The organism is Ruegeria sp. E5, assembly GCF_056534105.1.
Window position 1 is genome coordinate 456271 of the sequence record NZ_JBQFPA010000002.1, and the last position, 57418, is coordinate 513688.

At 55.5% G+C, this 57418-nt stretch carries 52 protein-coding genes and 1 riboswitch (1 of these 53 cut by a window edge); of the genes, 18 read left to right on the forward strand and 34 right to left on the reverse strand.

All coding sequences use genetic code 11. The features are described 5' to 3' along the window. Window positions 1–180 precede the first annotated feature (180 nt). From ACR0BI_RS10255 to ACR0BI_RS10265, 3 genes are all read left to right on the forward strand, one after another. A complete protein-coding gene (locus ACR0BI_RS10255; protein WP_480878624.1) occupies window positions 181–894 on the forward strand; it encodes a DnaA N-terminal domain-containing protein in 714 nt (237 codons plus the stop codon). 137 nt (window positions 895–1031) lie between these two features. Further along, window positions 1032–2780 (forward strand): ABC transporter ATP-binding protein, encoded by a 1749-nt coding sequence (locus ACR0BI_RS10260; protein WP_480502978.1) that lies wholly within the window; start codon window positions 1032–1034, stop codon window positions 2778–2780. After that, window positions 2770–3699: a glycosyltransferase family 2 protein gene (locus tag ACR0BI_RS10265; protein ID WP_480562134.1), complete on the forward strand. Its 930-nt coding sequence runs from the start codon at window positions 2770–2772 to the stop codon at window positions 3697–3699. Before ACR0BI_RS10260 ends, ACR0BI_RS10265 begins: the two co-directional genes overlap by 11 nt. Before the next feature lie 258 nt (window positions 3700–3957). On the opposite strand, the gene ACR0BI_RS10270 is transcribed toward ACR0BI_RS10265, so the two are convergent. The 13 genes from ACR0BI_RS10270 to ACR0BI_RS10330 form a co-directional block, all read right to left on the reverse strand. Continuing rightward, entirely contained in the window at window positions 3958–4701 is a 744-nt protein-coding gene (locus tag ACR0BI_RS10270; RefSeq protein ID WP_223118548.1) for an ABC transporter permease, read from the reverse strand. Beyond that, a complete protein-coding gene (locus ACR0BI_RS10275) occupies window positions 4698–5351 on the reverse strand; it encodes a TenA family protein (protein WP_223118547.1) in 654 nt (217 codons plus the stop codon). The genes ACR0BI_RS10270 and ACR0BI_RS10275 overlap by 4 nt, the downstream gene beginning before the upstream one ends. Further along, window positions 5348–6073 carry an ABC transporter ATP-binding protein gene (locus ACR0BI_RS10280; RefSeq protein ID WP_223118546.1) on the reverse strand — a complete coding sequence of 242 codons (726 nt, stop codon included), beginning with the start codon at window positions 6071–6073 and terminating at the stop codon, window positions 5348–5350. The genes ACR0BI_RS10275 and ACR0BI_RS10280 overlap by 4 nt, the downstream gene beginning before the upstream one ends. Continuing rightward, window positions 6070–6741, reverse strand: coding sequence for a thiaminase II (gene tenA / locus ACR0BI_RS10285; protein WP_223118545.1), 672 nt, complete (start codon window positions 6739–6741; stop codon window positions 6070–6072). Before tenA ends, ACR0BI_RS10280 begins: the two co-directional genes overlap by 4 nt. Next, window positions 6738–7646, reverse strand: a complete 909-nt coding sequence (locus ACR0BI_RS10290; RefSeq protein WP_480454117.1) for an ABC transporter substrate-binding protein — start codon at window positions 7644–7646, stop codon at window positions 6738–6740. The genes tenA and ACR0BI_RS10290 overlap by 4 nt, the downstream gene beginning before the upstream one ends. 42 nt (window positions 7647–7688) lie before the next feature. Further along, on the reverse strand, window positions 7689–8675 hold the full coding sequence (locus ACR0BI_RS10295) for a ThiF family adenylyltransferase (protein WP_480888629.1): 987 nt from the start codon (window positions 8673–8675) through the stop codon (window positions 7689–7691). Further along, window positions 8654–9250 carry a thiamine phosphate synthase gene (locus ACR0BI_RS10300; protein ID WP_170465689.1) on the reverse strand — a complete coding sequence of 199 codons (597 nt, stop codon included), beginning with the start codon at window positions 9248–9250 and terminating at the stop codon, window positions 8654–8656. Before ACR0BI_RS10300 ends, ACR0BI_RS10295 begins: the two co-directional genes overlap by 22 nt. Continuing rightward, window positions 9247–10017 carry a thiazole synthase gene (locus ACR0BI_RS10305; protein ID WP_480562131.1) on the reverse strand — a complete coding sequence of 257 codons (771 nt, stop codon included), beginning with the start codon at window positions 10015–10017 and terminating at the stop codon, window positions 9247–9249. Before ACR0BI_RS10305 ends, ACR0BI_RS10300 begins: the two co-directional genes overlap by 4 nt. 1 nt (window position 10018) lies before the next feature. Continuing rightward, a complete protein-coding gene (gene thiS, locus ACR0BI_RS10310; protein WP_170394182.1) occupies window positions 10019–10216 on the reverse strand; it encodes a sulfur carrier protein ThiS in 198 nt (65 codons plus the stop codon). Beyond that, on the reverse strand, window positions 10213–11241 hold the full coding sequence (locus ACR0BI_RS10315; protein WP_170635915.1) for an FAD-dependent oxidoreductase: 1029 nt from the start codon (window positions 11239–11241) through the stop codon (window positions 10213–10215). The genes thiS and ACR0BI_RS10315 overlap by 4 nt, the downstream gene beginning before the upstream one ends. Continuing rightward, window positions 11238–12026: a bifunctional hydroxymethylpyrimidine kinase/phosphomethylpyrimidine kinase gene (gene thiD, locus ACR0BI_RS10320; protein ID WP_170561728.1), complete on the reverse strand. Its 789-nt coding sequence runs from the start codon at window positions 12024–12026 to the stop codon at window positions 11238–11240. The genes ACR0BI_RS10315 and thiD overlap by 4 nt, the downstream gene beginning before the upstream one ends. A gap of 79 nt (window positions 12027–12105) precedes the next feature. Further along, window positions 12106–12206: riboswitch (TPP riboswitch) on the reverse strand. A gap of 397 nt (window positions 12207–12603) precedes the next feature. Then, entirely contained in the window at window positions 12604–13299 is a 696-nt protein-coding gene (locus ACR0BI_RS10325) for an FkbM family methyltransferase (protein ID WP_170394188.1), read from the reverse strand. A 410-nt stretch (window positions 13300–13709) separates the two neighbouring features. Next, window positions 13710–14366 carry a glycosyltransferase family 2 protein gene (locus ACR0BI_RS10330; RefSeq protein WP_480562128.1) on the reverse strand — a complete coding sequence of 219 codons (657 nt, stop codon included), beginning with the start codon at window positions 14364–14366 and terminating at the stop codon, window positions 13710–13712. Window positions 14367–14840: 474 nt separating this feature from the next. Between ACR0BI_RS10330 and ACR0BI_RS10335 the strand changes: the two genes are divergently transcribed. From ACR0BI_RS10335 to ACR0BI_RS10345, 3 genes are all read left to right on the forward strand, one after another. Further along, window positions 14841–15713, forward strand: coding sequence for a hypothetical protein (locus ACR0BI_RS10335; RefSeq protein WP_170423072.1), 873 nt, complete (start codon window positions 14841–14843; stop codon window positions 15711–15713). Between the two features lie 522 nt (window positions 15714–16235). Continuing rightward, window positions 16236–17366, forward strand: coding sequence for a glycosyltransferase family 61 protein (locus ACR0BI_RS10340; RefSeq protein ID WP_170611817.1), 1131 nt, complete (start codon window positions 16236–16238; stop codon window positions 17364–17366). Beyond that, window positions 17366–18976 carry a glycosyltransferase family 2 protein gene (locus ACR0BI_RS10345; RefSeq protein ID WP_480562126.1) on the forward strand — a complete coding sequence of 537 codons (1611 nt, stop codon included), beginning with the start codon at window positions 17366–17368 and terminating at the stop codon, window positions 18974–18976. The genes ACR0BI_RS10340 and ACR0BI_RS10345 overlap by 1 nt, the downstream gene beginning before the upstream one ends. Window positions 18977–19096: 120 nt before the next feature. On the opposite strand, the gene ACR0BI_RS10350 is transcribed toward ACR0BI_RS10345, so the two are convergent. The 4 genes from ACR0BI_RS10350 to ACR0BI_RS10365 are packed head-to-tail and all read right to left on the reverse strand — an operon-like array spanning window position 19097 to window position 23321. Next, window positions 19097–19879, reverse strand: a complete 783-nt coding sequence (locus tag ACR0BI_RS10350) for a dimethylarginine dimethylaminohydrolase family protein (RefSeq protein ID WP_480562124.1) — start codon at window positions 19877–19879, stop codon at window positions 19097–19099. A 3-nt stretch (window positions 19880–19882) separates the two neighbouring features. Then, window positions 19883–21487 carry a 5-guanidino-2-oxopentanoate decarboxylase gene (locus ACR0BI_RS10355; RefSeq protein ID WP_480562122.1) on the reverse strand — a complete coding sequence of 535 codons (1605 nt, stop codon included), beginning with the start codon at window positions 21485–21487 and terminating at the stop codon, window positions 19883–19885. Beyond that, window positions 21484–22668 (reverse strand): pyridoxal phosphate-dependent aminotransferase, encoded by a 1185-nt coding sequence (locus ACR0BI_RS10360; protein ID WP_480562120.1) that lies wholly within the window; start codon window positions 22666–22668, stop codon window positions 21484–21486. Before ACR0BI_RS10360 ends, ACR0BI_RS10355 begins: the two co-directional genes overlap by 4 nt. Further along, entirely contained in the window at window positions 22665–23321 is a 657-nt protein-coding gene (locus tag ACR0BI_RS10365; RefSeq protein ID WP_480502986.1) for a TetR/AcrR family transcriptional regulator, read from the reverse strand. Before ACR0BI_RS10365 ends, ACR0BI_RS10360 begins: the two co-directional genes overlap by 4 nt. A gap of 77 nt (window positions 23322–23398) precedes the next feature. Here ACR0BI_RS10365 and ACR0BI_RS10370 point away from each other — a divergent pair, with 77 nt between their 5' ends. The 4 genes from ACR0BI_RS10370 to ACR0BI_RS10385 are packed head-to-tail and all read left to right on the forward strand — an operon-like array spanning window position 23399 to window position 26558. Next, the gene (locus ACR0BI_RS10370; RefSeq protein WP_170407522.1) at window positions 23399–24196 is read left to right on the forward strand and encodes an ATP-binding cassette domain-containing protein; all 798 of its coding nucleotides are present in this window, start codon (window positions 23399–23401) and stop codon (window positions 24194–24196) included. 41 nt (window positions 24197–24237) lie between these two features. Further along, window positions 24238–25002: a transporter substrate-binding domain-containing protein gene (locus ACR0BI_RS10375; protein WP_170394204.1), complete on the forward strand. Its 765-nt coding sequence runs from the start codon at window positions 24238–24240 to the stop codon at window positions 25000–25002. A gap of 9 nt (window positions 25003–25011) precedes the next feature. Further along, window positions 25012–25764, forward strand: coding sequence for an ABC transporter permease (locus tag ACR0BI_RS10380; protein WP_170394206.1), 753 nt, complete (start codon window positions 25012–25014; stop codon window positions 25762–25764). Beyond that, window positions 25761–26558 carry an ABC transporter permease gene (locus tag ACR0BI_RS10385; protein ID WP_170625582.1) on the forward strand — a complete coding sequence of 266 codons (798 nt, stop codon included), beginning with the start codon at window positions 25761–25763 and terminating at the stop codon, window positions 26556–26558. The genes ACR0BI_RS10380 and ACR0BI_RS10385 overlap by 4 nt, the downstream gene beginning before the upstream one ends. A gap of 182 nt (window positions 26559–26740) precedes the next feature. Here ACR0BI_RS10385 and ACR0BI_RS10390 read toward each other — a convergent pair whose 3' ends face one another. From ACR0BI_RS10390 to ACR0BI_RS10410, 5 genes are all read right to left on the reverse strand, one after another. Further along, window positions 26741–27727, reverse strand: a complete 987-nt coding sequence (locus ACR0BI_RS10390; RefSeq protein ID WP_480562117.1) for a zinc-dependent alcohol dehydrogenase family protein — start codon at window positions 27725–27727, stop codon at window positions 26741–26743. 83 nt (window positions 27728–27810) lie between these two features. Further along, window positions 27811–28656, reverse strand: a complete 846-nt coding sequence (locus ACR0BI_RS10395) for an enoyl-CoA hydratase/isomerase family protein (protein ID WP_480562115.1) — start codon at window positions 28654–28656, stop codon at window positions 27811–27813. Between the two features lie 91 nt (window positions 28657–28747). After that, window positions 28748–29536, reverse strand: a complete 789-nt coding sequence (locus tag ACR0BI_RS10400) for an SDR family NAD(P)-dependent oxidoreductase (protein WP_480562113.1) — start codon at window positions 29534–29536, stop codon at window positions 28748–28750. Window positions 29537–29548: 12 nt separating this feature from the next. Then, window positions 29549–30514: an LLM class oxidoreductase gene (locus tag ACR0BI_RS10405; protein WP_223118529.1), complete on the reverse strand. Its 966-nt coding sequence runs from the start codon at window positions 30512–30514 to the stop codon at window positions 29549–29551. Window positions 30515–30527: 13 nt separating this feature from the next. Further along, window positions 30528–31304, reverse strand: coding sequence for a CmcJ/NvfI family oxidoreductase (locus tag ACR0BI_RS10410; RefSeq protein ID WP_480562111.1), 777 nt, complete (start codon window positions 31302–31304; stop codon window positions 30528–30530). Between the two features lie 107 nt (window positions 31305–31411). Between ACR0BI_RS10410 and ACR0BI_RS10415 the strand changes: the two genes are divergently transcribed. Beyond that, on the forward strand, window positions 31412–32323 hold the full coding sequence (locus ACR0BI_RS10415; RefSeq protein WP_480562109.1) for a LysR family transcriptional regulator: 912 nt from the start codon (window positions 31412–31414) through the stop codon (window positions 32321–32323). A gap of 287 nt (window positions 32324–32610) precedes the next feature. Here ACR0BI_RS10415 and ACR0BI_RS10420 read toward each other — a convergent pair whose 3' ends face one another. Next, complete coding sequence (locus tag ACR0BI_RS10420; protein WP_170561671.1) at window positions 32611–33495, reverse strand: LysR family transcriptional regulator; 885 nt, start codon at window positions 33493–33495, stop codon at window positions 32611–32613. A gap of 95 nt (window positions 33496–33590) precedes the next feature. Here ACR0BI_RS10420 and acdA point away from each other — a divergent pair, with 95 nt between their 5' ends. Further along, the gene (acdA, locus tag ACR0BI_RS10425; RefSeq protein WP_480562106.1) at window positions 33591–34808 is read left to right on the forward strand and encodes a 3-sulfinopropanoyl-CoA desulfinase; all 1218 of its coding nucleotides are present in this window, start codon (window positions 33591–33593) and stop codon (window positions 34806–34808) included. 341 nt (window positions 34809–35149) lie between these two features. Continuing rightward, complete coding sequence (locus ACR0BI_RS10430; RefSeq protein ID WP_170394225.1) at window positions 35150–35503, forward strand: hypothetical protein; 354 nt, start codon at window positions 35150–35152, stop codon at window positions 35501–35503. A gap of 566 nt (window positions 35504–36069) precedes the next feature. Here the strand turns inward: ACR0BI_RS10430 and ACR0BI_RS10435 are convergent. Beyond that, entirely contained in the window at window positions 36070–37767 is a 1698-nt protein-coding gene (locus ACR0BI_RS10435; RefSeq protein WP_480562104.1) for a tetratricopeptide repeat protein, read from the reverse strand. 293 nt (window positions 37768–38060) lie between these two features. Here ACR0BI_RS10435 and ACR0BI_RS10440 point away from each other — a divergent pair, with 293 nt between their 5' ends. The 5 genes from ACR0BI_RS10440 to nadC all read left to right on the forward strand — a co-directional run bounded on the left by ACR0BI_RS10440 (window position 38061) and on the right by nadC (window position 45318). Continuing rightward, window positions 38061–40103: an alkyl/aryl-sulfatase gene (locus ACR0BI_RS10440; RefSeq protein WP_480562102.1), complete on the forward strand. Its 2043-nt coding sequence runs from the start codon at window positions 38061–38063 to the stop codon at window positions 40101–40103. A gap of 885 nt (window positions 40104–40988) precedes the next feature. Beyond that, a complete protein-coding gene (locus ACR0BI_RS10445) occupies window positions 40989–41870 on the forward strand; it encodes an NrtR DNA-binding winged helix domain-containing protein (protein ID WP_170407551.1) in 882 nt (293 codons plus the stop codon). Window positions 41871–41947: 77 nt separating this feature from the next. Further along, the gene (gene nadA / locus ACR0BI_RS10450; protein WP_170407554.1) at window positions 41948–42919 is read left to right on the forward strand and encodes a quinolinate synthase NadA; all 972 of its coding nucleotides are present in this window, start codon (window positions 41948–41950) and stop codon (window positions 42917–42919) included. Further along, window positions 42916–44454: an L-aspartate oxidase gene (locus ACR0BI_RS10455; RefSeq protein WP_480562100.1), complete on the forward strand. Its 1539-nt coding sequence runs from the start codon at window positions 42916–42918 to the stop codon at window positions 44452–44454. The genes nadA and ACR0BI_RS10455 overlap by 4 nt, the downstream gene beginning before the upstream one ends. Window positions 44455–44457: 3 nt before the next feature. Next, window positions 44458–45318 carry a carboxylating nicotinate-nucleotide diphosphorylase gene (gene nadC, locus ACR0BI_RS10460; protein WP_480562098.1) on the forward strand — a complete coding sequence of 287 codons (861 nt, stop codon included), beginning with the start codon at window positions 44458–44460 and terminating at the stop codon, window positions 45316–45318. Between the two features lie 289 nt (window positions 45319–45607). Here nadC and ACR0BI_RS10465 read toward each other — a convergent pair whose 3' ends face one another. The 10 genes from ACR0BI_RS10465 to ACR0BI_RS10510 all read right to left on the reverse strand — a co-directional run. Beyond that, window positions 45608–46264, reverse strand: coding sequence for a sulfotransferase (locus ACR0BI_RS10465; protein ID WP_480562096.1), 657 nt, complete (start codon window positions 46262–46264; stop codon window positions 45608–45610). 12 nt (window positions 46265–46276) lie between these two features. After that, complete coding sequence (locus ACR0BI_RS10470; protein ID WP_170561658.1) at window positions 46277–47335, reverse strand: glycosyltransferase family 2 protein; 1059 nt, start codon at window positions 47333–47335, stop codon at window positions 46277–46279. 214 nt (window positions 47336–47549) lie between these two features. Next, window positions 47550–48635: a hypothetical protein gene (locus ACR0BI_RS10475; RefSeq protein WP_480878646.1), complete on the reverse strand. Its 1086-nt coding sequence runs from the start codon at window positions 48633–48635 to the stop codon at window positions 47550–47552. A 613-nt stretch (window positions 48636–49248) separates the two neighbouring features. Continuing rightward, window positions 49249–50754: a M81 family metallopeptidase gene (locus tag ACR0BI_RS10480; RefSeq protein ID WP_170611759.1), complete on the reverse strand. Its 1506-nt coding sequence runs from the start codon at window positions 50752–50754 to the stop codon at window positions 49249–49251. Between the two features lies 1 nt (window position 50755). Then, complete coding sequence (locus ACR0BI_RS10485; protein WP_480562093.1) at window positions 50756–52399, reverse strand: amidohydrolase; 1644 nt, start codon at window positions 52397–52399, stop codon at window positions 50756–50758. Between the two features lie 3 nt (window positions 52400–52402). Beyond that, on the reverse strand, window positions 52403–53347 hold the full coding sequence (locus tag ACR0BI_RS10490) for an ABC transporter ATP-binding protein (protein WP_170596257.1): 945 nt from the start codon (window positions 53345–53347) through the stop codon (window positions 52403–52405). Next, on the reverse strand, window positions 53344–54324 hold the full coding sequence (locus tag ACR0BI_RS10495) for an ABC transporter ATP-binding protein (protein WP_480562091.1): 981 nt from the start codon (window positions 54322–54324) through the stop codon (window positions 53344–53346). The genes ACR0BI_RS10490 and ACR0BI_RS10495 overlap by 4 nt, the downstream gene beginning before the upstream one ends. After that, window positions 54321–55178, reverse strand: a complete 858-nt coding sequence (locus ACR0BI_RS10500) for an ABC transporter permease (RefSeq protein WP_170512064.1) — start codon at window positions 55176–55178, stop codon at window positions 54321–54323. The genes ACR0BI_RS10495 and ACR0BI_RS10500 overlap by 4 nt, the downstream gene beginning before the upstream one ends. Before the next feature lie 11 nt (window positions 55179–55189). Further along, entirely contained in the window at window positions 55190–56128 is a 939-nt protein-coding gene (locus tag ACR0BI_RS10505) for an ABC transporter permease (RefSeq protein ID WP_170394255.1), read from the reverse strand. An 86-nt stretch (window positions 56129–56214) separates the two neighbouring features. Beyond that, window positions 56215–57418, reverse strand: partial view of an ABC transporter substrate-binding protein gene (locus tag ACR0BI_RS10510; protein WP_170509482.1) — the 3' portion only. Its footprint extends 362 nt past the window's final position; only the last 1204 of its 1566 coding nucleotides appear in the window; the start codon falls outside the window, past its right edge; the stop codon is at window positions 56215–56217.

Sequence of the window (57418 nt, forward strand, 5' to 3'; positions counted from 1 at the left end):
CCCGGTATGTCCCCCATCACCATAAATTCACCTATTTCTTTTATTTTTTGATAGCGAATAGCAGCTACCAAATAGCGTGATCTCAACGAACTCTTGACAGAATCGAAGTATTGGACGCTAATCAGCGAACAATCACGAAAAGCGTTGGGAAACGGCGCGATTACGGCGGGATCAACCCGCATGAGGCAAAAAAGAGCGGTGAGGAAACGGATGCAGGTTGCGAAACCGGTCGGGCGAAATGCGCCTGCACTGAAGTACGATATCTTGTCGGCGCTCGCCGTTCACGCCTTATCAGGTGACAAGCATCGTCATCGCAGTGTTCTTCGCATCATGACATTAATTACCACGCGCTATAACTGGCGCTCCAATGAACTGTCGATTGGTCGGGAAGAGATCGCTCGGTTGTGGTCCGTGAACGAACGCACAGTTAAACGTGAGATGGCTAAGCTGCGCAGCGCAGGCTGGATTGCGGTCAAACGACCCGCCGCTCGGGGTCGGGTTGCGGTTTATGAACTCGACCTCAAGCAGATCATGCTGGACACAATGGAAACCTGGCCCGTCATCGGGACGGATTTCAAAGAACGAATGCAGCAGAAGCCAGAGCGCGATACCAATGTTGTGCCATTTCAGTCAAAGCCATCGATCCCGCCCCCACAGGGTGAAGACGTTTGGGCACAGGTTCAATCGATCCTACATGAGCGTGACCCAGAACTTTGGTCAAGTTGGTTCAAGCATCTGAACGAAGCCGAAAGGGCAGGGGGCCTGGCGATTCTGATTGCGCCAACGCGTTTTATGGCGGATTACATTGCACAGAAATGGTCGGGGAGGGTTTTGGCCGCTTATTCGCGTGTAGACCCTTCGGTTCGAACAATTCGCATTGAAGCGGCAGAATAGGGCGCGGGCTTGCTCAACTGGCAACAGGCGACTATCTAGCGGAAACTGTTTATGAGCGCGTCAGATGTGACATAGCTCGATCCTGATCACAGTGGACATGTGCATTGCAAAAGATCAAATCAAAATTTGCGGCCGTATTGAGTGATTCCGTCCTGTGGCGACTGCTCTCCGAAAATATGCGCGAGCAAGTGGTCCCTTATACGATCGCGATCATCGCGATGGTATTTGTTGCGGCAACCACAGCAGGTATCGCCTTTATCATGCGTGATGTGGTGGATTCGCTGTTTGACAGTGAAAACTCAGCCAAGATTTTTGGCGTTTCGATGACCGTGTTCACGATTTTCCTGGTCAAAGGCATTGCAACCTACGTCCAGATTGTGGCCCTTACACGGGCTGGGAACCGGATTGTCTCGAAACAGCAGATCAAGCTTTACGACAAGCTTTTGCGGCAAGGGGTGTCATTCTTCAATTTGACAGAAAGCTCGGATCTGTTGTTGAAGGTGACGCAAACGGCCCTTGCTGCGCGCACTGTGATCGAGATCATGGTTACTACCGCTGTTCGTGACATGCTCACCCTGATCGGACTGCTCGCCGTGATGTTCTATCAGCAGCCAATCTTGTCGCTCTTTACCCTGATCGTCGGCCCTTTGGCGATTCTAGGCGTTCGGAAGCTTCTCCGCAAAGTTCGAGAGATTGCTGATATGGAACTGCAGGGGATGGGAACGATCATGAAGGTCATTCAGGAAACTTCGGCAGGTATTCGTGTGGTTAAGTCCTTCGGGCTGGAGGAACGCATGGCCCTCGAGATGAATTCGGCGGTGAAAAGCGTTGAGAAGCGCCGCAACAAGCTTGCGCGTCTGCAAGCTGCGACGAGCCCGCTGACGGATATATTGGCCGGTTTTGCAATCGCCTCGGTCATCGGATTGAGCGCTGGCAAGCTGTTTGGCGCTGCAGCGTCCACTCCGGGTGAACTGATGTCATTCGTGACAGCTGTGATGATGGCTTATGAGCCCGCGAAGCGCTTGACCAAAGTGCGGGTTAAAATGGAGCTGGGTCTGCGCCGGGTGCAAATGCTGTTCAATATGTTGGACGAGCCGGATACCCTACCGGAAGAGGCCAATCCCAAAAGCCTGCCCGACGGCCCGCGAGAGGTCGTGTTTGACGACGTTACATTCGGGTATCGCCGCAGCGATCCGATTCTGAAGGGTCTTTCGCTTACATTCGAAGCCGGACAAACCACCGCTCTCGTTGGTCTGTCCGGCGGCGGCAAGTCGACCATTCTGAATTTGGCCCTGCGCCTCTATGACCCGACCAGTGGCTCGGTATCGATCGATGGTCAGGATATCAAATACGCCTCGTTCAAATCACTGCGCCAGAACATGTCGTTCGTCGGGCAAGAGACGTTTCTGTTTTCGGCCTCAATCGCCGACAACATCCGATTTGGCCGTGAGGGTGCCTCGCAAGACGACGTGATCGAGGCTGCCAAGGCCGCGAATGCCTATGACTTCATCATGTCGCTTGAGAAAGGCTTTGACACTCTGGTTGGTGAAAATGGTGCCTTCCTGTCCGGTGGTCAAAAACAGCGCCTTGCGATTGCGCGCGCGCTTCTGCGCGACAGCCCGATCCTGCTGCTGGACGAACCAACTAGTGCGCTGGACTCGCGGTCGGAACATCTGGTTCAGGAAGCCTTGGGCCGCCTGACCGAAGGGCGTACGACAATCATCGTGGCTCACAGGCTTTCAACCATCATGCATGCGGACAAGATCGTCGTGATTGAGGCTGGTGAAGTTCTTGAGCAGGGCAGCGCCCAACAGTTGCTGAAGAAACCGGGGCCATTCAAAACCCTGTATGACCATCAGTACTCGAACGCCGTCAATGCCGAATGATCCCGACGTGATCCAACGGCCTGACATTACACAGGCGCGTTCGCCCCTGAGCGCGTCAGTGATCATCCCGACCTATCAAAGCTGGGACCAATTGCAGCTTTGTCTGGATGGGCTCGCCTCTCAGACACTGAACACAAACCAGTTCGAGATACTTGCAGTCAACAATGATCCGACCGACCCCATGCCAGACGGGTTTCGCCTGCCCGCCAACGCCCGCATCCTAAGTGAGGCAAAACCCGGCTCATACGCAGCGCGCAACCGGGGAATCGAAGAAGCCGCCTCGGAGCTACTGTTTTTCACCGACTCCGATTGTCAGCCTGACCCGCTCTATCTAGAGGCCGGGTTGAAAATAGCCGAAGACCACCCCGAGGTTAATCGCTTTGGTGGCAATGTTGTGCTGATCCCGAACGGGCAGGATTGGAAGACGACCGAACTCTATGATGTTCATTTGGGATTAGAGCAAAAAAAATGGGTGGAGCGTGGGCGCGCGGTTACGGCCAATCTGATCGTTCGGCGGGAGCTTATGGATCGCATCGGTCGGTTCAACGACACGGTGTTGTCCGGCGGGGACATGGAATGGAATGATCGTGCACAATCTGCGGGCGAAGCGATTGTGTTTGCCGAAGACGCCATCGTCCGTCACCCGGCGCGCGACAGTCTTGGGGATCACATCACCAAAGCCCGTCGTATTGAGGGTGCTAGGCTGCGCCGCAATGCCAAGCGCGGCATCGTAAATTACATCCCGCCTTTGCAGAAATTGATCCCTTCCTTCAAGACGTTGAAAAACCTTCTGAGGAATCAGTATCTGTCAACCAAACAGGCTTTTGGTGTGTGGGGCGTTCACTATGTGATCCGCGTTGCAAAAATTACGGAAACCATTCGGCTTCTCTGGCTGCGGAGGCCTGACCAGCGGAAGTAGTGGCCACTGGCAATGATAAACCACCTTCAGACCATGACGCTACGTGTTCTGGTTCGGCTTAATTCAAGTTGATCCTTACGGTAGGACTCTTGGACAAGTGACTGCGGCACACTCTGTGTTCGCCGCTCGACCAACTAGCTTTGTTTAACATGGCGCTCTGGAAATCAATGTACTCTAGCTTTGAGCTCTTTCATCACAGCTAGTGGCACGATTAAAGTCGATCTCCGCGTTCGCGTATACTTATGGTCAGTACTTTGTTCATATCTGATCACGCTGATCCAGGTACCGATTGCACAGGGCGTTGACCGTTGCGTGCAGGATGATGGTGAGTACCGCCAACACGATCAGCGCGGCGAACATCAGATCGGTTTTGGCACGGCCATTGGCCAGCAACATCAGATATCCCAGCCCACGCGACGCTCCGACCCATTCACCGATGACGGCACCGATCGGGGCATAGACGGCAGCCAGACGCAGGCCGCTGGCAAATCCGGGCAGAGCAGATGGAATACGGATGTGCAACATTACTCGGGCGGGTGACGCCCCCATGACCCGAGCCAGATCCAGCCAGTCGCGATTGCTGCGCATCAATGCATCAAAGAAAGACGAAGTAACCGGGAAATAAATGATCAGCAGCGCCATGGCGATTTTGGCCTCGAGCCCGAAGCCAAGCCACAGGGTCAGAATCGGTGCCAGGGCAAAGACGGGGATGGTCTGGGAAAACACCAAAATTGGTCGCACCAGCGCGCGTGCTAGCGGTGAGGCGGCAAGGCCGATGGCCGACAGCCCGCCCAGCACTGCGCCAAGGGCCAGCCCGATCAGCACTTCGGTCGCGGTGACCAGCCCATGCTCCAGCAGAAGGTTGCGGCTGTTCCAAATGGTTTCGGAAACCAGCGCTGGCGGGGGCAAGATAAAACGCGGCAGGCCGGTGGCCCAAACCACCAGTTGCCAAAGCGCTACTGCCATTGCGGTGGCGGCGATACCCGCACGCCAACCTGTCATCGGGCTACCGGGAAGCCTGCCCATGCGGCATCGAAAAAGGCACGCTCAAGGGCGACGGCCTTGCCGAAGGTTGCAGCGACCTCGGCCTGTGCCTGGTCCGAAAGGGTCGACCAGATCGCGTCCAATTGTCCACGTAGGTAGGCGACCACACTTTCGAACCCGTCGCCTGAGTGCAGAGTGATCCATTCCCCCAGCCAGAACGGCAGATCTTCGGCGCGGGCTTCGACCGGGCTGGCCCAATCCAGATAGACCCATTCCGCGACCACCAACACCGCCAGCATCCGCTCGTAGCGCCCGGATGTGCGGGCTTCGTCCATCAGGGCCTGAAACGCCAGAGTTTCGGGTGCGGCTTCGCTTGCCTGGGGCACGTCCAGCGCGTCTAATGCACGCAGGAAGTACGTGTTCTCTGGCCCGCAGATCTGGCCCAGAAAGCGCGCGCCCGGCACAGCATCGGCGAGGTTGGGTGCATGCGCCACTGCTGAGGCCAGCAGACGCACGAAGCCTTCCACGAAAAGGTAATCCTGCTGTAAATAGCCAGCCATTTTGCCATGATCGAGCATTCCGGTTGCCAGCGCATTGGTAAAGTCATGTGTCGTGGCCGCTGTCCAGTTGTCCTGGTTCAGCGCCCTGAGAGTTTCGCTTGTGCTCATCTGTCAGTCCTGAGTTGTTGAAGCAGCGCGGCCTGGATGCCCAGCACGCCCGGATCATCAACAGGGCGCGGGATGCTGCCCATTGGAGTTTCGACCGGGTGCAGCCCGTCGCGCGTCATGATCATGATGTTCTGCCCCAGCCGCGCCACTTCGGCCGGGTCATGGGTGATAAGCAGCACCGTACGTCCCTTCAGCAGCTGTGCGGTGAGGTCCTGCATATGCACCCGAGTCAGGGCATCAAGGGCGGAAAAAGGTTCGTCCAGCAGCACAATGGGGCGGTCTTCCATCAGGGTTCGGGCCAAGGCCACGCGCTGTCTCTGCCCACCGGAGAGCTCTCCCGGTTTCTTGTCTAGATGCGCGCCTAGCCCAACTTGCTCCAGCACGTGCTCGGCTCGATCCCGGTCAAGCGTCTCGCCGCGCAATCGTGCCCCTATTGCCACATTGTCGAGCGCTGATAGCCAAGGCAGCAACAAATCACTCTGCGCCATTAGGGCCACCCGCCCGGCCAGCGCGCCACCGTCCGAGGCCCAGATTTCACCGTCCAAAGAAACATGGTCTCCCAGTCCGGCCAGCAGCTTGAGCACTGTGGATTTGCCCACACCACTGGCCCCCAGAAGACAGGTCCACCGCCCTGCATCAAGTCGCAGATCAATGCCGTGCGCGATGGATGTGTCGCCAATCGACAGTGATCCGCGCAGATATAGGGCGGGGGCCGGGCTCATGGCTGCGATGCCATGCCCCAAAAGCCGACCTCAAGCTCGGTCGCCTTGTGGAAGCGGTCGCAAAGATTTGCCCAACGTGGGCAGTTTTGCGGGTCATCCCCGATGCGCCGCGCTACCACGCCATCGATCAGCGCGCCAACATCGCAGCAGACCTGTTGGTAATCTTCCCCGCCATAAGTGTTGATCCAATCGGCATAGGTTTCCGAGGTCTTTGTCGCCGAAAGCTCCGCCCCGATCACACCATAGCCCATGACGCAGGGGGCCAGTGTGGCCAGCAGATCAAGCATATCCCCTGAATGCCCGGCATCCAGCACATAGCGTGTATAGGCAAGATTAGCCTGACGCTCTTGCGTTGCAATAAGTTCTTCCTCGGAAATCCCAGCCTCGGCGCAGATGCCGATATGCAGGGCAAGCTCGTCATTGATCAGTGCATTCACTGTCCCCGCGGCGAGGCGCATATCCGCGACGGTCTCGGCCTTGGTCACCACCAGCGCCCAAGCGCGGGCGAAATGGATCAAAAAAACGTAGTCCTGTTTGAGATAATGCAAAAACGCCGCGCGCGGGAGGGTTCCATCACCCATGCCCCGCACGAATGCGTGGCGGGTATAGGCAGGCCAGGTTTCCCCGGCCGCCGCTCGCCACGCCTCAAATGAGGTGCCGTAGTTCATTGTGCCCCCAGATCGACCGCGATTTTCGATACTGGGCGGGTGCCCTCGACTAGGCCGCTTTTGGCCAGAAATTCCTCGAAGCGGATATAGCGGCCTTCGTCCAGCGCTTCAGGACGCAAGGCAAAGCGGGGTAGGGTGTCGACCCAAGCCTTTGCATTCAGCTCGTCGTCCAGCTCTTCCGCGTAGCTTTTGAAAACCTCCCAGCTTTCATCCGGGTTGTTGACGATGTATTGCGTGGCCAGCTCGGTGGCGCGCAGGAAGCGGCGCACCTTGTCCTTGTCCATCAGCTCGGGGTTGGCGACATAGATCAGCTCGTCATATGTCGGCACGCCTTCTTCTTCGACATAGAAGCATCGGCCTTCGACGCCTTCGATTTCCATCTGATTCAGCTCAAAATTGCGATAGGCACCTATCACCGCATCGACCTGCCCCGACATGACCGAGGGGCTGAGCGAGAAGTTGACGTTGATCATCTCGATCTCGTCCAGCGCGACGCCGTGCTTGCCCAGCATGGCACTCAGCACCGCTTCTTCTACGCCGGCAACTGAGAACCCGATCTTGCCGCCCTTTAGCTGGCTGATTTCCTGGATTGGGCCGTCCTTCAGCGTCAAAAGGCAGCTGAGTGGTGTCGCCACTAACGTACCGACACGCATCAGCGGCAGACCTTCGGCTACCTGTAGGTGCTGGTTTGGTTGATAGCTCACGGCGATGTCACCCTGCCCGGCGGCTACCAGTTTCGGTGGGGCCGAGGGATCAGCAGGCGGCACAATCTCGACCTCAAGATTCTGGTCTGCGAAATAACCTTTTTGCTGCGCTACGATGATCGGACCGTGATCAGGGTTTACGAACCAATCCAGCAGCAGAGTCATCTTGTCTTGTGCCAGCGCCGGTGTAGCCATCAGCATCGCCGCTACGGTCAGAAAATGTTTCAATTCGGTTTCCTCGTTTCAGTTGTTGTCACCAAGGGCCAGAAGCTTGATTTCGGGCCCGTTTTTCGTGGAAATCCGCATCGCCGCCTGCCAGGCCCGAAGACCGGAACGGCAGGCAAGGATGAGGCGTCTGTTGTTTTGCAAAAGGGGGTCACGCGGATCGATTTCATCGACACTGAGGCGCTGAGCCCCGGCCAGCTCCGGGCCAGTTTCATCTGCGGCGCGTAGGTCGATTACCAGATCGTCGGCCCGAAGCATCTCTTGCGCTATGAAGTCCGGCTCTGGTGCGGGATCCGGCGCGCCGTCAAAGCGAAAACCGCCAAAGCGCATGCTGGTGGCCTCATAGGTCACCAGACGCCCCATTGGCGTAAGGTCCCCGCTCAGCACCGCAACCGCGATCTGCGCTTGCAGACTGCCGATCATACCCACCGTCGGGCCAAGCACGCCATCGGCGTCACAGGAACCCAGCCTTGCAGGCAGATCCGGGAACAGCGCGCGCAGACCCGGAGCCTTGTGGCAGAAGCCCCCGACATAGCCCTCCGAGCCCACCACGCTGGCGCTGATCAGCGGCAAATCGGCATCAAGGCAAACATCCGAGGCCACATAGCTGGCGGCAAAACTGTCGGCACAATCCAGCACCAGATTGATGCCCTGACAAAGTTGCGAGGCATTGGCCGGATCAAAGCGGGTTTCGACCGGTTCGATCCGCACCTCATCATTCAGCGCCATCATTTCACGTGCTGCCACCTGCACTTTGGATTGCCCTATGTCGCGTTCACGGAACAGCGTTTGGCGGTGCAGGTTCGACAGGCTGATCTTGTCAGCATCAACCAAACGGATACGTCCCACACCGGCCCCGACCAGATATTGCAGCACTGGTGCGGCAAGCCCTCCTGCGCCAATCACCAGTACATGCGCGGTGCGCAGGTTTTCCTGCCCCGACGCGCCAAAGCCAAGTACAGCAATCTGGCGTGCATAGCGGCTCATAGGCAGATCCTTAGCCATTCGCGTACACGGGCTTCTGGGTCGTCCTTCAAGGTGATGTCGGTCACGGCGGACACGATGTCGGCCCCGGCGGCGAACGCACCCTGCGCGCGCTCGACCGACATGCCACCTATCGCCACAAGCGGAATAGGTCCGATCCGCGCCTTCCAGTCGGTCAGCTTTTCGACACCCTGCTGGTGCCATTTCATCTTTTTAAGAATGGTCGGATGAACGGGCCCGAGTGCCACATAGTCAGGCCGCAAAGCCAGCGCACGCTTAAGCTCTGCTTCGTCATGGGTTGAGACTCCAAGTTTCAATCCAGCAGCTCGGATCGCGTCAAGGTCAGCGGTATCCAGATCTTCCTGCCCTAGGTGCACCCAGTCGCAGTCTAGCTCAATCGCCAGTTCCCAATAGTCATTGACCACCAACAGCGCGCCGTGGTCGCGGCACAAATCCCGCGCCTCCGCCAACTGCGCGCGCACCGCATCCAGGGGATGTTCCTTGATGCGCAGCTGCACCAACCGCACCCCGAGCGGCAGCATTCGGCGCAGCCATGAGATGTCATCGAAGATCGGGTAGAACGACGGCAAGATCACAACATGGCCTTTCCAAAAACAGGGGTCGAGGGCGCGGCCATGTCGCGTGGTTCCATCGCATCGGCACCGAAGGCCAAAGCCCCCGCTTCGACCGCGCGCGCAAACGCTTCGGCCATCGCCGCCGGATCACATGCCTTAGCGACCGCCGTGTTCAGCAGCACCGCGTCATAGCCGATTTCGATGGCCTGTGCCGCCTGCGACGGCAGACCCAGCCCTGCATCGACCACCAGAGGCACCTCGGGGAAATGAGCCCGGACCGAGCGCAGGCCGTAGAGATTATTCAGCCCCAATCCGGTGCCGATCGGCGCACCCCAGGGCATCAGTACCCGGCAGCCTGCCTCGATCAGTTTCTCGCACAGCACCAGATCTTCGGTGCAATAGGGGAAGACGTCGAACCCATCGTCGGCAAGGATGCGCGCCGCCTCCACAAGGCCGAACGGGTCGGGCTGCAGAGTGTCGGCATGGCCGATCACCTCAAGCTTGATCCAGTTGGTCTCGAAAAGTTCGCGCGCCATCTGCGCCGTAGTGACCGCTTCGCGTACTGAGTAGCACCCGGCGGTATTGGGCAACACCTCGACACCCAAATCACGGATCAGAGACCAGAAATCCTGCCCGGCCCTTTCACCACCCGCCTCGCGACGCAGCGACACCGTGGCAATGCCTGCGCCCGAACGTCGAAACGCATCGGCGAGCACTGCGGGCGACGGATACTGCGCGGTGCCCAACATCAGGCGCGACGCTATTTCCTTGCCGTAGAATTCCGGCATGTCAGCCCCCCTGCCGCGGCGAAACCAGCTCGATCCGGTCCCCATCGGAAAGCATTTGCGCCGCACGTGTTGATGCCGGAACGAACACCTCGTTCACCGCCGTGGCCAGTTTGTCATTGCCTTTGCCTAGTTCGACCAGAAGATCGGCAAGGCTGGGGCCTTTGGCCTCGACGGCCTCACCATTCACCATCAGTTTCATGTGGTTCTCCCCGGTGTTTTGTGTGCGATTTTCGTGTTTTGGCAGTTCTCGTACCAAAGCGCGGGCTGCGTGCCGCAGGTCACCAGATCTGCCACCATCCCTGCCAACGCCGGAGCAAGCAGATAGCCATGGCGGTACAGCCCGTTCACCATGATGCGATCGTCGAAATGGCGGATGCGTGGCTGATTGTCCGCAAAGGCCGGGCGGGCATCGACTCCGATTTCCAGCAGCTCGGCTTCACCAAAGGCTGGATGCAACGCGTAGGCCGCATTCATTAGTTCCATCACGGATCGCAGGCTTGCGCGGCTGCGCTGCCCACTTTCGATCTGGGTTGCGCCCAACATGAATACGCCATCGCCGCGCGGTACGATGTAGAGCGGGAAACGAGGATGCAGCAGCCGCACGGGACGCGATAGCGACACGTCCGGGCAGCGCACGATGAGCATCTCACCCTGTACCCCGCGCAAGTCGCTCAGCCGATCCTGCGCGGCGAGACCACGGCAGTCGATGACCTGACCCAGCGTTTCGCCTGCAGTCAGAAACTCAACGCCCGAAGCCACCAGGTGTGCATGCAACCCGGTCAACATCGGGCGGGGATTGAGATGCGCTTCATTCGCGATGAACAACACCTTGCCGAATTGCTCGGCCAGATGCGGCTCGTGGAGCGCGATGCCCTCGCGGTCCAGCCATTCCACGCCTTCGGCGCGCCGTGCAAACGTCGTCAGCTCGCTCTGATCCCGGCCCAGAGCGACAACCAAGGTACCGTTCCGGGTCACATCCAGACCGAACTGCGCCCCCTGCTTTTGCCACCAATCCGCTGCTTTACGCCCGTGTTCCACAACGGGCTGTTCGGCGACTGCGCCCTCGCATTCCGGCGACAACATGCCCCCGGCCCACCAGCTGCAGGAATGCGTATTCACGGGACCTGCCGGGTCGATCATCCGTACGGAAACACCGCGTGACACCAGCTCGGCTGCAACGCAAAGCCCGGCAACCCCTGCACCCAGTATGGTGACAGCGCTCATGCCCACATCTCGTGAAAATGATGCACCGGGCCGTGGCCTTGTCCAATCTCCAACCCGTCGGCACGTTTTATTGCGGCGTGCAACCAGCCATGCGCCCGCCGCACCGCAGTCTCAAGATCCATGCCCCGCGCAAGGCAGCCCGCAATTGCTGCGGAATAACTGCAGCCAGTACCATGCGTGTTGCGGGTCGCGATCCGCGGTGCCCCCAGCGTGACAACGAACCCCGACTTTGCCAGCACATCAAGGCACTCAATGCCATCGGCATGGCCGCCCTTGATCAGAACCGCCTTAGGACCTAGCGCCAGCAACGGCGCAACCAGTCCGGCACTGTCGCCCTTATGGGTTTGTCCCAGCAGCTTGTCCGCCTCGGGCAGGTTCGGTGTCAGCAGGTCAGCGCGCGGCAGAAGATACTGCTTCAGCGCGGCAATCGCTTGATTTTCAAGCAGGGCGACCCCGGATTTCGCCACCATGACGGGGTCGAGGACGACAGGTCCGGAAAAACCTTCCAATGCACGGGCCACTGTTTCGACCAATGATGGCGTGCCCAGCATTCCGATCTTGATGGCGTCTATGCGGATGTCGTCCAGGACCGCCTTGATCTGAGCCGCGACCACATTGTCGGGTACCGGATGTACTGCGGTCACGTCACAGGTATTTTGCGCGGTTATCGCGGTGACCACGCTGCAACCGAACACGCCCATTGCGCCGAATGATTTAAGATCTGCCTGAATTCCCGCGCCGCCCCCACTGTCGGAACCGGCAATCGTTAATGCTGTCGCAACCATGGCACATCCCTCATTGTCATGGTCAGGATGTGCGTGGAAAGACCCGTAGCCTGCGTTGTGACACGAGTTGTGACACGGGGCGCCCGGTATGCCTGTTTCCTCCGCCGGTCCTAACCGGGTCAGGTTCAATGGGTTTGCAAGTCAGCATCTCAGCCCCGAGGGGCACCCCAACAGATGGTTACCGATTATTGATGAGATCAGGTCTCGTCAACAATTTTGTTGCACACAGTTTGGTGGTTGCGACCTCCCCTTGAGTATTTCGATTAACTCGGGGTTTTGGTGGTGTCGCAAAATGCTGGCGTTTCCAGATGCAATGACCGGAGAACGACACAATAAGACGGGGACATACAGCGCCGAAACCGTGGTCGTTTCATCAGCCCCGCGATCCGAGATCGAAGACAGAAACAGTTTTTTGAGATTCTGTCACAAGTTACTGCTCATAGATGCAGATAGTTGCAGCGCGTGAATTGCGATGGGCAAATTCAGGTCACAAGCCGGCCGACGTCTCATGTCAGGGCGCTCAACTGCCTTGGCCAATTCACCTAACCCGAAAAATGCCCATCGCAATGAAGAGGGCTCAGCCAAGATCTCGCGTGCAGGTCCAAACGACCCTCCAAGACAAATCGTCCAGCCGTAGAAAACCCGCGTTAGAAAGAATCCTTTTACAGGCCCGAACACCTTTGTGCCCATAAATGAGGCGATGAAATTCAATAACAATGGCTCGAATGCCCGACAGGTCCGCATTCCTCAAGAAATCCAGTTCCGCCCCCTCAATATCCATCACAAGAACCGTCGGAGCGAACTCTCGTTTCACCGCTTCGAAGTCCGCTTTAGCTACGCGCACTGATTTTGTTGATTCACCTTCATTATCAAAAACTGAAGACCCTAGATATGAAGCGTCAATATGAAACGGAATAGAGTCGGGATCCTTTGGATTGGCGCTTAGTATCGCATTCCGGACTTCGATCCGGTCTGAAAGCCCATTTAGGGCATGTAAACGACGGATGTGTGGAATTGGATTTGGATTGGCTTCAAAACTGAGAATAGCCTCTGGTTTGTTCTCGAGCGCGACAACACCACTCACGATACCCAGCCCGGCGCCCATTTCCAGAATACGATCCTCAGGTTGAACGACGCTCAAAGCGCCATCCATTTCCCAGCTTTCATAATTGTCCTGCTCGATCAGATTCATGATCGTTTCGTCCAGAAATGGCGATGAAGGTATCTTCAATCCACGGTACTGGATCGCAACATCAGGGTTCGTTTCGGTCATTCTTGCTCCATTCCAAGGATGAGCCGTCGGTAGATCATGTTTTGCATAAGGTCAGACTATTTGCATCAAACATCATGTCGGTAATCTCGCATAGAGGTCCGAGATATTCGTCTTCAGAACCTCGTTGAACCACTCAACCGACAAGTCAAACTCGTGGTCATGATAATAAGTATCCAAACGCCGGAAAGGGCGGACCTGCACATCATCGAGAAGACCATTACCCCTTAGTCTTTCTTCGGTGTCCTTGTCGTATTTTCAGATAATGTCATGAAGCTCTTGAACAGCGTTCATAGACGATAAATATTTCAGGAATTGGACCTGTTCATAGCAGAAATCGTTGCTGCCCTTCGGTGATTCATATGTGCGCATATCATGATATCTCAGCAATTTGAGCATCCAGTGGATTTCGGTCAGTCCGTCAAGGTGACAAATGACCGATTGTTGAGAACATATCGCTTGATGTTAGCTCTCCACCGCTGTGGCGCATGAACACCCAATTTGATGTTCTTCCCCGTTCGGGTGGCGCTTTTTCCGAAACGATGCGCACAAAATCCTCTGTCGCTGTACTTGAGTCGTTCTTCTCCGAATAAGCTTCGGGCGACATAGCCGCGGGTGTGCTTAGGCTTCAGCATAAGACCACCAAATAGTCCGGGTGTGGTGTCCTCGGTTGAAAACACACGCTCGCCATTAGGAATTGAAATCGTATCAACATCCGAGGGCAGGTGAGCAAGCTCTTGTGCAAAATCATCGGCTTGCAGATACTCATCCGCATCGAGGAAAAGCATCCAATCGACTTTTGCTTCTCGATAGGCTTTTGTCGCTATCAGCCTTTGGCGTCTGAAACTGTTTTCTGGATAAGTACAGTTCCAGTTCCTTCGAACAAACGTGTCATCCATCACTTCAACGCGACAGTTCGGTATCTGAGCCAGAAGTTGCCGCGCTTTCGGATCATCACCATCCAGAAAGATAAAGATCTCTTGCGCGCCGAGTGACGCATAATAGGAAGCAAATATAGCCACCAGCTCTGGCGGCTCTTTGACCATGGTAACGACACTCCAGGTGGCCATCTTCAAAGGAGTCCTGTGTTTGGGAAGAGCCAAATTCGCTGATTGCACGTCTTTAGAGTCACCGGCTTCCTCTATTGCCCAGTAAGTCTGGATTTGTGGCAACCTTGATCGGTGAATTTTCCGCCTTAAGCAAGAGCATCCTGAGGTCTTATTGGACGATCCGATTTAAGACAGTTTGGGTGATCTTGCGACCTTTGTCGGGGAGGACTGAGAAAACTGGACCAAAGTTGAGGTAACCAAACAATTTCCGCTTATTGCGAGCACCTAAAGTTTGATCGTTACCGCTCGTTCTTTTTCGCGAAACACAAAGGTGCGAGAATTCTGACTAACGGACCTGCGCTACAGACAGTTCATATTGGACGGTTGGGTCACCATCACAATTGCGGTTGTATCGGGATCATTAAACCAGTGGATCGAATACCGGAGCCATGCTAATGCGGAGCAAGCGAAAAATATAACGGGCATCGATCCAGCATGGATATTTCTCCAGTAATTTCATCGTTTTGGCATGGATCCAGTCTGACTTTTTTCGAGCAACTCTGCCTCAAAAGCTTTGTGGATCACGGCCATAAGGTCAAGTTGTACTCTTTGAATGAAATCACGAATACGCCACCGGGCGTTGAAAATGCGGATGCACGTATTTTCTTACCTGACCACCTGAAAATATGGCGAAACGAAAAGCGAAACAGCGCTTATGCCCCGTTGTCGGATTTTTTCAGGATCAACATGCTTCGGGAATCCGACGAAATCTGGATGGATTGCGATATGTTGTGTATGCAGCCGATCCCCGACATTCCGTATATTTTCGCAAAAGAGAAACGCTATTATAACAATGCGGCTCTCCGGCTGCCGCACAGTTCTCCAACATTGCAGGGTATGCATGACTTTATGAACGGGTCTGAGATCGTGATCCCCAATGACTGGCCGTGGAAAAAGAATATTGATGTTTCCATCGGCAAGTCCAATGAAGACGGCTCTTTCTCGGTACCGTTGGAAAACCTGTCGCAGCTGCCATTTTATACGTTCGGGCCTCAGGCTATCTCGTATTTCCTGGGCAAAAACGGTGAAGTCAAACACGCCCTGCCACCCGAGTCATTCTATTCCCAAGAACCTACGGCCATGCGCTTGAATTATTTCCGGCCGCGGTTTTCCCGCATATCGCTCAATGAAAACGCGTTGGGGGTTCATCACATTGGCGGCTCAAGCATGCGCAAGAAATACAATATGGACGGTGGGTTTCCTTTGCCGCATCCCAACAGCCAGGTCGCCAAGCTATGCAAGAAACATGACATCGATCCCTCTAAGGCGATGCCACAGGATGTGCTGAAGTCTGTTGACCAAGATTAAAATGTCTGGGCAAGTCAAAAGCGCCAGTCTGTGTCCAGGTTTGGGGCGATCGCAAACAATAACACTAGGTGTCATCTGCTAATACCGTAGTGCCAAGTTGTTTGGCGGACGGTTTCCCAACCGGCCATTGCATTGAGTACAACGGACAACAACTTGGCAATCAAAGTAATGGCGGTCGCTTCAGGCAAGGATGATAAACTGCGACACTGTCAACATATTCGATTGTCTTCCTACGGATAGAGCCTTTACTTTTTCTGGCGTAGAAATTTCACTACGATTACTTGCAGCGGCGCAGGTACGGCCATATCAGAATACTGGGGTGAATAGGGCCGAATGTTATGAAGCCCGAACACAGATCTTGGATTAATCTGGGGTCCAGTTTAAGGGATAGGCGAATGTCAAAGAAGCTGGCTACAGATCACAAGGATATTCGCCGATCATCTATCCCGGCCTTTAACACCAGAAGACCGACTAAAAGCATGTCTTTGTCGACCCGGTCGCTCTGACCGGGTGTGAACAAAGATGTCTACGCTTAACGATAATGATCTGAACCAACCTCCTCAGCCTGATCAAGGATGGTCACGTGAACTTGTTGCACTTGAGCGGGCTATCGTGGTTCCGCCCGCAGTCTCCGATACGGTGCAGGAAGCCGGTGTTCTGACTGAAGACCGGGAATATTGCGCGCATGGGGCGCTTTGGCGGGGAAAGCGTGCCATGACCACCCAACCGGTATCGCCAACAGTCCCTTTGCCGCAATTGTCGGGTCGCTGGCTTTATGCCGGGCTGTTATGGGTACACTTTGGTCATTTCCTGGCTGAAAGCACCGCACGTCTTTGGCCGCTGCCGGCAATCGCGAAGGATATTGATGGGGTCCTCTTTACCCCCAAGCGACCCGCCAATGGGGATGAAACACGCCCTATGCAGCATAATTTTTTTACGCTTCTGGGTATTGATCTTCCAATCAAAGTGGTGACCGAGCCAACTCAGATAGAATATCTGCATGTGCCCGGTCAGGGGTTTGGGCTGGGCCCGATTGTGGCGGGAACGCCTGAATATCGTGCCTTGATCCATCAAAATTTTGGCGCCGACGTTCCCCCTGATGGGCCGGAGCGGCTTTATATCTCGCGCGCAGGTCTTGGAATACGGCGGGGTGGCGTTATCGGAGAAGAGTTTCTCGAAGAGAATTTGCGCCAGAACGGGTACGAGATTTTCTATCCGGAACAACACCCGATGGAAAAGCAGATCGCGCGTTACAAAGCCGCCCGTCAGATCGTTGCACTAGACGGGTCGGCACTGCATCTTTTTGCTCTGGTAGGCCGTCCAGATCAGCAGGTTGCAATGATCCCGCGCCGCACTTCTTCGGTGCATCACAATATCTCAGCTCAGCTAGCGGCCTTTTGCGGGCAAGAGCCTTTAGTCGCCAATGCCATTCGCACCGATTGGGTATTGGCTTCGCGCGGTCGTCCCAACCGCCATTCACTTGGAGAGCTTGACATGTCCAGATTGCATAAAATGCTTGCCGATGCAGGATTTGTCTCACCTGATCTGGCCTGGGAAGAAATGTTCTGGCGGCAGCGGCGGCGAACCATCCGAAAACTGGAAAAAGCCCTTGGCGACCAGCTGGTTCCCATCCATCAAGAGCCCGCTGACTAATGCAGCTAATCCTGGATATACGCGACACAGCTCGGGATCAGGCGCGCCAAGCCAATGGGGTTGCGTCTGTTTTGAGTATCGATAATGCGGATTTGCAGCAGCAACTGGTTACGTTTGCGCAGATTACACGGCGAAGACGTGCAAAGGCCGAGCCGCCCGAATTTTTGCCCGCACTCGCTAGTGCGATTGCTAATGAGCGACCGTGGTTCATGCTTTTGGCCATGCCAGGGCTAGCAGAAAACCTCACCACGGAAGTCTCTGTTAGTCGAGTCCACGAAGTTTTGGGGCAATTGGCGGCCGACATCCTGATTTTGACTGATCTTGATTCAGGATCTGATCGCGCCAGAATTTGGGCCACACAATTTGGGGCCGATGCGATAGTTAACCGGATTGACTGGCCAGATGATCTGACTGCGCAGCCTCCTGCATTCTCTACCCTGGCCTCCTCTGCAAAAGAAGAATCCACTCCAAAAGAAGTGCTGCCATTTGCCCGTCGCTTCTTGCCGCGCAATGACCTGACCAGTTTTGATGAAAGTCAACCCATGGGTGACACGGTGCCGGTGGACCTAAGGCCGCCAGAGGGTACCAGCGGCACGGTGCTGATCGGTTGCATGAAAAACGAAGGCCCTTTCCTATTGGAATGGATTGCATACCATCAATCGATCGGTGTGCATCACTTTGTTATCTATACCAATGGCTGCGAGGATGGCACGGATCTGATGCTAGATGCGCTGGCCAAAACCGGTCTGGTCACGCATGTCGACAACAACAAATGGAAGGGCAATTCCCCGCAACAGTGGGCTCTGAACCAGTCTGCAAAGCTCAAGGTGGTCAAACGTGCCGATTGGGTTATCCATATTGATGTGGATGAGTTTATCAACATCCGCTTTGGTAACGGGACACTGCCGGAACTTTATAAGCGCCTGCCCGAGGGGGTCAGCAATATTGCAATGACCTGGCGGCAATTTGGGTCGGCCGGGATAAAGACCTACGAGGACAGGCCGGTCCTGGCGCAATTTGACCGATGCGCTGCGTCATATCTGCCCAAACCGCATACCGCTTGGGGCTTCAAGACCGCCACCAGGAATATTCGTGCCTATCGTAAACTAAGCTGTCACCGGCCCAATAAGCTGAAAGAAGCAAAAGCCGAACAGGTGCTATGGGTCAATGGATCGGGTCAGGATATCACGCACAAAGTGGCAAAGAATGGCTGGAGATCCGATATCAAGACCATCGGTTATGAACTGGTCCAGCTAAACCACTACGCACTAAGATCTGCGCAGTCTTTCTTGGTCAAGCGTCAACGCGGACGGGCCCTGCATGTGGATCGCACTGTCGGGCGCAACTATTGGATACGGATGGATTGGAACCAGTATCAGGACGTCACTATCCAACGCAACCTGGCCAGATTGTCAGTGGCGATGGAAGCGTTGCTAGACGTTCCTCAGATTGCGCAGCTACACGAAAAAGCCGTCGCCTGGCACCGGGCTAAGATTGAGTTTTTGATGGATGAGCCCGAGTTTCGCAACCTTTATGACGAGATCACCAGCATCGAACTTGAGGATTTGCAACGGATCCGCGCCATCATAGATGCGGATATGCATAGCTGACTTGTCCTGCCGCGATGAACAGATTCATAGAACGGCCCCGGCTGTCGCAGATAGCGCGCGGCTTGATATTCATTCGCCAACTAAAAGACCGCCGATAACCAAAAGTTGGTGAATAACCCTTCAAAGTCTTAGCGAGAGACATGACATGCCGCCATCCAGCTTGGCGCAATCGGTGTTGTCAATTTCTACGATCTCATACCCTTCACGATCCAACATGTCTGCTGTGCGCGAGAAGCCTGCGGCCATCAGCACCAGATTGTTGAAGCGGATTGCGTTGGCAGCAGCTTCTTCCCCATCAGCAACATGAAGCACTCGGTAGCCCTCAAAGCAGCCTGATGCATCAAGTCTTCGGGTAGACAGGATTGTTTCGGCATCCATCAGTGAACAATCTGTCTTGAAGTGTAAAACGCCTTCCGGTGTAAACACCTCGCGCAGTTTGTGGCCCCACGCGGAAGTGATTTTAGCCAGCTCGGCGACACCCTCAGCGTCCGTGCGGTCTGATCTGCCCACCAAAATTTCGCGGCCAGTTAAAAGAATATCTCCGCCCTCGATATGGCCGGGGCCGTTGATTTCCAGAACCGTCTCGTAGCAAGCGCGAAGATTTGGCGCCATTTCTGCCACCTCACCCATCCGCGATGGTGCGCCTGGTCGCATCAGCACAGCGCCTTGCGGCAGGCAAAGGGCCGTATCCTCGACAAACTGTGCGTCGGGGAACGCGTCAAGGGGATCAAGTTCGATCACTTCAGCCCCGGTGCTTTTCAGTGCAGCCACATAAGCCTTATGTGCCGCCATCATTCCTTCGAAATCGGGGTTTCCAATATCCTTTGCACGCAAACCGCCGGCAATGGTCGCAGCCGGGCGGCGGGTGATGGCGCGGGAGAACTCAAAGGTCGGGTCTGACATGTTTCAATCTTTCTGAGGTTCACATTTCGGAGCGATGACTTCGATCATTGCTGGCCCATCTAAAGCGACAGTTTCGCGCAACGCCTGCGCGACAGCCTGTGGTTCGGCCGGAACCTTGGTGAATGGAATGCCAAAAGACTTGGCTGATGCAGAAAAATTCGGGGGCGAAGGATCGCAACCTATGACGGTCACACCCACATCCCGCATCGACGCGGCAATTTCCTGGTATCCATGATTGTTCCAGATCACGAAGGTGACCGGCAGGTTTTCATCTGCTGCGGCCATGATTTCAGGCAATGAAAACTGGGCACCTCCATCGCCGACAATGCAGATCGCCCTTGCAGTCGGATCGGCGATCGACGCGCCGATGGCAGCGGGTATCCCGTAGCCGAGCGCGCCATATCCCGTTGCAGCGTTGAACCAACCCCCGGCCCGGTCGTGGTCATAGAAAAGATTGCCGGCATAAATTGGTTGGGTAGAGTCTCCGACCATCATTGCATTCGGAACTGCCGAGCGAATGGCGTTCAGGATTTCGACCTGATGGCGATAGTCCGGACCTATTTCCTCCCAGGCGGCGCGGCGTGTTTTGCTGGCGCGCTCGGCACCGTCGTCTTGCTTGGCCTCATTGGACAATGCCCCAAACAGCGCCGGTACAACCAAATTAACGTCACCTTGAATGGTAAGCGCTGCCTCATGTCGCGCCAGTTGATCGCTGCAGCGATCCACCCGGATCAGGCCTGACCTTCCTGCTATTTGCTCGGTGGCGTACATGTCATAGTCGGTTGGCCCCAATTCGGTTCCCAAAGCCAGAACGCAATCAGCGCTTTCAATCAGCTCGCGTACTGCTTTGAGGCTCGGGCTGGCAGGAACGGTCAGTGGATGTCCGTGCATCAGGCCCCGTGCGTTGACGGTTTGCACGACGGGGGCATCGAGGGTTTCAGCCAATGTCTGTAAATCGGTTTCCGCTTTTTTCGCGCCACCGCCCGCCAGAATGACAACTCGATTTGCTTTAGCCAGTTGCCTTGCCGCTTGTGAGATTAAATCTGGATTGAACGGGGGTGCTGGATCGAGCGTCTCGACTGGTGTTTTTTGATATTTTTCTGCTGCTACATCCAACGGGATCTCTATATGCACCGGCCCTGGGCGACCATTGGTAAGGTCGTGAAAAACACGGTCCAAGACCGGGTCCAGAGCGTTGGAGTCGGGAACTTGTTCTGACACCAACGCAACTGTTCTGGCCAGCCCCAGTTGGTCTGGCAATTCATGCAGATGTCCCAAGCCCTTGCCAAGTGAAGCGGTTTTAATGACACCAGAGACCACCAACATCGGAATTGAATCAGCGCGCGCCTGCGCCATCGGTGTCAAGGTGTTGGTCAATCCGGGGCCGGTGATCACAAAGGTCACACCCGGTTTCCCCGAAACACGCGCGTAGCCATCAGCCATGAAACCAGCACCCTGTTCATGCCTGGGCGTGATATGACGAATGCCCGAAGTCGCAAGACCGCGGTAAAGTTCGACCGTGTGAACGCCCGGAATTCCGAAGACGCAGGTCACATCTCTTTGGCGAAGCTTGGCAACCAAAGCTTCACCGATTGTCATTCCGCTCATGCAACCTCGCGTGATTTGCTGTTGGCGTGATCAATGATGCGTGAAACCGCTGTGGCAAAATCGGCGTCACTAATCGTCAGCGCGACCCGGACCCAGTCTTTCAGACCGTCGCCAAAGGCGGACCCTGGCATGACAGCCACCCCGGCCTGTAACAGATCCCACGCATAAGCTTCGCCATCAAACCCGGTGGCAGAAACGTTGATGAGGGCGAACATTCCCGCCTCTGGGCGATGAACCGTCAGATCCGTTTCTGCTTCAAGACGATCAGCCAGCAGGGTGGCGCGGCCAGAGAAACGAGCGGCCATGCCGGGGGCAACCTCGGACCCGTCGCGGATTGCCTTTTCGGTCATGTCCGCGATGAAGGGCTGATTGCCAAAGAGCATTGTTTCGGAATACGGCAGCAGCGCTTCACAAAACGCTGCTGGTCCGACACACCAACCGCTACGAAACCCTGGGGCAGCATGTGATTTCGAGATGGATGATACACCTATGACACGATCCGCCAGTTTCGGGTCAGCCAATGGTGAAGCAAATTCGGCCTCGTCAAAGATCAGTTCTTCATAGACCTCGTCCGAGATGATCCATAAATCGTGCGCCATGGCGAGCTGCCCGATTTCGGCAATTTCCGTGGTAGTCAGAATTGAACCTGTCGGGTTGTGTGGCGTTGTCAGAAGAATGGCGCGGCTGCGTGGAGTGATGCGTGCAGCAATGTCTTCGGCTTGCATGCGAAACCTGTGCTCTGGCCGAAGCGGCACAGGCACCATATCCGCCCCGGATGCACGCACGACTCCTTCGTATGTCGCGTACATCGGATCACCAACCAAAACTTCGTCTCCGGCCTCTGCAATCCCGGACATCACTGCGAAAAGGGCGGTTTGCGTCCCGGGAAAGCACAAAAAGTTCTCGGGTCCGAAGGGCCGCCCACGAGAGGCTGAATAGCGAGAAGCAAGCGCGTCAAGCAGTCCGGCTTCACCGCGCCCGTTGGAATACCCTGTCCGTTGTGCCCGCAAGGAGGTTACGGTAGCTTCTACCAATGCGGCTGGCACGGGCACATCCGGTTCTCCAATCGTCATTTCGACGATATCCGCTCCGGCTTTGATAAGGTCACGTGCTTTCAGGTGTACACCCCATTTGGCACCACCCAACCCCGCTAAACGCACAGTCACAGATGTTGTCTTCATGGCTGCTCCGCCTCTTTGTTTAATGGTATCCCTAAGATGGCGCTTACCGAGTCCAAGCCGATCTGCGCCAATTGCCCTTCGGAAAACGCGTCCGGAAGCGCACCACCTTCCAGCCAAAGGCCGTCGATTACCGCGTTGCAAGCAATGGCCAGTTGCGTTGCCTCCGTTGCAGCAACTGAACGTCCGGTTTCCAGCAATGCGGCGACGATCAGCTCCTCGAGGTGACCCCGGAAATAGTTATAGGTCTGCTGGTGAATGCGCTGCATTTTTGAATCATGTTGCACCTTGTTCAGAAAGCTGGCCCACAACGCCACGGCGCTTGGATCAACGATTGGTGGTCGCAGCGATGCGTCAACGAAGTTGGTCAACTGAGATACCGCGCTTCCCATTCCTGACGAAGCTGCTGTCTGATCGGTTAGCGTATTCATGTGGTGCTCATACGCCGCCTGGACCAACTCTTCCTTTGAAGAGAAATAATGACGGATCAACCCTTGGGTCACGTTCGCGCGGGCTGCAATCTCACGCACCGTGGCACCGCGGACGCCCATCTCGACGATCAGGTCCAAAGTCGCCAATATCAGCGCCTCGCGCCGAAACTCAGCAGACTCACGTTTAAATTTGCGGCTGTCGTCCTGCACGTCAGTGTCATCCATGGCATGGAGTTATTATACACTTGCATAATTGCGAGATTCGAGGCTTACTGCAAGCTGAAATCAGAAGATTGTTAGATATGGACACAGCCGAAGCAGCATCACCCACACCCGAAGCCACTGCGTCCATTGAGGCGATAAAGATTGAGGACCTGCACAAATCCTTTGGTGCGCTAGAGGTCCTGAAGGGTGTGTCCCTGACTGCCAACAAGGGGGACGTTGTCGCAATCATCGGGGGGTCAGGCTCGGGCAAATCCACCATGCTGCGCTGTATCAACTTCTTGGAAACGCCGAGCTCGGGAAAAATCACCATAGGCGGTGAATTGGTTGAAATGCACGCCGATGGTAGCCCCGCGAACCGCCGCCAGATCGAGCGTATACGAACGCGGCTGGCAATGGTTTTTCAGCAGTTCAATCTGTGGACGCATCGCACGCTTCTGGAGAACGTGATCGAAGTGCCGATACATGTCCTAAAGGTGCCAAAGGCAGAGGCTATCTCGCGGGCGCACGACCTGTTGAAAAGGGTAGGGCTTGGTGACAAGGCCGACACCTTTCCGGCCTATCTATCTGGCGGTCAGCAACAGCGCGCCGCCATTGCCCGTGCGCTTGCCGTAGATCCTTCGGTGATGCTTTTCGATGAGCCCACATCGGCGCTGGACCCCGAGTTGGTCGGCGAAGTTTTGAACGTGATCCGTGATCTCGCTGGTGAAGGACGCACCATGCTGCTCGTCACCCATGAAATGAAATTTGCGCGCGAAGTTGCCAGCCACGTTGTCTATCTTTTCGAAGGCCGCATTGAAGAGCAGGGTCCACCTGCCGAGGTCTTCGGTAATCCAAAATCAGAGCGGTTGAGGCAGTTCCTCAGCTCGGTCGCCTGATTCAGTCAAAACAAACTAATGAACCAAAAGGGAGTAACAAAATGAACCTTAAGAAACTGCTTGCGTCCGGAGTTGCCGCCGCCATCCTTTCAGTTGGTGTCGCCAGTGCCGAAGAGGTCAAGATCGGTATCGCGGCTGAACCTTATCCACCATTTGCTTCGCTTGACAGCTCAGGCAACTGGGTTGGATGGGAGATCGATGTTATCAATGCTGTCTGTGCAGCTGCCGAACTGGACTGTGTTATAACGCCTGTAGCCTGGGATGGTATCATCCCATCGCTGACCGGGCAGCAAATCGACGCCATCATGGCCTCTATGTCGATCACCGAGGAGCGGCTGAAAACCATTGATTTCAGCGATCCTTACTACAACACACCCGCTGTAATCGTTGCGGACAAATCGATGGATATCGAAGCGACACCCGAGTCGCTGGCGGGTAAAGTTGTCGGCATTCAGGCTTCGACCATCCACCAGGCCTATGCGCAGGAATATTTCAAGGATGCTGAACTGCGGGTTTATCAGACACAGGATGAGGCCAATCAGGACCTGTTCGCAGGCCGTATTGATGCAACTCAAGCAGACAGCATCGCAATGGCCGACTTTGTAAACTCGGATGCGGGCGCTTGCTGTGAAATTAAAGGCGCCGTTGCAGATGATCCCGCTATTCTGGGACGCGGCGTTGGGGCTGGCGTGCGCAAAGGGCAAGATGACCTGCGTGAGGCGCTGAACAAAGGCATCGCCGCAATTCTTGCCGATGGCACGCACGAGAAGATCACATCGAACTATTTCTCGGCCAGCATTTACTAAGCCGCTGCCGTGAACGGACTGTTGGATTCACTTGGATTGGCGCAGAGCGCAGAGCTTTTGTCGCTCTCGCCGCCGGGATGGGGGGCCAATCTGCTGCGCGGATTGGCCCACTCATTGCAGATCGCTTTCGGCGCTTATGCCCTCGGTCTCGTGATCGGATTGTTCGGAGCTTATGGCAAACTCTATGGCGGGAAGGTCACGCGCGATCTTCTCGCCATCTATACGACGGTGATCCGGGCTGTGCCCGAGCTGGTCCTGATCCTGATCCTGTATTACGTGGGATCTGACATCATAAACAAAATCTCCGCCGCAATGGGCGGGGGTCGGGTTGAGGTCAGTGGTGTTGGCGCAGGCATATGGGTGCTGGGTGTTGTCCAGGGTGCTTACGCGACCGAGATTTTGCGCGGCGCAATTCAGGCGGTTCCGCCCGGTCAGATCGAAGCCGCCAAATCCTACGGTATGCCCGCCTTCATGACCATGCGCCGCGTGACAATCCCGGCCATGATGAGCTTCGCCGTGCCAGGTCTTGCCAACCTGTGGCTGATTGCAACCAAAGATACCGCGTTGCTCGCTGTTGTGGGTTTCAACGAGCTGACACTGGAAACCCGCCAGGCTGCAAGCAGTACACGCGCCTATTTTACTTTCTTTCTGGCAGCGGGATTTCTTTATCTCATGGTAACGCTATGTTCGGGCGGCATCTTCGCTCGGATTGAGAAATGGGCGCGTCGCGGCCAACCCTCTCTGAAGGGAGGGGGCAGATGATTGATTTCAGATCGTTGATGCAACCACATCGCATTGTGATGATGCTGATATTCGCTGGAATCGTTGTCTGGTGCGCCGTCTCTCTTCAGTGGGACTGGATCCCGAAATATGCGCCGCTCGCCCTTCAGGGCATTTGGACGACAATCTGGCTGTTGGTGGTCACCGTAGTTTTGGGTTTCCTACTCGCCGTTCCACTTGGATTGGCACAGGCGGTTGGGCCTTGGTATCTTGCCGCCCCGGCCAAGGCATTTTGCACTATCATCCGTGGCACACCGCTGCTGCTGCAACTCTGGTTATTGTATTATGGGCTTGGGTCTTTGTTTCCGCAGTTCCCCTGGATACGCTCTTCCGAGTTGTGGCCCTATTTGCGACAGGCCTGGCCATATGCAGTACTGGCGCTGACGTTGTCCTATGCCGGCTACGAAGGAGAGGTGATGCGCGGTGCCTTCAAAGGGGTCGCCAAGGGCCAGCTTGAGGCAGCCAAGGCATTTGGCATGCCACGTTTCACCATGTTTCGCCGTATCTGGTTGCCGCAGGCTATCCGCAACGTCCTGCCGACATTGGGCGGTGAAACCATATTGCAGCTCAAAGCAACTCCATTGGTTGCGACGATCACTGTCGTCGACATTTACGCCGTGTCTTCACGTGTGCGCTCCGACACTTTCATTATTTACGAGCCGCTCATCCTGTTGGCCGTATTCTATATTCTCGTCGCGGGCGTGATCGCATTTGGTTTCCACTGGCTGGAAGTAAAGGTTCTTGGGACTGGAAACCGCAATGGCGGTATCAGTTAATATCGCCAGCAGCGGAGGGGATCCATGTGCTGCGTCAGCTCCGACCAGTGCTTTGAGTTCATAGCAATCTGAGCTGCAACTTGGATTCAGCTTGGCTGAGTACTGACGGTCGATATCAATATCAGGCCATACTGGAATGGTGCGCAATTATATCTCTACGCACCAATCCCGACCGGTTCCGTTCACAGCTCTACAACAACTTTTCCGACCGCCGCTCCGTTTGTCAGGTGCTCATAGGCTGCATCGACATTGGTCCACCCAAACCTCTGTTCGTCAACAATTGGTTTGAGTTGGCCCGCATCCGCCATTTCCGCCAGAGTTTTCAGGATGTCACCATGGGATTGACGCCCGACATCATGCATCATCGGGATCAGCATGAAGACGACGTGCAGAGACAGACCTTTGAAATGCACAGGTGTCAGATCAATCTCGACCATCGCGACGGTTGAGGCGACTTGGCCATTGAGCTTGGCCGCTTCGAACGAGTTCGTCATGTTAGGCCCACCCACGCTATCAAACACCACATCGAAGCCCACGCCATCAGTGTGTTCGGCCACGTAGTCCTCGACCTTTTGGGTTGTGAAATCCAGCGGGCGCGCACCGAGACCCTCGATCAGGGCTAACTGATCCGCTCCACGACCTGTTGCCGACACGGTTGCGCCAAGGTGGCGCGCAACTTGAACGGCAACATGACCAACGCCACCAGCACCGCCTTGAACCAGAACGGTTTGCCCTTCGCCGACACCGGCGCGCGTCAATCCTTCGTAGGCGGTGATGCCTACGAGAGGCAGCGCCGCGGCTTCTCGCATGCTCAGCGTCTTGGGTTTGTGTGCAATCAGGCGGGCATCCGCATTGATGTACTCGGCTAGCGAACCAGGGAGGTCCATCAAACCACCGGCGCAGCCATACACCTCATCGCCTATGGAAAAACCTGTAACACCTTCGCCAACGGCTGTGATCGTGCCAGCAAAATCCATGCCAAGGACCGCGGGCAAATTTGGGGACAGAGGTAGATCCGCGCCCATGCTTCGGATCATTGTATCGACGGTATTGACGCTGGTCGCGGCCACTTTGACGACTACATGCCCAGACGTTGCGACCGGTTCGAGCATTTCTACAAGCTCGAACGGTGCATCGGGTCCGTAGTCGTTCAGAACCATTGCTTTCATTGGGATATTCCTTTTTTTGACGAAGTGTCAGGCGCGGCATTGAACAGCGCACGCCTGACGTGATCATTGTGTTGGAGGACGGATCAGTTGATATCCTGAACCTGCATAACCAGATCGCCCCACTTGCGCTGGTTTTCGATGTCGTGTTCCAGACCCTGTTCATCCGCGATGGTGAACCGTTTGACCGCCGGGGTTTTGCTTGTGGCCTGATACAGCCAATAGGCTTCGGCCTTCAGCGCTTCATCAATTGGTTTGTCAATGGATTCATAGACCATCTGCTTGCAGGCATTGATCGACTCTGCCGGGAATTTTGCGATCCGCTCGGCGAGCGCTGTTACATACGGGCCAATCTCATCTGGCTCCAAAGCCATGTTTATGGTGCCCAGACGTTCTGCATCATCCGCATCGTAGTCTTGTGCGCTCAGGATGATCTCAAGCGCTTTTCCAAGGCCGGTTTGACGTGCCATGCGCGAAGCACCGCCGCCGCAAGGCAGGATGCCCATTCCAACTTCCATCTGCATGAACTTGTACTTACCCCGCGCCGCAAATCGCATGTCGAGCGCCAACGCCAACTCGTGTCCGCCACCACGTGCGAACCCTTCCAGCTTTGCGATGGTGGCTTGTGGCACATTGCTGATCCGCTCGCAGACCGATTGAAGGTCCAAAAGCTGTGCGTCCTCCCGGGATACGGCCTCAGTCGACATATCCTTGAGCAGCTCGGTATCGTAGTGGCAGACCCAGATTTCCGGGTTGGCGGACTGAAAGATCACGACCTTGGTTTCGCGGTCTCGCTCTAGCCGCATGGCCAGACTGTTGAGGTCGGCCAGCATTTCCTGGCCTTGCACGTTTACGGTGCCAAAGTTGAATGTGACTGTTGCGATGCCGTTTTCAACAGCAACGTCAAAGGTTTGAAAGTTCTCATATTTCATCAGACAGTCCTTTCTTGGGCCTCGACGCGGCACACGCGAGGGGTAAGGGAGGTTAAAGTTGGAAGCGCGTCTGGATTTAGCGCAGCGCGGGTCAGTTGATCTGGTTAATCAAACCTCTGATCGAGTTCATGACGTCGGCAACATGTGCTTTGTCCAGTGCTGCGGCATGTGGATTCGCGAAGGCACCGCTGTCATTGTCAAAATAGGCACCTGACGCATCAGCGAACCGATCACCCAATGCTGCGTCAATCAGGATATCAGCGCCGATGTTCATATCGTTCCCGGCTAGGCCGAATCCTTCTTTCACCATCTTTGAGGCCAACAGCGATCCCGGATTTACCGCGACCATGACGGGTGCATCGGACAGAGATTTGGCCCATTCCCGGGTCCAGATGGTGATCGCCAGCTTGCTTTGCGCATAAGCCTCCATATCAGCCAGCGGGACACTACCCTCCAGTGCATTAATATTCACCGGGGCCTGCGCTGCCGATGACAGGTTCACGACGCGCCCGTCAGCGGGAATGATCGGCATCAGCAATTCTGTGAGCAGATAGGGTGCGAGTGTGTTGACGACAAAGCGGATGTCCTGCCCATCCGCAAGCACGGTTTGCGGAGCTTTCAGCACACCTGCATTGTTGATCAACACGTCCAGTTTGTCATGTTTGGCCTTTACGCTTTCAGCCAGTTCTCGCACTGCGGACAGATCGCTCAGATCAGCGGTATAAGATTCGACATCGCCGCCGACGTCGGTGGCAGCGCTGCCCAATTTGGAGGTACTGCGTCCATGCAGAAGTACTTTGTGTCCATCGGCGGCCAGCTTCTTTGCCGTGAGCAAACCAATGCCGTCGGTTGAACCTGTAATGAGTATAGTCTTGGTCATTGATCTGATCCTTTAGGAAAAGTCGGGCAGTACGGTATCCGCCAAGTGTTCGAGGGTCGTATCGATGGGCGCTTGATTGAACCGTAGGTTCAGTGCAACGTGATTGACCCCAAGCGTTTCTATTTCACGTAGATAGCTACGCAGGAAATCGGTGCCAGACTGAAACCCAAGATGGATCGGGCGCGGTGGTGCGGCGTGATCGGCAACGACATCGATATACAGGGATTGCATGACAGGCTTGTCTGGCTGGCCCGCTTCCTTCCCGCGCCTCCGATAGTCCGCAATAACCTGCCTTTGAGCAGTCGCATTGCGCGGATAGGTCATCCAACCATCGCCGTTCTGCGCCACCCAATCGGGGGATTGCTGGCTACCACCCGTAATAATCATCGGCAGGCGGGTCCCATGCGGCTTTGGCAGCAGGTCAATCCCGCCAGACAGCGTACCCTGTGCACTTTCACGCTCGGGATAGTCCAATCCAACGGCGCGGATGTAGTCAAAGCTGTCGCGGAAACGTGCCCCGCGGTCATCATAGCTCTGGTTCATAGCCGGATACTCCTCAGGCCGGTCCCCGGAGGCTACACCCAAGAGCAACCGTCCGCCCGAGAGCACGTCCGCGCTCGCCGCCGCCTTGGCTACATGAGCGGGGTGACGCAATGGCAAGATCACGCTCGCCGTTCCAAGGGCAATTCGGTCCGTCACCGCAGCAAGCGCACCCAGATAGACAAATGGATCGAAAATCTGTCCTGCATCACCAAAGCTTGGAACGTTGAATGGCACGTCGCGCAGCCAAAGTGATGCAAACCCGAGGTTCTCTGCTTTCCGAGCCGCTTCCAGATGATCCCGAAGCGTCGGCTCTGCACCGACTGCATATGCTTCGAGCGGCAACACAAGGCCAACGCTCAGCCGTCCCGGTCGAAATACCCGGTTATAGGCCACGTTGATTTGGGCAAAATCAGCAGGCTGCATTTTATCCAACATGTCCGGCTCTCCTTTAATAGCGCACCAATGTGCGGCTCTCGATGCTTTTGCGAATGGTGTTGACGTTTGAATCTTCGACCATATCAAGCGCACTATGCGCGATCGACGGAGCACCTTGATTGTCATAGATGTTGAAGATCGCGACCTCATCCGGCGTCATCTTCGATTGATAAATCCATTCATGCCTGGGGTTTCCTACCAGCCCCATTATTTGCCCATTGCGGTCGGGATAAATCAGGTCCAGCAAAATCCAATCAGACGGTTCAACTGATGACGGGCGAACAAAGCCCAGGGGTGCTGAGTTGATAGGATGATCCACAGGGCGCCACACATTAACAAAAGCATAGTGACTGCGCGCCCACTCCGCTGCGGCCTCGGCACCCAAAAGATCGACAAGCCGCTGTTCGGCTCCGTCCTTGCTATAGTCACTGTGGACGTTGCGCGCGGGTTTGCGCGTCGCTCCTGGGTCATCTATCCGAACCGTGTGATCAAAAACCACAACCTCGCGCGCACCTAACTTGTACGAGAGCATTGCCGTTAGTTCCGCATCGTATGTCGGTTTCCAGACCTCGCCGGTAAAATCTTGTACCTGCGTTTCCAGCAGCGCGAACTCAACAGCATCAGACGCAAATGTAACTGTGTTGCTCGTGGTGCGGGCATCTGTCAATGCAACAGCCGTGCTGGCCAGTTCGGGCGAAATCAAATTACCAGCAATCCCGCCTGCATCTAGTTCAAAGGCTTGCCGCCAGGGCTTGTGAACGTGGTAGTTGACTGTGGCTGTCCGCGTCATCTGCATCTCCTTCCCATGCCGAGTTGCATCCATGAAGGGGATTTAACGCTAATCTATTTGCGTATAAACTGCCCATTTATGGATTGATAATTCGGGTTTGCGATATAATGGGGCTTGATACAGACGCGCTGAGATTGTTTGTAGCGGCGGCAGAAAGGCTGAACATCAGTGCGGCGGGGCGCGCTTTGGGCATGGCTCCAGCTGTCTCGAGCGCAAAGCTTGCCAAGTTGGAGCAAAGCCTGGGTTCCGAACTGTTACATCGCACAACGCGCAAGGTGTCGCTGTCTGTTGAAGGTGCCGATTTCCTGCCCTTCGCCCGAGAGATTATTGCGCAGGAAGAGGCAGCACTTACGGCGTTGGGCAAACAAACAGCGACCATCCGCGGTACATTGCGCTTCGCTGCGCCCAGCACCTTTGCTCAGCTCTACATTGCTCCAATCCTGCCGAAATTTCTTCAACAGCACCCCGATCTGACGCTCGATTTGCGCCTATCGGATGTGCAGTTCGATCTTATCGAGGGGAGTTACGACCTTGCACTAAGAAATGCGCCGCTTGTCGACACCAGCCTGAAAGGCCGAAAATTGGCTGATGACCGACGCATACTGTGCGCCGCGCCGCACTATCTTGACACATACGGCACACCTAAAACACCTGCCGATCTGAAAAGCCACCACCTGATCGCTTTCCAAAATCGCCAATTGCGCACGCTAACGGGTAAGGCAGGTGAGAAAACCGCATTTGACCCAGCGATGGCTAAGGGTCAATTGATCATAGACGACGGCCAAAGCCAGGTCTGCGCCACTCTGGCCGGCGCCGGAATATCCCTAAACGCACTATGGAGCGTGTATGATCACCTGAAATCGGGCCGGTTGATGCAAATTCTGCCAGACTTTGAGGCTACGGAAGACAATGTTCTATGGCTTATCTATCCCAAGTCCAACGTATTATCTCCCAAAGTTCGGGTATTCATGGATTTTCTGATCACAGAGATTGGCTCAAATCCACCTTGGGAAACATGATCCCAATATTGGTCAAGCGCGCCTTAAGACATCACGGCGCCAGTTTGGAGAAATGCACGAGGCGGACACGCCTTTTACAATTGCAATAGCCTGATCTGTTCCGCGATTTTTGAGTTCCCGTGAATGCGGCCATCGCTCCCGTAGCGAGTGGCTAGTTAGACAGGCTGCATCGCAGCATCTAAACGGTTTATCCAAGGCCGGTTCCGGTCGTTCTTGCGTGAACCCAAAAGAGGGTTTCAAGACCTTAGTCGATCAAGCCGAAGCCGCGAGTGCAGGAAAGGTGTTTCTTATTCGCCCGCAGCGACGGCCTCGCCTGTCGAGAATAGCGCGGCAAGCATCGCCTCACTTCCAGCCAGCGCGCCCTTGCGCACGGTCGCAAGAACAAGTTTCCGAGCCGACGATTGTGGGAGACAAATACTTTTGACGTCGTCAGACCGATACCGCAAAACATCGGGGACAGGCAGAAGCGTAAATCCCAGGCCTGCCGAAACACATTCCATAATCGCTTCAAGGTTATCAAGGACAATGGTTTCGGAACCCTTTGGTCTTTTGTGCTTAAGCATCTCTCCAGCAATGAGTTTTCCGATCCCGGTGTCGGGCATAAAGTGAAAGAAGGGCTGTGCATTCAATAAACCCGCGAGGCCGTCTTTCAGCAATTTCTCATGGGCTGCAAAGGCAAAGGGTTCCTCTCGAAGCACCTTTTCCGCAAGCGTGTCTGGAACACCTTCTGCATCTGTAAGAAGGGCGGCATCAAGCTGACCGCTTACAACCTTTTCTTGTAGAACCTTGGACAGGCCGGTTTCGAATGAGAAGGTCGCTTGCGGTGCTTGACGTTTTGCGTTGTTCAGGAAGTTCGGCAGCAAGCGAACGGCAGCAGTTGTGACAAATCCTATTCGGAAATGCCCGACAAGCGTGTGCGTCGGGCGACAGATTTTGAGAAGGCTGTCTTCGTGCTGCAGGAGCGGGATCGATGCCTCGACGATGCTCCGGCCGATTGGCGTAAGTCGCGGTGGTCGTACGGTGCGGTCAAAGAGGTCGACGCCAAGCTCCGCCTCAAGCGCCTTCATCTGCATTGAAAGTGCAGACAATGTCATGTTTTGCTGCTCGGCCGCTTTCGCAAAGGAGCCGACATTCGAGACCCGTATGAGGGTTCTGAGAGAACGTGTCTGCATAAGTTAAAGTATACTGGATTAGATATCCAATTTTATTCGATTGTGTTGTATTACTGCAAGCGTATTCTGTTAAAAAACAGAGACGAGGGACACGCATGCCGCATCCGCTTGTGAACGTTGCGAAAGAACTGGCCCCAGAATTTGAGAAACGTGCCGCAGATTGGGACAGATCGCGCAGGTATTGCTGGCAGAATGTTGGCGAATTGGCCGATGCTGGCATCATGGGTATGACCATTCCCAAGAAATATGGTGGGCAGGGCGCGAGTTTTCTGGATGTCACCATGGTGGTGGAAGAGATCGCAAAAGCCTGCACCCTGACCGCCCGCATCGTTGTCGAGGGCAACATGGGCGGCATCAGTGCGGTCATGGGGTACGGCAATGATGAGCAGAAGGCTTTTTGTGCTCAGCATGTCCTGGCAGGAGATAAGCCTGCGATCTGCATAACCGAACCTGACTCGGGAAGTGCCGCGACCGAAATGCAGACTACCGCGCGGAAACAGGGTCGCACATACATCCTCAACGGGTCCAAGCATTGGATCACTGGTGGAGGGGTCTCGAAGCTGCACCTGATCTTTGCCCGCGTGCTCGATGAGGCAGGCGTCGATCAGGGGATTGGCGGTTTCATTCTGTTTGCCGATCCGATGTCAGGTGATACGCCCAAGGGGTTCACCGTGGTGGGTCGCGAATACACGATGGGCCTTTGCGGTATGCCCGAAGCAGAATTGCGGTTCGAAAATATCGAGATCAACGAGAAATGGCTGGTCAAACCGCCTTCACGATTGAAGCGTGGCTTTGCCGACCTGATGAACGCTTACAATTCGCAACGCGTCGGTGCGGGAGCAGTTGCTATGGGTGTTGCGGCAGGGGCACTTGAACATGCAAAACGCTACCTCGTTCAACGTGAACAGTTCGGGCGCCCGCTTGCAGAATTCCAGGGGCTTCAATGGATGCTGGCCGATATGGACACGAAAGTTCATGCAGCTAGGCTGCTGCTCCATGAAGCGGCACGATCGCGTGGCCCAAACGGCAGTCAGTATCCCGATATGACCATGGCCGCCCGCGCCAAGCTTTTTGCGTCCGAGATGGCTATTAAGGTGGTCAGCGATGCGCTGCAGATGTTCGGCGCGCGCGGCTACAGCGATCGTGAACCTCTGGAGCGGATGTATCGCGATGTGCGCATGTTCACTATCGGCGGCGGGACCGCACAGATTCTCCGGACCCAAATCGCCGGAAATATTCTAGGCATTCAAACACCACAGACGCGGGACGGATATACGCGCCTTGCCGACATGGAGCGTTACGCGGCTGAATAGTAGACCCTATAAAAAATGAAAAAGGACTTTCGGGCCGCCGACTTTCTTGTGCCGCAGCCCTACGCGTCTGCGTGCAGTCACGCCTTCGGCATGCTCGGCCGACGGTTTTTTCGCGTTAATCTAGTTGCCAAGTTAGCCAACTTAGCTGCGCAAGAAAGGCGCTGTATTCATGCGCCAGAGAAGTTTGCGACCGAGCCAGCGAAACAAATGCAATTTTACGCTGCGTAAAATGGCGGGGCTATTTTTCGACAATCGTAAACTTCCTAAATGAGATCTGCCTAGGCAGGCAAGTTTAGCGTGTACGCCAAGCAATTACTTCGATTCCCTAAAGGAAAGCTGCGATGAAAAAGTTCATTTTTGTTGCTCTCATCAGTCTCACCGCATGCACTCAGTACCCGATGCAGAAGCCACTGATGGTTGACGGAACCAGGAATGCGACCTTCTACACAGATGAGGCTGAATGCCGATTGATGGCCGCGAGTTTCAATCCTGGGCAGCGTAAAATGGATGCTACGTTCGGCGCTATTGATGGTGCGGTTACTGGTTGGGTTGTTGGCGAGAAGGAAGATGTCATCGGAGGTGCGATCGCAGGTGGCATCGTCGGATCTGTGCGCGGCCAGTACAATGACGAAATGGCGCGGCGTCATGTGCTTGTGAACTGCATGCAGGTGCGTGGTCACGGTGTGGTGGGCTAGTAATGGCTGCAGATTACTCAGTGGTTTATCGAACTGGGCCTTGGCCCTGACTCAAAAAAGGGTCCGAACAGAGTTCGTAATTTTGGGGCAAATTCTGACCAGAGAAGGAGTGCTCTGATGCCGAATAAACGTTTCAGTTGTAAAAGTTAAAGAAACCGGCCTGATTGGGTGGGTGAACAGTGTCGCGCAGATCTTCCAAAGACGCGTTTCGATTGCCTTGCATGTTGGAGCGTCGAATTGACATATCCCACCCAGAAGCGCGCTTCTTTCAGGCTACAGGTGATCAACTTCCGCATGTTTAGCACCGATGATCAAAGTGTTTTGCAATGCCGAAACTACGTAAAAGGTCGTCCCAAAAAAACGCCAACTCTGACAAACCATTCCAGACATGGACTGGCAGCGACCGTTGGCCCGCTTGCGTGAAAGCTAGAAAATCAAACGACGATCTGATGATATGAAGTCAGCCATCTGACGTGGTTTACTTATTGCTGCGTACAAGGGTGATGCGATTCCAGATAACTGTGAAACCCACCGATGACTAAGTGTGCGGAAACTGGATAAGCCGATCAAGAATCTGACAAACCAGCCTTCTGGAGGCTGGCCAACAGGTTCTCCTTAAATGTGGCGTCAAGTTGCCAAATGGCAAGTATATCCGATGCAACAGATGAAAAATCTGGGCGTAGAACCAACAAGCTGCGTAGAGCCGCCTGGGCCTGTTCCCCATTTCCCAGTTTGCTGTGTAGCGCGGCCTGCCATAGATGGGTCCAGAAGAAACCTGGCATATCGATTTGTTCCAATTGTGCCAGCGCCGCTTCATAGTCGCCCCGGTCGAACTCGTAAAAAACCCGCGGAAACAGATACCACTGAGGATGCACAGGGTTCAGAGCGATTGCCCGGTCTAAAATAGCAAGTCCTTTGTCCCATTCGCCACTGAACGCCAGACGCATCCCGTAATGGGCCAGAATGTCGGTGTCATTCGGATTCAGGTCAATCGCCCGTTGCCCGGCCTCGCGGAACCCGGCAAAATCACCGAGCACGAACCGCATATTGGCCATCATCAAATGTCCAGCTGCCAGATTTGGGTCGATCTCGACCGTCCGGCGTGCTGCGGCATCGGCTGCGGCCAGAATCTGTTCGCGATTTCCGCCCAGCCCAAAACGTATCTGTTGCAGATACAGGTTCGACAGCACCGCCCAAGCCTCGGCATAATCCGGAGCCTTCTCAAGCGCGTTCAGGATGCAGGATTTGATTTCGGCATGGCGATCCAGATTGATGGTTACCTGATAGCTGTAATAACCAAGCACACATTCATAAGCATCGCGATTGTTGGGTGGAATTCTATCGGCATCTCGCATCGCGCCAAGCGTCAGTAGCCCGTATTTCCCGGCCAGTTTACCCATTACATCTCGGATAATGCTGTCCTGTACCGCATAGATCTCCTTGGAGGTATTGCTGACCTCGTAGCTTTGCGACCAGATATATCTTCGGTCTTTCAGATCAATGAGGCGTGCGGAAAGGCGCAAGGTGTCGCTCCTGTCCATCACATTGCCTTCCAGCGCGAAATCGGCGTTGAATTCTGTACGCAAGCTCGCCGTATCAATCTCGGTTTCACCAGAATGCAGTGTGCTGCCAAGGGGCAAGACCCAGATGTCCCGGAACCGGATCAACTCGGTCGTCAACTGCCGGGTAAGTCCAGCGGCGAGGTACTCGGGGCCCTCTCCCAGAGTTTCAAAGGGCAGTACAGCCACGACGGGCCCTTTGGGCAAGCTGTGATTTGCCTGTTCCTCAGGCGTCCCTGAACGGGTCAATCCCCAGATCAGCCCAAACAATGTCAGGCCAAAGGCGGCAGCCAGTCCAATCTGAGCGCGTCGTCGCCTCCTGAGCCCGGCCTTGGGCCGGGCGTCAGCAGGTGCCGGAACAGGGCCGGGCAGTGAAGATTTTTCGAACCGCGGCGCGTATCCTCCTTTGGGCATGGTGAGGCGTATCGGATCGCCCCGACCGGGCCCGGCATAATAGGTGTCAATCTCCTGCCGTAGTCGCCGCGCCTCAAGTCGGACAATCGGATCGACCTGCTGGTCGAAGCTTTCGTCGCGGTCAAAGACCGACATGGCAATCGACACGCCTTTGATCTGATCTGAACGACCGGCCAGATATTCCTCGATGATATAGTTCAGAAATGCGCGGCGTTTGGGGCTGGCGGTGAAATCCGGATGATCCAGGATACGTTGCATCTGTACCCGAATTTCGCGCTCGGTAGTATCCACTTCAATATCCCTCTGTCTCGGGAAAACCAAGGAAAACCATTATGTTGGCCTCGTTGATACATGTGTTTTTCGACAGGTGGCAACATGTTTGCACTTCTCGGGAAAAATTCTGCGGATAAGAGGGCCGCACTGCTGGTCGTACAGGCAGGCACCCGGCTTCCAAAAGATCGCGCATCTCGGCACTTCTGGACGTCAATGCACCGGCGGGACGAATTTCAACCTCGTGGTTCGTCCCGTCAGACCTCCTGCGCTGCGACCTCTTTTGAAGCGTTCATGATAGGAACCGATTATATATGCCACGCCGAACCACCTTACTCTTGACCGTCACCTTTTTGACGCTGACCTCAGGTCTTGCCGTCGCGCAGGATGATAGTCCTCAGCACTTTGACCCGAAGGGCAAGCTGTCCTCGGATTACACGATCGAATTCCAGCAAACCCAACGCAATAACCTGCCGTTCGATGACGAGCGTGACTTTGAAGAAAGCCGCAAGGGGCTAATTGCGGTTCCAGAATACCGCCAGATCAAAACCGAGGATGGCACCGTCGCCTGGGACATCGGCAGCTATGACTATCTGCTCGAGGGCAAAGAGTTCGACTCGATCCACCCGTCGTTGCAGCGTCAGGCGATCCTGAACATGAATTTCGGCCTGTACGAGATTCTCGACGACAGCATCTATCAGGTGCGTGGCTTCGATCTGTCCAACATCACTTTTATTCGTGGCGATACCGGCTGGATCATCTTTGACCCGCTGGCCTCCAAGGAAACTGCCGCTGCAGCGCTGAAGCTGCTGAACGACACCGTGGACGAACTTCCTGTCAAGGCGGTTGTCTATTCGCATTCCCACGCCGACCATTATGGCGGTGTGCGCGGAGTGATCACCGATGAGGACGTGGCAAACGGCGTGGAGGTGATCGCGCCCGAAGGTTTCATGGAACATGCGGTTTCCGAAAACGTCTATGCGGGCAACGTGATGAACCGCCGTCTGTTTTTTCAATACGGCGTATTGCTGCCACGCAGCCCGTTCGGTCATGTGGATCAGTCCATCGGCAAGAACATCTCGGCTGGCACCACGGGCTTGATCGAACCGACCCGCTATGTCTCGGACGCGTGTGAAGAGATCATCGTAGACGGCGTGCGTATGATCTTCCAGAATACACCGGGTACTGAAGCACCTGCTGAGATGAATACCTATTTCCCCGACCTCAAGGCATTCTGGGCGGCGGAAAACATCACTAGCACAATTCACAACATCTATACCTTGCGTGGCGCACTGGTGCGCGATGCGCTGAGCTGGTCCAAGCATGTCAATGACGCGCTGTACAAGTTTGGGCAGGATGCCGAGTTGATGTTCGCCTCTCACTCTTGGCCCCGTTACGGAAATGAGCGCATTCAAGAAGTGATGCGTGCGCAGCGTGACACTTACGCCAATCTTAACAACGGGGTGTTGAATCTGGCCAACAAGGGCGTGACCATCAATCAGATTCACAACGTCTATGACGTGCCGGAAAGCCTGCAGCAGCAATGGGCCGCGCGCAGCTATCATGGCTCGGTCGAGCATAACAGCCGGGCGGTGATAAACCGTTATCTGGGCGACTGGGATGCCAACCCCACCACGCTCACACCTCTGTCGCCAGAAGACAGCGCGCCGCTGTTTGTCGAGATGATGGGCGGCGCCGAGCCAATCCTGTCGAAAGGGCAGGAATTGGTGGACACCGGTAAATATCTTGAAGCGACCGAGATTCTAAACAAACTGGTCTACGCCGAGCCACAGAACCAGGCCGCCAAGGACCTGTTGGCCGACGCGTTCGAGCAGATCGGGTATCAGAAGGAAAGCCCTTCGGTCCGCAACTCGTTCCTTGGCGCGGCGTTCGAACTGCGCAACGGTATTCCGCAGGGCGCTACCATCGAGACCACCGGTCCCGATACGATAAAGGCGATGCAGACCACGATGTGGCTCGACTTTCTGGCCATTCGCGTCAATAGCGCCAAAGCCGCCGATATGGAGTTCACCATCAACCTGTCGATCCCCGACCGGGACGAGAACATCGTTGTCGAGATGAGCAATGCCACTCTGACTCATATCGTCGATCAGGTGGCGGAAGACGCCGATCTTTCGATCAGTCTGAGCCGCACGGACATGGAAAAGGTCATGACCGGTGAGCGCAGATTGACCGAGATGCTCGCTGATGGCACCGCGCAGTCTGAGGGCAACGCCGAGATCGTAGCGCAACTGGCTTCGACCCTGGATCAATTCGATTTGGGTTTCGAGTTGATGCCCGGCACCGGTGCGCAGGATTTGACACCACCCGCCAATGATTTGCCCAGCCAGGGTTAGCAAACTCGAGTGGCGGCTGAGACGGGACCGTCCGATTGAAAGCTGGCTCAGGGTTTTGCTGCCCTGGGCCTCTCTCTTTCTGACTATTGGACCGGGAGAAGTTTTCGACCAGTAGTGCCGGTATCGGAGCAGCAGAATGCCCCGCCCGAACGACTGCTGGATTGTTACCGCCGTGCGCGGACTCTTTCATCCGTGGTGTCAATGCGGGATCAGAATCTTCAGCCTAAGAAAGCCAAAGCGCATGACGCAAAAATCAAACTGGGATGTTCTGAAACTTGCAATTTGTGAACATCAGCCAAGATATCAAACTACCTAGAGGCCCTGATCCGTAGATTTCAATTCACTCCTGGACCCCGTCCCGTACAACGATTCAAAGAACTGGCCGCTTAGCGCCGCGGGTCGGATGGGTATCTTCGAATTGGAGGAAGCTTCACAACCCAATTGTCGAATGTGACGTGGTCAGACTTTAGCTGTGACATGCTATGATCGCTTCCAAATTTCGATAAGACACTGTGTGTCGCAAATCGAAGTATTTAGTGTAATCAATAATGTCTTTGCGGAAACGGCAGCCTTCAAAAAGATCATACGTAAGACCGTTCTGAGAACTACCTTAGCGAAACGAACACCTCAACTGGCTGTTTGGTCAGCCCGAACCCATATCTTGCGACACTTCTCAAGTCGTGAGACGAAACTGTATTTCAGGTTCATTGGACCGAAAGTAGTAACCTGATGTTAGAACAGTGGGACGATTAACTGGGCCAGAAATGCTTGTTCTCTGAAGAAGCACCCGTCAAACTGTATTTTTCTTCAAGCCAAGGTACTAAATTTGGGTTAGAACGCACATTCTAACCAACGCTTCGCGACATTCTACAAACAGGAAATTCCTTGCCAAGTGGACTAGCCCCTGCCGAACTGATCGCAATCCTAATCGCCGTGACTGATGATCAGCCGCGTGTCATGACCTTGCGTGGCGGTAACGCGCTACCTTCGGGACCGTTCGAATCTTCACACCGCAGCTTGCAAAGCGGCTTGCGGGCCTGGATTGAGGCGCAGACCGGCCATCCGGTGGGATATCTTGAACAGCTTTATACCTTTGCAGACAAGGATCGCGATCCACGCTCGGGTTATGCCGACAACTCTCAGCGTATCTCGATCAGCTATCTCGGTCTGGTGCGGGAGCAGGATACTACCGGTGCTGGACGTCCGGCATGGCGTAGCTGGTATCAGTACTTCCCATGGGAGGATCATCGTGATCGCAGCCCAGAAGAGCTACTGCAAATTATCAAACGTATCTCAGCTTGGGCAGGAAGTGATCCGCTAAAACTGCAGCGTGTGGACTATCTGTTTGGTTTGAATGGGAAGACTTGGAACGAAGAACTGGTTTTGCAACGTTATGAGCTGATGTACGAAGCAGGGCTTGTTGACACTCCTGAATTCGGTCGTCACATGGAAGCGGACAACCGTCGCATTCTCGCCACCGGCATATCTCGCTTGCGGGCCAAGATAAAATACTCTCCGGTGGTGTTCGAGCTCATGCCCGAAAGCTTCACCTTGCTGCAGTTACAGCGCACAGTCGAAGCGCTGTCTGGTCTACACCTGCACAAACCCAATTTTCGCCGCCAGATTGATCAGCAGGAATTGATTGAAGATACCGGCGAAATGTCCAGCGGCACCGGTGGTCGCCCGGCGCGCCTGTTCCGATATAGGCCGGCCATTCTAGAGGCTCGCATGCTGTCGGGCGTCAGATTACCTCTCTCCCGGTCCTGAACCTCGCTTGACATAATCTCGAATCGAGAATAAGCATGGCCCCAATATACTCGATGCGAGTATAAATGGAGAAGCCAATGAAAGATTTTCGCCTTCCAGACCTCTACGACCGGGTAAAGCAGATCATCCCGCAACCCGAATGGATGCTGTTTGAAGATGATCTGGAAGCCGTCCTTGATCTCAAGCGTGAGAGGAATGCGGTCATCCTCGCCCACAATTACCAAACGCCGGAGATCTTCCACGGAGTTGCCGATATCGTGGGCGACAGCCTTGCGCTTGCGCGCGAAGCTGTCGAGGTTGATGCCGATGTCATTGTGTTGGCTGGTGTGCATTTTATGGCGGAAACTGCCAAGCTGCTGAATCCTGATAAGACAGTGCTGATCCCAGATTTGGGGGCGGGGTGTTCACTGGCGGATTCCATCACACCCGAGGATATTGCGCTTCTGCGCGAAGCCCATCCCGGCGTTCCGGTGATCACATATGTAAACACTTCGGCAGCGGTGAAGGCGGCATCGGATATCTGCTGCACGTCGGGCAACGCAGTAAAGGTGGTGGAATCCCTCGGAGTGCCGCGCGTGTTGATGATCCCGGACGAGTATCTCGCCAAGAACGTCGCCAAAGAGACCGATGTCGAATTGATCGCATGGCATGGACATTGCGAGGTGCACGAACTGTTTACTCCAGCCGATATACGTGAAATGCGCGAAGCGTGGCCGGGTGTTACGGTCCTAGCCCATCCTGAGTGCCCGCCCGAAGTGGTTGCCGAAGCAGATTTTTCTGGCTCTACCGCAGTCATGTCGGATTTCGTCGGCGACAAAAAACCGACGCGGGTTTGCCTGCTGACCGAATGCTCGATGAGCGACAACGTGGCGCTGAACCATCCTGAGGTGGAATTCGTGCGCCCCTGTAACCTGTGTCCACATATGAAGCGCATTAGTCTGCGCAACATTCGCAACGCATTGGAACTGGGCCATCACGAAGTCACCGTCGATCCGGCCATCGCCGAAGATGCGCGCCGCGCGGTAGAACGGATGCTGGCAGTGAAATGATCTGGCTCGAAGGGCTTCATGGTCGAACTGCCATCATCGGTGGCGGCATCGCCGGGCTGACGGCAGCGCTGGAACTAGCTCCACAACCCGTAGTACTAATCACCCGTGCAGGGCTGGGCCAGGAATGTTCCAGCGCTTGGGCTCAAGGAGGGATTGCCGCCGAACTAGGCACGGATGGTGATCCTGCGCAACACTTGGCCGATACTTTGCGGGCGGGCGACGGGCTGTGCGACGAAACCCTGGCGTCGGCCATTCTCTGCGAAGCGCAAAAGGCGATCACTGGTTTAGAGAAACATGGCGTTCGTTTCGATAGAACCGCCGACGGCACATATGCCTTGGGGCGCGAGGCCGCGCATTCCCGCCGCCGCATACTGCATGCAGGCGGCGACCGCACCGGAGCCGAAATCACATCGGCCCTTGCGAGTGCCGTGTTGCAATGCCAGTCGATCACTTGCTTGACCGGAGTCGAAGCCCGACGGGTGTTGACGCTAGACGGACACGTCACAGGCGTTCATCTGCAAAAAGATGCCCAAGCAGAGGTATTGCGCACATCTCAGGTCGTTATGGCGACAGGCGGTTGCGGCGGTCTGTTTGGTGTCAGCACCAACCCTTCAGGTAATTTCGGCCAGGGTGTCATGATGGCCGCCCGCGCCGGGGCAGCGTTGCGCGATATGGAATTTGTCCAGTTTCATCCCACAGCGCTGGATGCCAAGCAGACACCACTGGCATTGGTCAGTGAAGCCGTCCGGGGCGAAGGCGCAATTCTGATTGACCAAACCGGCAAGCGCTTCATGTCGCATATTCCGGGGGCTGAACTGGCCCCGCGCGACGTGGTGGCTCGTGCCGTGCATCAGGTCATATTGGAAGGTGGGCGAGTGTTTCTTGATGCTCGTGCCGCGCTTGGTGCCGAATTTGTCCAGCGGTTCCCTGGCATCCATGCATTGTGCGCAGCAACCGGAATTGATCCGGCGCGCGATCCCATACCGATACTTCCGGCTGCGCATTACCACATGGGCGGTATCGCCGTTGATGAGTATGGAAGAAGCACTCTGTTAGGCCTTTGGGCCATAGGTGAATGCGCGGCCACTGGCCTGCATGGTGCCAATCGCCTTGCTAGTAATTCACTGCTGGAGGCGGTGGTGATGGGATGCCGCGCCGCAAATGATGTTGCCAAGGCAGAAATGAGAAACCTGTCATTTGTTCCTACAGTTACCGCTCTGCCTCGTGCTGACCCTAGCTCTGTCCGGCCTTTGGCTACAAAATTTCTGGGTTTGATCCGCGACGAGGTGGGATTGCGTCAAGTCATTTCAAAGTTGTCTCCGTTGGTCGAAACCGCTGCCTGCGCTTCTGACCCGGCACTAGTCGCGCTTTCGATCGCGGTCTTTGCCGATCTGCGCCGAGAATCGCGTGGCGGACATTACCGAAGCGACTTCCCCAATCCTGAGGCGAACGCGCAATCTCTTTTGATGACTCTGACCGAAGTACTTGCTCATGCGAGTTTGAACAGTCAGGAACCCTTTCTGAGGACTGCTTGAGAAATGACTATCATGCCCCTAGCCCCGTTGCCCCGAACGATGCTGGAGCCGGTGATCCGCCGCGCACTTGATGAAGATTTGGGCCTCGCCGGAGATGTCACCTCCTCGGCTGTTATTCCTTCGGATCATGTTTCCGAAGTTGTGGCTTGCGCGCGTCAATCCGGATGTATTTCCGGTCTGGATTGTGCTGAATTGGCTTGTGAGCTGATAGACCCGGCGATCAAAGTAATCCGTCATGTCGAGGATGGTGGGACAGTCGCGCCCGGCACAGTGATCGCTACCTTCAAAGGACCATCGCGCAGTCTGCTGATTGCTGAACGTACGGCGCTCAACTTCTTGGGTCATCTATCGGGTATTACAAGTGTGACTGCCGATATGGTTCGCCGCGTCGAAGGCACGCGTGCTGCCATCGTCTGTACCCGAAAAACAACGCCCGGTTTGCGGGCGTTAGAGAAATACGCTGTGCGATCAGGCGGCGGCATGAACCATCGCTACTCCCTAAGTGACGCGGTGCTGATCAAGGACAACCACATCGCCATAGCCGGGGGTGTCCGCCCAGCCTTGAATCGGGCCAAAGAGACAGTCGGTCATATGGTCAAGATCGAGATCGAGGTCGACACGCTGGAGCAGTTGGCCGAAGTACTGAAAATCGGTGTTGATGCGGTGCTTCTGGATAACATGGATCCAAAAACCTTAAGCGAAGCTATAGGCATGATTGATGGTCAAGCCATTGCCGAAGCTTCAGGCGGGATAACCCCAGATAATGTGCGGGCTGTGGCGAACACCGGTGTTGATTTGATTTCTATGGGCTGGATCACCCACAGTGCACACTGCCTCGATATTGGTCTGGATTTTGTGCTCTAACAGCACCAAGAGTAAACCAACAGTTACGACGCTCATTGCCCAAATTGTCGATATCAACGGCCTTTCCAAAAGATTGCCAAAGGCAAGAGCATTGCCGACACAATAGGAAACAAGGCAATCAAAAGATGCGCGGCGGCGCAGCCTGCCTGTTCAGTCTTGTCACTCCGTTAGCCATCCAAGCTGGGCAAGTTTTAAGTCGCATTCATTCGTCAGAGAGTTGGCGACCGAATCTTTCGTTCTCGCCCACACTCGAATTCTTATGCTGCTCAAGTAAGCAAGCCATGACATCTCAATTCGGAGAAACTGCATCGTCGGCGTCATTGCCTCCGGACGTTTTGCCCTCATGGCCGAAGAAAGTCGGATCAGTCTCAAAATCAGGCGCAAGGAACTCGGACATCTGGTCAGGGCTGTCTGTTTCTATATTATATATCAATAATTTAACCGGTTGGTCCTTAAAAAATTCGGGCACCTCCTGATGATGCCGGTCCCATTCTTCTGACCAATGATCAATTACCTGATCAACCGACTCGAAATTCATACCCTTACGATAACGCTCAGCATAAAACCCATTGCCATGGTTTCGGCGACTTGCAATCCACCTGTCTTTGTCTCGAGTGTTCAATATGAAATAGGAATTGGGATAATATGCCGCGAGTTGACGAAAATAACGGCAACCTTCAATCACGCGTGAGCCGCTCACCATCTGCATGTCGGTGTAGCCGACCCAACGGTCGATGCCATTGAGTGGCGCATAGCCATACTTAAGATTGTTAGCGAGCGCGCGGGCCAGATTGCCACGCTTGAAGTGAACCGTCGGAATGCCGTTGTTATCTAGAAAGGCGGAAATCGACCTTGTGCCGCACTTGTTGAAACCGACCTGAAATATCCGCCGCGTACGTCCTGCACGGGTGGAGAGATATTCAGGGGCTATTGATGATTGCGGCACGAAGGAAGGCTCCTACTCGGACTCTGCGGCGGCTTTCTGGTTCGCGCGCATGGCAACTGAAATAAGCTGACGGGCCGTATGCTCCGTCAGAGGTGTGGTTTGGCCAGCCATCATCAGGCGAGCAAAAAACGCGCGTTCAGGTTCTGACTCCAAAAGTTCCTTAAATCGCTTGTGCCGCCATTCGCAGGCCTTGTCATGTAGCTTCTTCAGTGTGGCATCTGATTTTAGCTCGGTAACCCGAGCAGCCCGTGCCAATTGGTAGCGGGAAATAGAGACGTCCTGATCGCTGTTAAAGTTGTAATCGACCCAATAATCCATGCCGATTTTCTCTTTGAAATGCACCCCACGTCCACGCGCACGTTTGAGCAGAAAGGAGTCCATCGCGCCCAAAGCATAATGGTTAAGCTGAACCCTCATGGTCGTATCTTGCGTATAGTTGGAAAATACCCGCTGGCGGCGATGATCGCCACCAAGCAAACGGCCTGATCCATCATACCAGCGCGCCTCATCCACGCGGGTCTGATCAGGCGAAATTGGCCGATGAATGCCTGGTTTACGGTAAATCCCGTTGTTGCGATAAAGCGTTTTGAACATCGAGGCGCGCCACGGCCAAAGGATGGGTTTGGGGGCGCACGAAGTGAACTGTTGGGTCACCGGCGCATCTTCAAAATAAACGATCCCTGCATTTCCGAATAGCCGCCAGGTGAGCGTGATCGCATCCGCCTCGGGGAGGCTATGGATGAGCGCGTTTAATGAGCCGTCGCCAATATGGATATTTACAAACTCATCAATATCGAGCGCCAGTATCCAGTCTGCTTCTTTCAATAGAGGATGTTTGGCGGCTTGTTTCATAGCCTGCCACTGTACGCTCTTATCGGGCTTGGCCTCATGGCTGACATGAGTGATTTGCCCCATCTCTTCGAGTCGGTGCAACATCAGATCGGTGCCATCCGCGCAATCATTTGAGAAGATCAGAAAATCAGTGAAACCAACCATCTGATGATGGGCGAGCCATTCCAACAGGAACGCGCCTTCATCTTTGACCGTCAGGATCGCTAGCTTTCGTGTCATTCTATTCCTTTGATCCGACGCTTCAGTCTGGTCATCCGCCAGACCGCATGTCATGTGGTGCTCATTGAGAATAACGGTTTTGCAGATGTTCTGAACTGCGAATTTCGCGTAGGAACGAAAAAAGTACGGCGTGGCATCATGTTGCCAACTTGGGTGATTTCCAACTCGGTGGTAGGTGGATCTAAAAGGCTGAGAGTGAACCGAATAGATGCACTTATTGTTCAATTAGCCGTCTTAGCCCGACAGCTCCGTTTGAAAGTGCAGATCGGCGGTAAGACTTCAGCGCTGCCTGCAGATCGCTGAGTTCTGCATCACTCGCCTCTGAAATGCGGGTCAGGCTTGCCTCTAACCCATTGTCAGCAATCAGCATTGGTGGTCGGTAACAGGCCTCTGACCAGCGGTCCATGACGATCGGCACACAGAATCCACCCGAAGAGGACAGGGCAGATGTGATCTTGATCCGTTGATATTGTTCATAGTCAAATGGCATGAGCGGATGTATCACCTGAGCGCCCGCCAGTGCGTCAAAATACGCGGCATGCCCGACCTGCCCGCTGTTGTCCAAAGGCACGCACGTAAAACGCGCGTCAAGCTTTCGGTCCTGGATCTCACTTTCAACCTTGGCGCGATCTCCGCCTCCTGACGGCAGGATGAAATGCAGATTCTGAAAGGCGTCCGGTCGATTGCCAAGAAGATTCAGCAGGCCAGGGTAATCACGTGTCCGCATGTTAACGTTGCCGGGGATCACGACCTGACGCGGCTGGCCCAATTTTGGTTCCGGATCATCGATCCAATAAAACGGCTCCAACGTCGCGATCCTGTCCATATGGGCTTTGCCCACCCGGCTGATCCATTCAGCCGTGACATGTGCACTCAGGCTGATGTAGCGCGCATTTGGCATCTGAAGCGTCTCGCGCAGGGGTGCCATCTGGCTGAACTGATCCAGATTATGCAGGACCATGATCAATGGCTTCTTCACTCCACGCGCCCAGCTTGCCGCTTTTGGACGACTCAAAGAGGCCATGAGGACGAAGTCATGTTCGGCCGCTTCAATTGCAGCCATAGTAGACTTGATGTGTTTTGGTGCATCCGCAGCCCGGTAATCCGGCGTGCTTAAAGGCACATACTCAACATCAAATTCCAATCCCGGGACCAAGGCCATGATATCTCCGCGCAGCTTTAAGATCCGGCGATGCAGAAAGATTCGTGGTCGGTACCCGTTGGCATTACAGGCGGCCACCAAGCTGGGGATGACTTCTTCATGGCGCGGTTCAAATTGTACAATTGCACAGCGCTTCATAGTTTCTTCCTGTTGCCTGGGTTGCCTCGGGCCCTCGTTTTCGGTTTGACCCTGTGGAAGTTGTCTATCGATAGCTACACTTGCCGTCTACATCCAACGCCGAACAGGCCGGATCTCAGACCAGATTGTTTGAGCGGAGGTATCCGGTCTGATGGTATTTCCCAGCGTTGCGGTTTCGTTCACTATTCCGATAAAAAGCGGGTTTTAGCACATCATCACAATCTGGGTCTGTAACTCCGTGGGTCTCGCGTAGTTGACTGGCGTGTGATTTGGGGAATAAGGGCTCAAGACGCGCTATATGTGCGCCAGCCAACCAATATAAGTCAGACATATTCACCGCTCGATTTCGAACCGTGAATCGCGCTAGCAAGGTCCGTTTGCTGGGTCGGGATTTGCCGCAGGGTTGCTCTATCAAAGCTTGGTCGTAATGGGTTTGGGTTTCTGCCGAACAGAAACGGTTTAAGCCCTATCTTCTGTCGATTTGAAGCGAAAGATGAGGCGGCATTGTCAAAACGTGAAGCGAGAAGTTTCCAATCTCTTAGTTTATGAGCGGGATCTCAATGCAGTTTCTGCGCATGCTAAGTCGATTGCGAGCTGCGATGCGGGTGGGAAATCAATGGTTTCTGGTTTTGGGTCCACGTGTTTCGATACGGCGTTTGCCTGCGATGTTGTAGTAGGGGATCTGGTCCAGATCGCAGAGAAAGGTGCCTGGAGCGGCAACGGCTTTCACGTCGCTTGCGATGGGTTGGAAATCCGCCCGGAAATGTGTGGTGCTTTTGACACAGATCACTGAATAGGATGTGGGATTCAGGCCGATATGGGTGAAATGAGCGCGGTCTAGGCATTGGTTGCGCACACTGGTGACGACCAAGTCTATCTTCGCGCCAGACTCTATCATCCTCAGAGCGGCCGTTTTGCCAAGCGTCGCGATGCCGCCTCCGTACATCTCACCTGAGTATCGGCAGATGCCATCTCCGATGGCCAGAACTTCGAACTTTGCCTCAACGGGGTGGTGCCCGGGCAGACCTGATTTTCCGCCGATGGCAAGGTTCAGTATTGCGCCTTGGCCTGCACGATGCGCTTTCTCTGCGCTTTCGGCGTCGTGGAAGAGACCCATCAAAACCTCCTGCGCGTCCCCCTCGATCAAAGCGGCCAGTAGTCCGGTGGTATCGGATGTGCCGCCTGCGCCTGCGTTGTCCTGTACATCCGCTAACACGAGCGGTTTGTCGCGATGCGAACGACAGGCCAGAACGGCTTCGTCCAACGACAACATAGAGCAGTCCACATCAGGTTCTCGGGCCAGAAAAAGGTCGACAATTTGATCTACTGCGGCGGTCGCTTGCGCGGCACTGGTCGCGTAGGCAACGCAGGACGGACCAGTATCGGGATAGTCTGCCGCTGTAAAACCCAGTGCGATTTCTGCATAGACATGGGCCTGTTCAAACCGGGTGGGCAACTGATAAATCTCATCAAACGGTGCGGCCCAAGTGTATTGCGCGTGCAATGGGATCAAATAGGGCACCTGCCGGAAGGCTTTGTGCAGTTTCTCTCCGGCCAGTAGCCTTTGCAGAACCGGCACACATCGCGCGCCGGTTTCGCCCATATCGAGGTGCGGGTAGGTGCGGAAAATTGCCAGGTAGTCCGCCTGCGAGATCATCTGGTCAGAGATATTGGCATGCAGGTCCAGGCTCGCTACGACCGGAACATCCCGCCCTACCAGATCACGTACTCGGCGCAACAGCTCTCCCTCACCATCGGCAAGGCTTTCAGTCACCATGGCACCGTGCAGGTCGAGATACACTCCGTCCAGCGGTCCCGCGCCGCGAAGGCCATCCAAGATCATAGTACATATCTTCTCGAACGCGTGATCCGTGACATGAGCGCTAGGTTCTGCCGCACACCACAGGATCGGGAAAAGCTCGAAACCTGCCTGGTTCGCGGCGGAAGAAAACCCGGCGATGGGTAGGTTCATGCCTTTGGTGTCTGCGATGACACGCGCGCCATGCAACATTTCGGGCCATGAATCTGCCATCTCGAACTCGGGCAGACCCGCTTTGGTCGCTCCGAAGCAGTTGGTTTCGTGTTGAAATCCTGCAATGGCAATGCGTTTGGCTGTCATTCTAAAATTCCAGTTCTTTTCTGGATTTGGTGGTGCCAAACACAATCTGACCTCGCCGGATGGTTGCAACAATCGATGTGTCGAGCAGCCGTTCAGGATCATCTAGGGGATTGCGAGAAAGGATGGCGAAATCTGCCAGTTTTCCGGGCTCAATCGAACCGCGCTGATCTTCTTTAAACACTTGCCACGCCGCATCGATGGTTTGTGCCCGTAGCGCAGACAGTACGCTGACCTTTTCCTTTTCACCCAGTTGCCGGCCGGATGCAGTCAGTCGATTCACCGCGCAATGCGCCAGATGGATTGGCCGCGTTGGCGTAACCGACGCGTCATTGTGGATAGTATAGCGTACACCGTATCGTTCCGCAGTTGCGGCTGGCGAAATCCGTTCAGCGCGTTCCGGGCCGAGGAAGGTATCGTAATGTCGGTCCCCCCAGAAATGCACATGTGCTGAAAAGAAGCTGACAGTTATTCCAAGCCGCGCCATGCGGTCCAGTTGATCGTCGCGCAGAACCTGGCCGTGGATGATTGTATGGCGGTGATCGTCTCGCGGATGCGCTAGCAAGGCCTTGTCCACCGCATCGATGAACATCTCGGCCCCGGCATCCCCGTTGCAATGGCAGTGGATCTGAAACCCCATAGCGTGTAGGCGGAGAACCTTGAAATCCATGTCGACCTGCGTGGCATAGATCATGCCACAGGGGTGATCGGGGTCCAGCGACTTGTAGTAGGGCGCAGACAGATAGGCAGTCTGCAATTGGAATGCGCCATCGGTAAACAGCTTGCGCGCACCCAGCGTAAAATGTGGGTTGCCGGGCCAGTTATCGTCGATCCAGCCCTGGCTCAGAGCCGGTTCCAGATCGGCAATTGGCAACAATTCCAAATCAATGCCGGGATCCTGATCGGCAGGAAGGCTGGCAAAGTGGTCGAGCATAACCTGCGATGCCCAAGCGTTCTGTGCATAAGTTACCCCGCGGGACAGATACTCATCACGGCAGGCGTTGAACCCTTGCCAGAACCTGTCCCGGTCGATCAGAAAATCAGTGTCGCCCATTTCGCCCATGGCCAACAGCCCTTCGACCAGCCCCGTCAGGGCGCCGGTATCGGGGTCGCGGCCATAACGCCCTCCGGCCGGGTCCGGGGTGTCGCGATTGACGCCATGCAGCTTCAGCGCCATCGAATTGGCCGCGCCGTTGTGACCCGAAGCATGCAGAACCCAGATTGGATGCGCCGTTGAGACATCATCCAGTTCGGCCCGGGTAGGCATGCGGCCTTCTGAAATGGCGGTGTTGTCGAACAAAACGCCCATCACCCAATCGCCCTCAGGCGTCTCTTCGGCCCGGCAGCGCAGCTTTTCCAAAGCTTGCGCCATATCCATACACGCGCCGCGCGGAGGTGATGCAAGATCAACCCGAAACAGCTGGATGAAGCCGGGATCTGGGAAGTGGCCGTGTGAGTCGATGAAGGCTGGGATCAGGGTCTGGCCAGCCAGATCACAAGCACCCGCATCGGATGACATCTGCCGCCGCAGCGTTGCTTCGTCCCCCACCGCAATGATGACATCGTCCCGCACCAACACCGCCTCGGGTCGGGAATTGTCGGCGTCCATCGTCAGGATGGGACCGCCGAAATAGAGTGTTTCCCTCATCCTTTAGTGACCCGGAGCAGGCGCACCCGACAAGGGTGCGAGACAGCGCAGCCCGTGGCCCGCCGCAATCTCCCATTGCGGTGTCTGTGTGCAGATGTCTTTGGCAAACGGGCATCTTTCGCGGAACTCACAGCCCGACGGGCGTTGCAAGAGGCTGGGCGGCTCACCTTTGAGCGCGATCCGTTCAAGGCGCGCATCGGGGTCCGGCTCGGGGTTGGCGCTTAGCAGGCAGCGGGTATAGGGGTGGCGCGGATCGTCGAAGATCGCCTCTGTCGTGCCTTCCTCGACCAGTCGACCCAGATACATAATGCCCATGCGGTCTGCCACGTGGCGCACCACGTTCAGGTTGTGGGTGATGATCACCATCGCCAGGCCCAGGCGTTCCCGCAGGTCGTTGAGCAGGTTCAGCAGCTCACCCTGTACCGAAACATCCAGCCCTGCCGTTGGTTCATCCGCCAGGATCAGTTTCGGCTCCAGCGCCAAAGCGCGGGCAACACCAACCCGTCGTGCCTGGCCACCGGACAATTGATAGGGGTAGCGGTCCGCGAAATGCACCGGCAGGTTCACCATTTCCAGCAGACGCTTGGCTTCGGCATCCAGATCGCGATCTTTCATGCCCTGAATGCGATAGGGTTCCGTGATCAGGCTTCGAATTGTCAGGCGTGGTGACAAGCTGCCCACAGGGTCCTGAAACATCATCGCCATGTCCTTGCGCAGCGGACGCATTACCCGTTCCGGCGCGCCTCGTATCTCTTGCGTGTCAAACACGACCGAACCGGCCTGCGCCGGGGCCAGGCCCGCAATCGCACGAATGACAGTTGTCTTGCCCGAACCGCTTTCGCCGACAAGCGCATAGGTTTCGCCAGCTTCGACCTCAAAGCTGACGCCCGCCAGCACGTTAACCGGGCCATAGCTGGTTTGCAGGTCTTGGACATTCAGCAGGCTCATGTCACGGCCTCCTCATGGTTCAGCCAGCAGGCGGCGTGATGCCCTTCTTTCAGACGATCCAACGGCGGAACGTCCGTTGCGCAGCGTGGCATCGCCTGATCGCAGCGGTCGCGGAAAATACAGCCGCCGGGCAAGTTGGCCAGATCGGGCACTTCGCCCGGAATAGTTGGCAGAACCCGCGCGCGTTCCTTGATATGGCCCGGGTCACAGTCGATTAGACGGCGTGTGTAAGGGTGCTTGGGATTGTGAAAAATCTCGCGCACTTCACCGCTTTCGACGACGGCGCCTGCGTACATCACAACCACTCGGTCGCACAGTTCCGCGATCACACCCAGATGGTGCGAGATAAATAGGATGGCGCAATGGAATTCGCGCTGCAGCTCTTTCAGGCGTTCGATGATCTGCACCTCAAGCGTGGCGTCCAGCGCGGTGGTCGGCTCATCCGCGATCAGCAGGTCGGGTTCTGACATCAACGCCATGGCGATCGCGATCCGCTGCCGCATCCCGCCCGAGAACTCATGCGGGAACTGCTTTAACCGCGCCTCTGGGTCCGGGATACCGACAGCCCCCAGCATCTTTGCCGCATTGGCCAGTTTTTCCTGCTTACTAGCCTTAGACCGGTGCTGAATATCGACCATCTGCTGGCCAATGGTCAGAACCGGATTGTGGGTCTGCATCGGGTCCTGAAAGATGATCGAGATATCGGCCCCGCGCAGATCACGCATCCTGCGTTCAGGCACTTGCAACAGATCCTGCCCCTTAAAGCGTATTTCGCCTTGCCGGAACCGCGTGTTCGGTGCGGTCAGCCGCAGGATCGACGAGATCAAGGTTGATTTTCCGCAACCAGACTCACCGACAATACCCACGATTTCACCTTTGCGGATGTCAAAGGTGATATCCCGCAATGCCTTGAGATCTCCGCGTGCCGTTTCATAATCGACGCTGAGGTTCTCGATTTCCAGAAGAGTTTCGGTCATCGCTGTTTCCTCAGTTTGGGATCAACCACGTCGCGCAGGGATTCCCCTAAAAACGTAAAGCCCAGGGTTGCCAGAATGATCGGCAGACCGCCGCCCACCACCAGCCAAGGTGTCTGTCGGATCAGGGAATACCCGTCCTTCAGAAGTGCGCCCCAACTGGGGGTTGGGGGCTTCACGCCAAGCCCGAGAAAGGACAGCCCCGCCTCAAGCGCGATTACCGTCGGGATGTCCATAGCAGCCAGGACGGCCAAAACCCCCACGATATTTGGTAGCATGTGCACACCCAAGATGCGGGCCATGCTGGCCCCCATCGACCGCTCGGCCAGAATGAACTCGGAGTTGCGCAACGTCAGGGTCTGCGTTCGCGCCACACGGCCATAGGTTGGGATCGAAGTCGCCATCACCACGAACACAACCGTTTGCAAACTGGGACCGACCAGGGCCACAACGGCCAGCGCGAACATCACGGTTGGGAAGGATCGGATGGTGTCAAAGAACAACATCAACAGGTTGTCGAGCCATTTTGGCCCATACCCCGCAATCATTCCCAAGGTTAGGCCAATTGCCATAGCACCAAAGACGGCAGGCAAGGCGACTTTCAACGCAACCTGACCGCCGGCAATCACGCGGGAAAACGTATCGCGGCCAAGTTGGTCCGTACCCAGAAGGTGCTCGGCAGACGGGCCTTGCAACCGGGCTTTGATATCCATGGCCACAGGATCATAGGGCACAATCCAATAGGCGAAAATCGCACAGAAGACGATGGTGCCGACAATGACCAAACCAATCAGACCCAGAGGGTCGCGGGCGACGCCGACAATGATCTGACCAAGTTCAGAACGAGATTTTTCCATTTCGGCTTTCCTCAATGCGCTTGTCTAGCGCGTGGGTCGAGCCACGCATTGATCAGGTCCGCCAGTGCGGTCGACACGACGAACAAACCGGTTGAGATCAGAACCGAGCCCATGACAATCGGGTAATTGCGGGTGGTTATGCTGTCGATCACCAGCTTGCCCAGACCCGGGCGCGCGAACACTATTTCGGCGAATACGGCCGAGCTCAGCAGGAAACCCATGCCGACGCCGATCACCGTGACAACCGGAAGAATGGCGATACGCAAGGCATAAACCATCACCACGCGGCGCTCTGCGATACCGAAGGCTCGTGCGGTCCGAACGTGGTTTTCGCCTAAGACTTCCAACATCGAGGCGCGCACCAACCGCGCGATGTAGCCCACCCAGCTTAGCCCGATGGCAAAGGCGGGCAAGACGAGGTGATCAATGCGGCCCCAGAAGCCTTCGCCCGCGCCGATGGCTGGAAACCACTGAAGATGCACGGCAAAGACCAATAGCGACAGAAGTGCTACGACAAAGGCGGGTGCTGCAACAAAACTGACCGAAATCGCCGCCGCAATGCGATCGATCAGAGTGTTTGGATGGGCAGCGGCATATGCCCCAAGTGCAATTCCCAAAGTGGCGGACCACAGGATCGACGCAAAGATCAGTTCCAGAGTGTAGGGTAGCTGCTGGAACACGATATCTGTCACTGACCGGCCCGAGAATACGTCGATTCCCAGATCGCCACGGGCCAGGTTTCCATAGAATATGACCAGCTGTTTCCAGATTGGTTGATCCAGCGCCAACGCAGCGGTGAGCTGGGCCTGAAGCTCAGGTGTTGCGCGTGGCCCCAACATGATCTGGACCGGGTCCCCGGGGACGGCGCGGATCATCAGGAACATGACGGTAACCGCCACGAAGAGGATAAGCAGCGCTAGCCCGAAGCGGCGGGTTGCAAACTTCAACATGAAAAGCTGGCTCCTTGTGGATGGGTGGCGAGCTGTTTTGTCCGGCGGGCGTCAAATCCCGCCGGACGTAGCCGACCTTTGGGAGGTCAGGTCGCCTTGCCGAAGTACCGCAGCAGTGCCAGACCGTCGGGTCTTAGCGCGGGGGTGACACGCGCCGAATGAATCACCGGTGTCGCCTCGTGGGTGATAAAGCGGTAGGCACCACTTTCTTCCATCAGATCCTGCGCCCGCTGATACATCTCAGCGCGTTTGGCCACATCCGCTTCCTTGAATGCCGAGTTGTGAATTTCGTCAAATTCAGCGTTGCTGAACCGCTCCCAGTTCCAGATGCCGACCTGTTCGGTGGTGAACCAGGCCGTCGCATAATATGGATCGGGGGTCATCGAGAAGCGGTTCAGAACCAGTTGCAGGTTCTCGTTGTCTCCGCTTGCCCAGAATGCACCGGATTCCAGTACGTTGACTTCGACCGTGATCCCGATCTGCGCCAGAGTTGCCTGAATGATCTGAGCCGTCGTGGTGAAAGTGGTCTTGTTCAGCGTGTCCAGCGTAAGCGTCACATTGGTCTCGCCAGATTCCGCCAGCAATTGCGCCGCTTTCTCGAAGTTTGCCGCCGGAGGGACCAGAGATTGCGGGCGGTGGCCCGCAAGGCCAGGTGCGATGATGCCTGTCGAGGGTTCAGCGGCTCCAAAATAGGCCGCCTCTAGGATGCTTGGTACGTCGACTGCATGTTGAATCGCCTGACGCAGTTTTGGGTTCTGAAGCTTGGGGTGATCCAGATTCATGCCCAACCAGACATAGAATAGTGAGGGTTTCTCGACCAAAGATCCGCCATTCGGAACACCGGCCCGATAGCGTTCGACCGATCCCAGCGAAACCCGAGTCATGTCCAGTTCGCCCGCCTCAAAGGCGATCTCGGCGGTGTTTTCGTCGTCGATCGGCAGGATTTCGATTGTGTCCCATGTTGGTGCGTCACCCTTCCAATCCGGGTTGCGCTTAAGCACGGTTTTTTCTTTGGGTGACCAGCTGTCCCGCAGATAAGGGCCGGATTCAGCGACCGGATCAGCCCCGATGCGGCCCCCTGCGGCCTCGACCGCAGCTTTCGAGACGATGTTGCCGGTTATGTAAGGCAGGGCGATCGACCAAATCGGAGCAAACGGCTCGTTGAGAACGATGGTACCTTCGCGTTCGCTGCTCACTTCGACATGGCTGAACGGACCCAAATCGGGCTTGTTCGGGCTTTCGGTCGCATCGTCCACGATGCGCTCCATGCTGAATTTCACGTCTTCAGCG

Excerpts from the sequence above, each read along its gene's own strand:
- ACR0BI_RS10255 (WP_480878624.1), top strand. The coding sequence starts at position 181 with ATGAGGCAAAAAAGAGCGGTGAGGAAACGGATGCAGGTTGCGAAACCG.
- ACR0BI_RS10265 (WP_480562134.1), top strand. The coding sequence starts at position 2,770 with ATGCCGAATGATCCCGACGTGATCCAACGGCCTGACATTACACAGGCG.
- ACR0BI_RS10270 (WP_223118548.1), bottom strand. The coding sequence starts at position 4,701 with ATGACAGGTTGGCGTGCGGGTATCGCCGCCACCGCAATGGCAGTAGCG.
- ACR0BI_RS10275 (WP_223118547.1), bottom strand. The coding sequence starts at position 5,351 with ATGAGCACAAGCGAAACTCTCAGGGCGCTGAACCAGGACAACTGGACA.
- ACR0BI_RS10280 (WP_223118546.1), bottom strand. The coding sequence starts at position 6,073 with ATGAGCCCGGCCCCCGCCCTATATCTGCGCGGATCACTGTCGATTGGC.
- tenA (WP_223118545.1), bottom strand. The coding sequence starts at position 6,741 with ATGAACTACGGCACCTCATTTGAGGCGTGGCGAGCGGCGGCCGGGGAA.
- ACR0BI_RS10290 (WP_480454117.1), bottom strand. The coding sequence starts at position 7,646 with ATGCTGATGGCTACACCGGCGCTGGCACAAGACAAGATGACTCTGCTG.
- ACR0BI_RS10295 (WP_480888629.1), bottom strand. The coding sequence starts at position 8,675 with ATGGCTAAGGATCTGCCTATGAGCCGCTATGCACGCCAGATTGCTGTA.
- ACR0BI_RS10305 (WP_480562131.1), bottom strand. The coding sequence starts at position 10,017 with ATGCCGGAATTCTACGGCAAGGAAATAGCGTCGCGCCTGATGTTGGGC.
- thiS (WP_170394182.1), bottom strand. The coding sequence starts at position 10,216 with ATGAAACTGATGGTGAATGGTGAGGCCGTCGAGGCCAAAGGCCCCAGC.
- ACR0BI_RS10315 (WP_170635915.1), bottom strand. The coding sequence starts at position 11,241 with ATGAGCGCTGTCACCATACTGGGTGCAGGGGTTGCCGGGCTTTGCGTT.
- thiD (WP_170561728.1), bottom strand. The coding sequence starts at position 12,026 with ATGGTTGCGACAGCATTAACGATTGCCGGTTCCGACAGTGGGGGCGGC.
- ACR0BI_RS10325 (WP_170394188.1), bottom strand. The coding sequence starts at position 13,299 with ATGACCGAAACGAACCCTGATGTTGCGATCCAGTACCGTGGATTGAAG.
- ACR0BI_RS10330 (WP_480562128.1), bottom strand. The coding sequence starts at position 14,366 with ATGGCCACCTGGAGTGTCGTTACCATGGTCAAAGAGCCGCCAGAGCTG.
- ACR0BI_RS10335 (WP_170423072.1), top strand. The coding sequence starts at position 14,841 with ATGGATATTTCTCCAGTAATTTCATCGTTTTGGCATGGATCCAGTCTG.
- ACR0BI_RS10340 (WP_170611817.1), top strand. The coding sequence starts at position 16,236 with ATGTCTACGCTTAACGATAATGATCTGAACCAACCTCCTCAGCCTGAT.
- ACR0BI_RS10345 (WP_480562126.1), top strand. The coding sequence starts at position 17,366 with ATGCAGCTAATCCTGGATATACGCGACACAGCTCGGGATCAGGCGCGC.
- ACR0BI_RS10350 (WP_480562124.1), bottom strand. The coding sequence starts at position 19,879 with ATGTCAGACCCGACCTTTGAGTTCTCCCGCGCCATCACCCGCCGCCCG.
- ACR0BI_RS10355 (WP_480562122.1), bottom strand. The coding sequence starts at position 21,487 with ATGAGCGGAATGACAATCGGTGAAGCTTTGGTTGCCAAGCTTCGCCAA.
- ACR0BI_RS10360 (WP_480562120.1), bottom strand. The coding sequence starts at position 22,668 with ATGAAGACAACATCTGTGACTGTGCGTTTAGCGGGGTTGGGTGGTGCC.
- ACR0BI_RS10365 (WP_480502986.1), bottom strand. The coding sequence starts at position 23,321 with ATGGATGACACTGACGTGCAGGACGACAGCCGCAAATTTAAACGTGAG.
- ACR0BI_RS10370 (WP_170407522.1), top strand. The coding sequence starts at position 23,399 with ATGGACACAGCCGAAGCAGCATCACCCACACCCGAAGCCACTGCGTCC.
- ACR0BI_RS10375 (WP_170394204.1), top strand. The coding sequence starts at position 24,238 with ATGAACCTTAAGAAACTGCTTGCGTCCGGAGTTGCCGCCGCCATCCTT.
- ACR0BI_RS10385 (WP_170625582.1), top strand. The coding sequence starts at position 25,761 with ATGATTGATTTCAGATCGTTGATGCAACCACATCGCATTGTGATGATG.
- ACR0BI_RS10390 (WP_480562117.1), bottom strand. The coding sequence starts at position 27,727 with ATGAAAGCAATGGTTCTGAACGACTACGGACCCGATGCACCGTTCGAG.
- ACR0BI_RS10395 (WP_480562115.1), bottom strand. The coding sequence starts at position 28,656 with ATGAAATATGAGAACTTTCAAACCTTTGACGTTGCTGTTGAAAACGGC.
- ACR0BI_RS10400 (WP_480562113.1), bottom strand. The coding sequence starts at position 29,536 with ATGACCAAGACTATACTCATTACAGGTTCAACCGACGGCATTGGTTTG.
- ACR0BI_RS10405 (WP_223118529.1), bottom strand. The coding sequence starts at position 30,514 with ATGTTGGATAAAATGCAGCCTGCTGATTTTGCCCAAATCAACGTGGCC.
- ACR0BI_RS10410 (WP_480562111.1), bottom strand. The coding sequence starts at position 31,304 with ATGACGCGGACAGCCACAGTCAACTACCACGTTCACAAGCCCTGGCGG.
- ACR0BI_RS10415 (WP_480562109.1), top strand. The coding sequence starts at position 31,412 with ATGGGGCTTGATACAGACGCGCTGAGATTGTTTGTAGCGGCGGCAGAA.
- ACR0BI_RS10420 (WP_170561671.1), bottom strand. The coding sequence starts at position 33,495 with ATGCAGACACGTTCTCTCAGAACCCTCATACGGGTCTCGAATGTCGGC.
- acdA (WP_480562106.1), top strand. The coding sequence starts at position 33,591 with ATGCCGCATCCGCTTGTGAACGTTGCGAAAGAACTGGCCCCAGAATTT.
- ACR0BI_RS10430 (WP_170394225.1), top strand. The coding sequence starts at position 35,150 with ATGAAAAAGTTCATTTTTGTTGCTCTCATCAGTCTCACCGCATGCACT.
- ACR0BI_RS10440 (WP_480562102.1), top strand. The coding sequence starts at position 38,061 with ATGCCACGCCGAACCACCTTACTCTTGACCGTCACCTTTTTGACGCTG.
- nadA (WP_170407554.1), top strand. The coding sequence starts at position 41,948 with ATGAAAGATTTTCGCCTTCCAGACCTCTACGACCGGGTAAAGCAGATC.
- ACR0BI_RS10455 (WP_480562100.1), top strand. The coding sequence starts at position 42,916 with ATGATCTGGCTCGAAGGGCTTCATGGTCGAACTGCCATCATCGGTGGC.
- nadC (WP_480562098.1), top strand. The coding sequence starts at position 44,458 with ATGACTATCATGCCCCTAGCCCCGTTGCCCCGAACGATGCTGGAGCCG.
- ACR0BI_RS10470 (WP_170561658.1), bottom strand. The coding sequence starts at position 47,335 with ATGACACGAAAGCTAGCGATCCTGACGGTCAAAGATGAAGGCGCGTTC.
- ACR0BI_RS10475 (WP_480878646.1), bottom strand. The coding sequence starts at position 48,635 with ATGAAGCGCTGTGCAATTGTACAATTTGAACCGCGCCATGAAGAAGTC.
- ACR0BI_RS10480 (WP_170611759.1), bottom strand. The coding sequence starts at position 50,754 with ATGACAGCCAAACGCATTGCCATTGCAGGATTTCAACACGAAACCAAC.
- ACR0BI_RS10485 (WP_480562093.1), bottom strand. The coding sequence starts at position 52,399 with ATGAGGGAAACACTCTATTTCGGCGGTCCCATCCTGACGATGGACGCC.
- ACR0BI_RS10490 (WP_170596257.1), bottom strand. The coding sequence starts at position 53,347 with ATGAGCCTGCTGAATGTCCAAGACCTGCAAACCAGCTATGGCCCGGTT.
- ACR0BI_RS10495 (WP_480562091.1), bottom strand. The coding sequence starts at position 54,324 with ATGACCGAAACTCTTCTGGAAATCGAGAACCTCAGCGTCGATTATGAA.
- ACR0BI_RS10500 (WP_170512064.1), bottom strand. The coding sequence starts at position 55,178 with ATGGAAAAATCTCGTTCTGAACTTGGTCAGATCATTGTCGGCGTCGCC.
- ACR0BI_RS10505 (WP_170394255.1), bottom strand. The coding sequence starts at position 56,128 with ATGTTGAAGTTTGCAACCCGCCGCTTCGGGCTAGCGCTGCTTATCCTC.